The sequence below is a fragment of the Psychrobacter sp. NG27 genome (assembly GCF_016106655.1).
Classification (GTDB): domain Bacteria; phylum Pseudomonadota; class Gammaproteobacteria; order Pseudomonadales; family Moraxellaceae; genus Psychrobacter.
The window spans coordinates 1-57,671 of the sequence record NZ_JADGIN010000010.1; the positions used below are offsets into that span (position 1 = coordinate 1).

The 57,671-nt window shown below is 44.3% G+C and carries 45 protein-coding genes, 1 pseudogene and 1 riboswitch (1 of these 47 running past the window's edge); of the genes and pseudogenes, 19 read left to right on the forward strand and 27 right to left on the reverse strand.

Annotation, left to right across the window (positions count from 1 at the left end):
• Window positions 1-155: 155 nt before the first annotated feature.
• A complete protein-coding gene (locus IP485_RS12270) occupies window positions 156-911 on the reverse strand; it encodes a TSUP family transporter (protein WP_197176481.1) in 756 nt (251 codons plus the stop codon).
• 504 nt (window positions 912-1,415) lie between these two features.
• On the opposite strand from IP485_RS12270, the gene nhaA reads away from it, so the two are divergent.
• The 4 genes and pseudogenes from nhaA to IP485_RS12285 all read left to right on the forward strand — a co-directional run bounded on the left by nhaA (window position 1,416) and on the right by IP485_RS12285 (window position 4,801).
• Complete coding sequence (nhaA, locus tag IP485_RS12275; protein WP_194364592.1) at window positions 1,416-2,618, forward strand: Na+/H+ antiporter NhaA; 1,203 nt, start codon at window positions 1,416-1,418, stop codon at window positions 2,616-2,618.
• Between the two features lie 334 nt (window positions 2,619-2,952).
• A pseudogene (locus IP485_RS13995) lies at window positions 2,953-3,093 on the forward strand (DUF2799 domain-containing protein); the annotation flags it as partial.
• Between the two features lie 30 nt (window positions 3,094-3,123).
• The gene (locus IP485_RS13900; RefSeq protein WP_265090952.1) at window positions 3,124-3,375 is read left to right on the forward strand and encodes a hypothetical protein; all 252 of its coding nucleotides are present in this window, start codon (window positions 3,124-3,126) and stop codon (window positions 3,373-3,375) included.
• Between the two features lie 82 nt (window positions 3,376-3,457).
• Window positions 3,458-4,801, forward strand: coding sequence for an oxygenase MpaB family protein (locus IP485_RS12285; protein WP_198327451.1), 1,344 nt, complete (start codon window positions 3,458-3,460; stop codon window positions 4,799-4,801).
• A gap of 132 nt (window positions 4,802-4,933) precedes the next feature.
• On the opposite strand, the gene IP485_RS12290 is transcribed toward IP485_RS12285, so the two are convergent.
• The gene (locus IP485_RS12290) at window positions 4,934-5,533 is read right to left on the reverse strand and encodes an NUDIX hydrolase (protein WP_413787032.1); all 600 of its coding nucleotides are present in this window, start codon (window positions 5,531-5,533) and stop codon (window positions 4,934-4,936) included.
• Between the two features lie 831 nt (window positions 5,534-6,364).
• On the opposite strand from IP485_RS12290, the gene IP485_RS12295 reads away from it, so the two are divergent.
• Window positions 6,365-6,928 (forward strand): NUDIX hydrolase, encoded by a 564-nt coding sequence (locus IP485_RS12295; RefSeq protein WP_198327453.1) that lies wholly within the window; start codon window positions 6,365-6,367, stop codon window positions 6,926-6,928.
• A gap of 82 nt (window positions 6,929-7,010) precedes the next feature.
• On the opposite strand, the gene IP485_RS12300 is transcribed toward IP485_RS12295, so the two are convergent.
• Complete coding sequence (locus IP485_RS12300; RefSeq protein ID WP_198327454.1) at window positions 7,011-10,091, reverse strand: insulinase family protein; 3,081 nt, start codon at window positions 10,089-10,091, stop codon at window positions 7,011-7,013.
• Between the two features lie 291 nt (window positions 10,092-10,382).
• Here IP485_RS12300 and IP485_RS12305 point away from each other — a divergent pair, with 291 nt between their 5' ends.
• Window positions 10,383-10,844, forward strand: coding sequence for a universal stress protein (locus tag IP485_RS12305; RefSeq protein ID WP_198327455.1), 462 nt, complete (start codon window positions 10,383-10,385; stop codon window positions 10,842-10,844).
• Window positions 10,845-10,943: 99 nt separating this feature from the next.
• A complete protein-coding gene (locus tag IP485_RS12310) occupies window positions 10,944-11,405 on the forward strand; it encodes a universal stress protein (protein ID WP_057761630.1) in 462 nt (153 codons plus the stop codon).
• Window positions 11,406-11,515: 110 nt separating this feature from the next.
• On the opposite strand, the gene IP485_RS12315 is transcribed toward IP485_RS12310, so the two are convergent.
• Complete coding sequence (locus IP485_RS12315) at window positions 11,516-12,451, reverse strand: LysR substrate-binding domain-containing protein (RefSeq protein WP_198327456.1); 936 nt, start codon at window positions 12,449-12,451, stop codon at window positions 11,516-11,518.
• Between the two features lie 228 nt (window positions 12,452-12,679).
• Here IP485_RS12315 and IP485_RS12320 point away from each other — a divergent pair, with 228 nt between their 5' ends.
• A complete protein-coding gene (locus tag IP485_RS12320; protein ID WP_198327457.1) occupies window positions 12,680-13,804 on the forward strand; it encodes a YeiH family protein in 1,125 nt (374 codons plus the stop codon).
• A gap of 246 nt (window positions 13,805-14,050) precedes the next feature.
• Here the strand turns inward: IP485_RS12320 and IP485_RS12325 are convergent, their stop codons facing one another.
• Entirely contained in the window at window positions 14,051-14,260 is a 210-nt protein-coding gene (locus IP485_RS12325) for a cold-shock protein (RefSeq protein WP_010201661.1), read from the reverse strand.
• A 244-nt stretch (window positions 14,261-14,504) separates the two neighbouring features.
• Window positions 14,505-14,927 carry a YbaN family protein gene (locus IP485_RS12330; protein WP_194364583.1) on the reverse strand — a complete coding sequence of 141 codons (423 nt, stop codon included), beginning with the start codon at window positions 14,925-14,927 and terminating at the stop codon, window positions 14,505-14,507.
• 370 nt (window positions 14,928-15,297) lie between these two features.
• Window positions 15,298-15,414: riboswitch (TPP riboswitch) on the forward strand.
• Between the two features lie 171 nt (window positions 15,415-15,585).
• Here IP485_RS12330 and IP485_RS12335 point away from each other — a divergent pair.
• Window positions 15,586-16,482: an ABC transporter substrate-binding protein gene (locus IP485_RS12335; protein ID WP_198327458.1), complete on the forward strand. Its 897-nt coding sequence runs from the start codon at window positions 15,586-15,588 to the stop codon at window positions 16,480-16,482.
• Between the two features lie 222 nt (window positions 16,483-16,704).
• Here the strand turns inward: IP485_RS12335 and IP485_RS12340 are convergent, their stop codons facing one another.
• The 3 genes from IP485_RS12340 to IP485_RS12350 all read right to left on the reverse strand — a co-directional run bounded on the left by IP485_RS12340 (window position 16,705) and on the right by IP485_RS12350 (window position 22,669).
• A complete protein-coding gene (locus tag IP485_RS12340; RefSeq protein ID WP_198327459.1) occupies window positions 16,705-18,003 on the reverse strand; it encodes a VWA domain-containing protein in 1,299 nt (432 codons plus the stop codon).
• 8 nt (window positions 18,004-18,011) lie between these two features.
• A complete protein-coding gene (locus tag IP485_RS12345) occupies window positions 18,012-19,568 on the reverse strand; it encodes a hypothetical protein (protein WP_198327460.1) in 1,557 nt (518 codons plus the stop codon).
• Window positions 19,569-19,735: 167 nt separating this feature from the next.
• Window positions 19,736-22,669 (reverse strand): valine--tRNA ligase, encoded by a 2,934-nt coding sequence (locus IP485_RS12350; RefSeq protein ID WP_198327461.1) that lies wholly within the window; start codon window positions 22,667-22,669, stop codon window positions 19,736-19,738.
• 300 nt (window positions 22,670-22,969) lie between these two features.
• Here IP485_RS12350 and IP485_RS12355 point away from each other — a divergent pair, with 300 nt between their 5' ends.
• Window positions 22,970-24,094 (forward strand): formate/nitrite transporter family protein, encoded by a 1,125-nt coding sequence (locus tag IP485_RS12355; protein ID WP_320159137.1) that lies wholly within the window; start codon window positions 22,970-22,972, stop codon window positions 24,092-24,094.
• Between the two features lie 147 nt (window positions 24,095-24,241).
• On the opposite strand, the gene IP485_RS12360 is transcribed toward IP485_RS12355, so the two are convergent.
• The 6 genes from IP485_RS12360 to IP485_RS12385 form a co-directional block, all read right to left on the reverse strand.
• Window positions 24,242-25,165, reverse strand: a complete 924-nt coding sequence (locus IP485_RS12360; protein WP_198327462.1) for a bile acid:sodium symporter family protein — start codon at window positions 25,163-25,165, stop codon at window positions 24,242-24,244.
• Window positions 25,166-25,471: 306 nt separating this feature from the next.
• Window positions 25,472-25,978, reverse strand: coding sequence for a YbjQ family protein (locus IP485_RS12365; RefSeq protein WP_198327463.1), 507 nt, complete (start codon window positions 25,976-25,978; stop codon window positions 25,472-25,474).
• 144 nt (window positions 25,979-26,122) lie between these two features.
• Complete coding sequence (locus IP485_RS12370) at window positions 26,123-26,563, reverse strand: YbjQ family protein (RefSeq protein WP_198327464.1); 441 nt, start codon at window positions 26,561-26,563, stop codon at window positions 26,123-26,125.
• A gap of 142 nt (window positions 26,564-26,705) precedes the next feature.
• Window positions 26,706-27,263, reverse strand: coding sequence for a UPF0149 family protein (locus IP485_RS12375; RefSeq protein ID WP_194364575.1), 558 nt, complete (start codon window positions 27,261-27,263; stop codon window positions 26,706-26,708).
• Between the two features lie 268 nt (window positions 27,264-27,531).
• On the reverse strand, window positions 27,532-27,768 hold the full coding sequence (locus tag IP485_RS12380) for a PA3496 family putative envelope integrity protein (protein WP_057761656.1): 237 nt from the start codon (window positions 27,766-27,768) through the stop codon (window positions 27,532-27,534).
• Between the two features lie 213 nt (window positions 27,769-27,981).
• Window positions 27,982-29,412 (reverse strand): hypothetical protein, encoded by a 1,431-nt coding sequence (locus IP485_RS12385; protein WP_198327465.1) that lies wholly within the window; start codon window positions 29,410-29,412, stop codon window positions 27,982-27,984.
• Window positions 29,413-29,782: 370 nt separating this feature from the next.
• Here IP485_RS12385 and serB point away from each other — a divergent pair, with 370 nt between their 5' ends.
• The 6 genes from serB to hemJ all read left to right on the forward strand — a co-directional run bounded on the left by serB (window position 29,783) and on the right by hemJ (window position 35,626).
• Entirely contained in the window at window positions 29,783-31,021 is a 1,239-nt protein-coding gene (gene serB, locus IP485_RS12390) for a phosphoserine phosphatase SerB (protein WP_198327466.1), read from the forward strand.
• A 190-nt stretch (window positions 31,022-31,211) separates the two neighbouring features.
• A complete protein-coding gene (locus IP485_RS12395; RefSeq protein ID WP_198327467.1) occupies window positions 31,212-32,225 on the forward strand; it encodes a DUF368 domain-containing protein in 1,014 nt (337 codons plus the stop codon).
• A gap of 255 nt (window positions 32,226-32,480) precedes the next feature.
• Window positions 32,481-32,882, forward strand: coding sequence for an AciT family ciprofloxacin tolerance protein (aciT, locus tag IP485_RS12400; protein ID WP_227686540.1), 402 nt, complete (start codon window positions 32,481-32,483; stop codon window positions 32,880-32,882).
• Window positions 32,883-33,146: 264 nt separating this feature from the next.
• A complete protein-coding gene (locus tag IP485_RS12405; protein ID WP_198327468.1) occupies window positions 33,147-33,653 on the forward strand; it encodes an SCP2 sterol-binding domain-containing protein in 507 nt (168 codons plus the stop codon).
• 238 nt (window positions 33,654-33,891) lie between these two features.
• Complete coding sequence (gene bioB, locus IP485_RS12410) at window positions 33,892-35,043, forward strand: biotin synthase BioB (RefSeq protein WP_198327469.1); 1,152 nt, start codon at window positions 33,892-33,894, stop codon at window positions 35,041-35,043.
• A gap of 148 nt (window positions 35,044-35,191) precedes the next feature.
• Window positions 35,192-35,626, forward strand: coding sequence for a protoporphyrinogen oxidase HemJ (hemJ, locus tag IP485_RS12415; protein ID WP_198327470.1), 435 nt, complete (start codon window positions 35,192-35,194; stop codon window positions 35,624-35,626).
• A 108-nt stretch (window positions 35,627-35,734) separates the two neighbouring features.
• Here the strand turns inward: hemJ and IP485_RS12420 are convergent, their stop codons facing one another.
• The 5 genes from IP485_RS12420 to IP485_RS12440 form a co-directional block, all read right to left on the reverse strand.
• On the reverse strand, window positions 35,735-36,391 hold the full coding sequence (locus IP485_RS12420; RefSeq protein WP_198327471.1) for a hypothetical protein: 657 nt from the start codon (window positions 36,389-36,391) through the stop codon (window positions 35,735-35,737).
• 279 nt (window positions 36,392-36,670) lie between these two features.
• Window positions 36,671-37,165, reverse strand: coding sequence for a hypothetical protein (locus IP485_RS12425; protein ID WP_198327472.1), 495 nt, complete (start codon window positions 37,163-37,165; stop codon window positions 36,671-36,673).
• A gap of 115 nt (window positions 37,166-37,280) precedes the next feature.
• Entirely contained in the window at window positions 37,281-37,997 is a 717-nt protein-coding gene (gene rph / locus IP485_RS12430) for a ribonuclease PH (RefSeq protein WP_194364566.1), read from the reverse strand.
• 180 nt (window positions 37,998-38,177) lie between these two features.
• Entirely contained in the window at window positions 38,178-39,977 is a 1,800-nt protein-coding gene (locus IP485_RS12435; RefSeq protein ID WP_198327473.1) for an AMP-binding protein, read from the reverse strand.
• A gap of 524 nt (window positions 39,978-40,501) precedes the next feature.
• Entirely contained in the window at window positions 40,502-42,229 is a 1,728-nt protein-coding gene (locus IP485_RS12440) for an AMP-binding protein (protein WP_198327474.1), read from the reverse strand.
• A gap of 601 nt (window positions 42,230-42,830) precedes the next feature.
• Between IP485_RS12440 and parC the strand changes: the two genes are divergently transcribed.
• Window positions 42,831-45,137, forward strand: coding sequence for a DNA topoisomerase IV subunit A (gene parC, locus IP485_RS12445; protein ID WP_198327475.1), 2,307 nt, complete (start codon window positions 42,831-42,833; stop codon window positions 45,135-45,137).
• A 143-nt stretch (window positions 45,138-45,280) separates the two neighbouring features.
• Here parC and IP485_RS12450 read toward each other — a convergent pair whose 3' ends face one another.
• From IP485_RS12450 to IP485_RS12460, 3 genes are all read right to left on the reverse strand, one after another.
• Window positions 45,281-45,760, reverse strand: coding sequence for a hypothetical protein (locus IP485_RS12450; protein ID WP_198327476.1), 480 nt, complete (start codon window positions 45,758-45,760; stop codon window positions 45,281-45,283).
• Window positions 45,761-46,177: 417 nt separating this feature from the next.
• Window positions 46,178-46,657 (reverse strand): BLUF domain-containing protein, encoded by a 480-nt coding sequence (locus IP485_RS12455; protein ID WP_194364561.1) that lies wholly within the window; start codon window positions 46,655-46,657, stop codon window positions 46,178-46,180.
• Between the two features lie 441 nt (window positions 46,658-47,098).
• A complete protein-coding gene (locus IP485_RS12460; protein ID WP_198327477.1) occupies window positions 47,099-47,605 on the reverse strand; it encodes a hypothetical protein in 507 nt (168 codons plus the stop codon).
• A gap of 265 nt (window positions 47,606-47,870) precedes the next feature.
• On the opposite strand from IP485_RS12460, the gene IP485_RS12465 reads away from it, so the two are divergent.
• Window positions 47,871-48,710 (forward strand): HAD family hydrolase, encoded by an 840-nt coding sequence (locus tag IP485_RS12465; RefSeq protein ID WP_198327478.1) that lies wholly within the window; start codon window positions 47,871-47,873, stop codon window positions 48,708-48,710.
• A gap of 31 nt (window positions 48,711-48,741) precedes the next feature.
• Here IP485_RS12465 and IP485_RS12470 read toward each other — a convergent pair whose 3' ends face one another.
• Window positions 48,742-49,554: a 3-oxoacyl-ACP reductase gene (locus IP485_RS12470; RefSeq protein ID WP_198327479.1), complete on the reverse strand. Its 813-nt coding sequence runs from the start codon at window positions 49,552-49,554 to the stop codon at window positions 48,742-48,744.
• Window positions 49,555-49,916: 362 nt separating this feature from the next.
• Here IP485_RS12470 and IP485_RS12475 point away from each other — a divergent pair, with 362 nt between their 5' ends.
• Window positions 49,917-51,050 (forward strand): ABC transporter substrate-binding protein, encoded by a 1,134-nt coding sequence (locus IP485_RS12475; RefSeq protein WP_198327480.1) that lies wholly within the window; start codon window positions 49,917-49,919, stop codon window positions 51,048-51,050.
• Between the two features lie 84 nt (window positions 51,051-51,134).
• On the opposite strand, the gene IP485_RS12480 is transcribed toward IP485_RS12475, so the two are convergent.
• From IP485_RS12480 to gltB, 3 genes are all read right to left on the reverse strand, one after another.
• Window positions 51,135-52,358: an FUSC family protein gene (locus IP485_RS12480; RefSeq protein ID WP_198327481.1), complete on the reverse strand. Its 1,224-nt coding sequence runs from the start codon at window positions 52,356-52,358 to the stop codon at window positions 51,135-51,137.
• A gap of 202 nt (window positions 52,359-52,560) precedes the next feature.
• Window positions 52,561-53,982, reverse strand: coding sequence for a glutamate synthase subunit beta (locus tag IP485_RS12485; RefSeq protein WP_198327482.1), 1,422 nt, complete (start codon window positions 53,980-53,982; stop codon window positions 52,561-52,563).
• Between the two features lie 245 nt (window positions 53,983-54,227).
• A protein-coding gene (gltB, locus tag IP485_RS12490) for a glutamate synthase large subunit (protein ID WP_198327483.1) crosses the window boundary here: on the reverse strand, window positions 54,228-57,671 show its 3' portion. The gene runs 1,020 nt beyond the window's last position; 3,444 of the gene's 4,464 nt are visible here — the last part of the coding sequence; its start codon lies off the right edge, out of view — the gene reads right to left on this strand; its stop codon occupies window positions 54,228-54,230.

Below are 57,671 nucleotides of genomic sequence, written 5' to 3' on the forward strand. Positions count from 1 at the left end.
AAGGACTGAGTCCTGTGCAATACAGAACTCAGTCCTTGAAATAAACTTAAACCGTCCAACATTTGGGGGTCAGTTCAAGGCTGGGGTTTTTTATGATTTATATTTATATGGTCTGTATTCAAGGGTTTCAATATTTTAGTAGTTCGCTGACTATATTAACCAAATACGTATTTGGTCAACATGGCAAAACACACCAATACAATCATTGGACGAATCAGCTTACTGCCGCCTTTGACCACCATATGCGAGCCAAAATATGCACCGATGGTTTGTCCCACCATCATCGCCAGTCCCACTTTCCACAGTACATTACCACCCAAAATAAAGAATATCAGTGAGCCAATATTGGTCGATAGGTTCAACACCTTTGCCGCGCCTGTCGCTTCAATGATCTGGCGACCACGCAATGCTACGTTACCAAGCGCAAAAAACATACCAGTACCTGGGCCAATATAACCATCATAAAAACCAATTAAAGGTGCCACTACTTTTTGCCACTTGCTCTCTGAGATGCGCGGTGCCGCTTCTACTTCACCAAGCCTAGGGGCAAATAACGTATAGAGACCAATCGCTGCGATCAAAAATGGAATCAGCCTTTCTAGCAAATCTGGTGGCGACATCTGCACCGCAATCGTACCTATGACTGAACCAATAAAAGCCGCAATAATGGCCACCTTTATACGTTGCGGTTTGACGACACCTTTTCTAATCATAGTGATAGATGCCGCTAATGCCCCTGAAGCTGCTTGGAGCTTGTTGGTGCCCAGTGTCAATACGGGTGGGATATTGGCCAACAGCATGGCTGGTATGGTCAATAATCCGCCGCCACCAGCGATCGCATCAATAAACCCTGCCAATGCCGCCACCGCAGTGAGCATTAAAATAACCTCTAACGAGAATGATAAATCCATGACCCTGACCTGCAAGATGTTGTAATAAAAAAGAATAAGAATTAGAAAAGAAGCTACGATGTCATTGTTAATTAGACTACATAGTATTGGCTAGCATTTTATTAGCGAGGCCAGATTATAATTGTTATAGACCCAAAAACTGCTACCTAGTTAATCGACTATGATGACATCAAGCCTCGGTCATTATAAAGACAAAAGCGCCAAAAACATCATAAAGTTTGCCAGATTTATCGAGAAAAATACCAACACTTGTGCACAAAAAATATTTTTTAAAAAAGATTTAACGACTTACAACTGTATTGACCTTCATATCCCCTTTATAATATTGCTGTTATTGATATAAAAAAGCGAGCGCATGGTCTTCGCTCAACGTATTTTGTTGTTTATATTAATAAGAGTATGAGAAACTGTTAGGGTCTATCTGCTATCGTGATACAAACAGCGAGATAGACATTTGAAGTTATTGAATGATTTAGTGAATTATATTTAGCAAACGGGGATGATATGGCAATACGAAGGATTAAGGCGTTTTTTGAGTTTGAAGCAGCGGGCGGTATCGTTTTAGCCTTGGCTGCCATTGCTGCAATGATCATTGCTAACTCCCCTCTCAACGTATGGTACGAAGGTTTTATTCACGCGCCTGTCTCCATTCAAATTGGTGAGTTCGCGATTGCCAAAGATGCTCACCACTGGATCAATGACGGTCTGATGGCCGTTTTCTTTTTCTTGGTCGGGCTAGAGCTCAAGCGCGAAGTACTGATTGGCGAGCTGTCTAACGTCAAACAAATCATCTTGCCAGCTGGTGCAGCACTCGGCGGTATGATCATGCCAGCAGTTGTTTATCTACTCTTTAACTACAATGAGCCTGAGTTTTGGAAAGGGTGGGCCATCCCTGCCGCAACGGACATTGCTTTTGCCCTTGGTATCTTAAGCTTACTCGGTAATCGTGTACCCAATTCTCTAAAAGTATTTTTGGTCTCTATTGCGATTTTTGATGATATCGGCGCCATTTTGATCATCGCTTTGTTTTATACCAGTGAGCTGTCATTAGAGTCACTAGCCGTGGCTGGCCTATGTTTGCCGTTCTTATATGTTCTTAATCGTCGTAACGTCACCAATATCACGCCTTATCTGTTGATTGGTCTGATTATGTGGATTGCCGTGCTCAAGTCAGGCATTCATGCCACTTTAGCCGGTGTGGTGCTAGCGCTGTTTATACCGATGTTTGACCGTACTGATCCTGAGCACTCTCCGCTTGAAGAGCTAGAGCACGATTTACACAACTCGGTGGCATTTGGTATTTTGCCCCTATTTGCCTTTGCCAACTCGGGCATCTCTTTAGAGGGTGCAGGCATGGCTGAGCTATTCCACTCAGTGCCGCTAGGTATCGCTGCAGGTCTGTTCATCGGTAAGCAGTTGGGCGTGATGTTCATGTGCTGGTTAATCTTCAAGCTTGGTATCTCAACCATGCCAAAAGGCATGGACTACAAGCAAATATATGGCGCAGCGCTATTGTGTGGGGTTGGTTTTACCATGAGCTTGTTCATTGGCGGCTTAGCGTTCGCTGGCGAGGCGACCATGTTTGATGAGCGCTTAGGCATCATCATGGGTTCAATTGTTTCAGGTATCGCCGGTTACATCATGCTCAAGGTGAGCTTGAAAGATAATGCCAGTGGCACATCCGTTGATTTGACCCGCTCTCATTAATGTCAAAACGAGCGACTTATGAGCACTACGCTTATAAGTCGCTTTTTATTATCTACCAAAATACTGCTGAGTTGCTTGGTAGAAAATATGGGCTTAGCTTAATCAGAATAGACCATCAGCGTAAATTGATTGGTATTCATTGATAACATTGGCCACAGGGAATCGCTATGTACCGCTCTGTACATCATGTCATGCGTCAGCTTGCCTTAGGACTGTCTATTATTGGCAGTGTCTATCTACTGTCAGGCTGTGCCACGCTCTCTAAACAAGTACGATCGGTGACTGGCAAACCATTGGCTACAACGATGGCGTCGCAGGTTACCACTCAGACCGTCTGGCCTCTCATAACAAAGCTTGTGCCAAAGCCGGCGTTACCCCTGATTATCAGGCATGGGAGCATGGTCGTCAGAGTGGGCTTAAGCAGTACTGTACTGTTAATAATGCTTATAACGTTGGCAGGCGTGGCCGTCAGTTAAACACTGTCTGTCCTGTCGCTAACGCCCGTGTGCTGCAAAAAGCCAATCAGCAAGGTCTCGATTACTATAAGCTGGACAGTCAATTGGATGAAGACAAACGCCTGTTAGACACTTATCAATCAGAATTTAATAAGCTCGAAGGTGGCGCGATGCTAGACTTTGCTAATGAAAAAGAAGCCCGTGCCAGACTGCTCTCACTCTCTGATGAGATTCGTCAGACAAAGCGGCGCATCCAATCTACTCAAAAGCAATTGGATTCATCTATTTGCTCGTATCAGTAATTAGTATAAATCCCAGCCACAGTACGGATACTATCCTAGCGTTTAAGCATAAGGGTGTTTAATTAAAAAGGTACTTGATAACATGGATAAGAAAACCACCAATACAGCAAGTACCTCTACTGGCAATAACCATCCTCCATTACTGGCTTCTTATCAGCGCCACGGACGCACCACTGCCATCGATGACCACAGTGATCTACAGGTTTTGAGGCGGATTAAACGTTATCTGCTGCCAAAAGATTTTGCTATCTCACCTGCGCTGCTAGAAGAGATGGTCGCAGGCTACGATATCGGTGACCCGCTCGCAGATGCATTGGCCGCTGAAAATATCCGTTTTGCAAAGCCCTTACAGCAGCTCATTATTGCAGGCGACTCAGATAACGACCTTGCTAGCAACCCATCCTTTAGCGCACTAACCGAGCAATTTAGCAGTCATCCCGATTGGTTTGACCCTAAGCTTGCTCAAATCGGTGCAGTCGCTTATCGACGCTATCCACTCATGCTGATTTGGCTACTGCGTAATGTCGCGCTGATGGCCGGTTATAGCATCCCTGCCCTATCACTGCCACTCATTCAGACGGGTGCATTGATGCACGATGCGCTACCACGGCTCATGCGTACTTATGCTTATATATTGGCGGTGTCTGAGCATCCACACTCAGATATGGGCACGCGTAATCAGCGCAAATCTATCGATCAAGTATTGGCCATTGGCTCTGAAGGCTGGCAACAGTCTATCAAAGTACGTCAGATACATACTCTCGTACGGCAGAATTTGCTCAAAGGTAAGGGCAATTCAGCGACAGGCGTGATACCAAGCGCTGATCAGCACCACAATCTTGATGGCAGCTGGAATACTGACTACTGGGGTGTGCCTATTAATCAGACTGATATGATTGCCACCCACTTACAGTTCTCCTTATTGATTATGCGCGGCTTACGACTGCTGGGCGCGCGTATCAGTAGTGAGGAAGCCGAGGGCATCTTACATTTATGGAATCTGGCCAGCTATTGGATGGGCGTTGATTTAGATCGTCTGCCAAAAGATGAAGCGGCATGCTGGGAGTGGCTGTATACGTACCTATCGATTCAGCAGCTAGATTTTAAGATGGGGCAACCACTGGCAAAAGCCTTGCACGACTTGCCACGTCAACTGATGGGCGAAGACAATCGCCGTGGTCGTTTTGTTGAGATGGTCAACGCCAGTGTCACTCGCACCTTGGTCGGTGATGATATTGGTGATGGGTTGGATTTGCCAAAGTCAAAGATACGATTTGGTGTATTGTCTTCTGTGCCGATTCTTTTTGCGCTTGATACCGCACGGCAGCACAATAAAACTATTGCTGAAAAACTAGAAGCCTTTCGTGCTCAGCGCCAAGACAATATGAACTGGTGGCTGAAAAAGAACGATGATTATTATAAGTAGATGACCATAGTCATTCCACTATAAAAGCATTACTGCGTTAACCTCGTTTGAAGTATCACATATACATCTACACTCGGTTGCCTTGTACTACTTTTCAATTGCATCGACTATATTATAAGTAGATGACATTTATCAGCGTTTGTTTTCTACGCGGTAGTACCACTCTAGCTGTCGATCAAATCCAGTTTCTAATAGGTTAGCAATCACACGTCCTGTTAGTCCCCACACTGTCTCACCATCGACTTGCCAGCTCGGTGTAAAGATAGTTGCTGCCTGCTCCTGCATTGTGTATTCAACTTCATACTCAACCGTTGGCTGCGTCACCAGCGACTCAAAATCTGCCCAAAATATACGCGATATCTCTCCTGCCTCTGGAACTAACACCAGACCTGGGGCAATGAGTGCGACGATTGGGCGTACGCTCATGCCACTTTTAGAGGTTTGGATCGGCAGCTGCCCAAGAAGCTGAACTTTATTAGGTGGTAGTGCCGTCTCTTCACAGGCTTCACGTAACGCAGTGACGACGTTATTACCATCACCAACCTCATGTTTACCACCTGCACAAGATACTTCACCCGCATGGCTGTTCATGTGTGCCGCACGCCGCGTCAATAGAAGCTTAGGCTTGCGTTCATTGGTAATCGCGACCAGTATTGAGGCATCAGCAATCGGCGTCTGATACAAACTATCCAAGATACGCGTGCTGTACGAGGTGTCATTAGTCTCGTACATCGCAGGACTCGTCAGTGTATTTAAGGTCTCATGTTGCACTCGCTCAGCCAATTTTCTGAGCGTAGGATGGCGAATAAAAGTGGGTACAGCGACTGATAGGTTATCGAAGCTTACAGCCTCTGGAAGGAGTAACATTGTAATTGCCCTATATTTTTGTCATTATCAAGCGTTATCAAAAGTATTGTTTGCGGATTTAATTTTAGATGACAGCTTTTCCTTCATCCAATGTATGCACACTAAGCAAGATGGTTGGCCACCCTTTTCTCTTATTCGGGCTGTTTTTTATGAGTATATAATCAAAGAAGTCTAAAACTGCTACAAGGCAGTTGAGTGCTGCCCCTGTCTCACTAGACTAGCGTAATCTCATGCCAGCTGCATGCTATTTATGTGACTGACTCACTACTTGGCAATGCTGGATAGTGTTATTTATAACAGACCACATTTAGTTTATTAGTAAAATGATACGTTACTGTTATCCTGATTCTGTATGCCAATAATATGTGCTATCTTAAGACCACAGCGGTTTCTTATAATAATCTCTTATAGATAGTTGAGTTCGCATAATTTCGATACAAGGTAACTGAGTGCAAGCGATACATTAGTATGGCTTGTAAGGGTGGCGACGTAGCGAATTTATATGAATTTGACTATAGTCAGTTCAATATAATTTCGATACAAGGAAACCGAGTGCAAGTTATACATTAGTATGCTTAGCGAGGATGACGATGTAGCGGATTTATATAGACTTGACTATAGCAGCCTCTCAAAGTACGGGCTTCATAGCCTACAAAAATTACCATGCATAATAACTTTTCTAATAAGGTAGTCGATATGAGCTATTGTCTCCAATGCGGTCATGAAGCAGAACGAAAAATCCCACCTACAGACAATATGCCGCGCTTGGTGTGCCCAAATTGCCACTATATCCACTACGAAAACCCAAAAGTTATCTGTGGTTCGTTAGTTGTACACGAGGATAGAGTATTACTGTGCCGCCGTGCTATCGAGCCTCAATACGGTCTATGGACCATACCTGCAGGATTTATGGAAAACGGCGAGACCATGGCTGAAGGTGCCGCACGCGAGAGCTACGAAGAAGCCGATGCTACCGTGATAAACCCGCATCTATACTGCATTTATGACTTACCAGATATTGGACAGATCTACTCTATCTATCTGGCCGATCTAAAAGATGGCGCCTATGGGACCGGCTCAGAAAGCCTCGAATGCGCCCTGTTTAGCGAAGAAGATATCCCATGGGATAAGCTGGCCTTTGAAGCCATTCGCCGTACTTTGAAAAGCTACTTTGCTGATCGTAAGCAGTTTGATGAATTGTCTGACTTCCCGATTCATCAGGATAAAATTGGCAAAGATCTGAGTATCAAGCGATATTAGTCAATTACCTAACCGCAAAAAGCCAAGCATAATGCTTGGCTTTTTTGTGCTCAACTTCTAATCAAAAACAAACCTAATTGTCTTAGCTCTTGATTCTACATACTTCAAAGCCTAGGCTTTTTACCGCCTCTTCTTTGTCATAAGGTGCTAATACCGCACGTACGTGATTTTGTCCTTGCAGGTACTGTTTGGCAACACGCTGCAAGTCATCGATCGTCACGGCTAGGATAGCAGCACGCATTTTACGCTGCCAATCGACACCGCGATGATGCAAATTCGCAAAGCACGCTTTGATCGCCTCGCCTGCAGGAGAGCCTGGCTTATCCATACCTGAGATAATACCTAGGATAGCTTCTTCCAACTGCTCATCGGTTTGTGGTTCGTTCAATATCCACTCGATACTGGCATCAAAGTGAGCAAAGGTCTCAGCACACTGTGGATCACGATAGCTAAAGAACTTAAAGGCACAAGCGTTGGCATCGTAACCTGCGCCGCCACCATAGGCACCGCCGCGCTCACGAATAGCACTGTGCAAATAGCCATTACGTAAGTAAGGCGCTAATACCATGAGTGCAGCGGTATCAGGATGATCAGCAGCAGGCACGGTATAAGCACTGGCATTATGATAGACGTTGGTTGGTACTAGCCATGCCAGATCTGCAACCTCGAGCACGTCGTTTTTAACATCGTCGCCACTCTCTAACGCTTTAACCGTATCAGTCACACCATTTAAGGCTGTATCTAATTGCAGATTGGCAAATTCACTTGGGACATTTGCTTCCGCATTCGCTAAATCATTAGAAGCTGTCATCGCTTGGCTGTCTTTCCAGCTATCAACGATTAAGCTACTTAAGCGTTCGGTTTGCTCTGCTTCACAGATGATAACGGCATGCTTAGGCAAGCTGATGAGACGTTGATGTAAGTCCATCAAGCTCGTAGCCAATTGATCCCACTGAGCATCATCCGTACTGGCATGCGTCAAGAAGTCTTTGAGCGCATTCAATGCTGGTAGACCGCTGCGCACATACTCTAGCTGTGCTTGGCGACTCATGCCGCGACTGGCCGTTTGCATGGCATAAGAATGCCCTGAACCCGCTAGGTTTGACTGCCAACCTGCTTGACGCTGTTGCAAAATTTCTTTGATACGGTCATGCTCAGAAAAGATACTGTGCTCCATCACTTCTTTGAGCAAATCAATCGCTTCAGGTTTGCGATTCAGCGCACGCGTTGCCACAACGAAATAACTGCTAATCTCTTGGCTGTCATCGACGTTGGTACGCTGACTAATACGAGCGGTCACCCCAGAAGAATGCGCGGCCTGCTTGGCCTGCATCTCATGAGCGCTAAGCGAGTCAGTACCTAGCTCAGACAGTAGACTTAAATAGATAGGCAGCAATGGATGATTGATCACATCATTGACTGGTAGCGCATCTGCGTTCGCATTACCAATCGCATCGGTCAGCGGTATGATAACTTGATAGTAATAAATGCCATTGGTGCCCGCTTCATACTCAAATAGCGTGCTGTCTTGCCCGCTCAAACGCACCTGCTTTTGCGCACCTTCTTTAAAGCTGATATCGGTTGGTACGTCTTCTAGACCTACCTTTGGTAATAAGCTCAAATCATCTGGCGCAGCTTGACGTGCAGCCAAATCTAAAGCTTGTTGCTTCAAAATAGCTTTGTCATCAGCAGTCAAATCCATCGCGATAGTATCTAAACGTGTCTGCTCAGCTGCTGCCAAACGGGCTGTTTTTTCGCTATCAGGGGTCATCGTTACGCGTACGCGATGCTGATTGTCCAACAGGTGCGTTTTAATCAAGTTCGGTAGCCACTGTGGATCGACGACTTGCTCGCGTAGCCATTGTAGATGCTCATCTACTTCCCAGACGTCGATAGGGTTGCCATCATGAATGGCGGTACTAAAGCCCTCTAGCATGAGGTTTAGACCATAAGGAATGCTATCGCCGCCGATGTGACGCTGATCAATCTCAATCTGATGCAGAATGGTTTCGATTGTCTCATCATCAACCGGTGAATTAGCCACTTCGGTCAGCAAGTCGATAATACCCTGCTCGACCGCTTCGGCATGTTCAGGGTTAGAACCGCGCAGTCCTGTATAAAAGACCATCTCATAATGACTGTCATCAAGTCCCAATAGCGGACTTGGCGCTTTACCCAGTGGATGGCTGTCAAGATAAGCACGCAATGGCGAGCCTGCATGCTCAATCAATACGCCCTCTAACAAACGTAACGCTAAGCGCTGCTTAGGATCGGTAATCGATGGTAGTAACCAAGCAACCACATGATGCGTCTGATCTGGGCACGCTTCATCAGCAGTGTACGTATCTACTGCGCTGATTGGTGCAGACAAACGCTGTTCTGGACGCGATACATGCTTTTTGCCTGCTTCAAACTGAATCAAGGCATCTTCATGTATTTTCGCTTGCGTCTCGGCAACAGGAATATTACCGAAGCTCATGATCACACTGTTTGACGGATGATAATGGCTCTGGTGAAACTCGGTCAGCTCAGTGTGCGTCAAGTCAGGAATATCGGCAGGATCGCCGCCTGAATTATAATGATAGGTCGTCGTTGGGAACAGATGATGAGCAACCGTATGATATAACTGGTCAATCTCGCCACTCATGGCGCCTTTCATCTCATTAAAAACGATACCTTTAAACTGTGGCTTGTCATTTTCATCAAGCTCCACGCGAATGCCTTCTTGGGCAAAATCGAGCGGATGGATATTCGGGAAAAATGATGCATCAAGATACACAGCAAGCAAGTTAAAGTAGTCGTTTTTGTTTTGCGTCGCGTACGGATAGGCCGTCCAATCGGCTGCAGTCATCGCATTCATAAACGTGTTTAATGAACGTTTAATCATCGAAAAGAACGGATCACGTACTGGGAACTTGTTCGAGCCACATAACGCCACGTGCTCTAAGACGTGTGCCTCGCCTTTTGAGTCCATTGGCTGGGTGCGAAAACCGACCAAAAACGCATTTTCATCACTTGGGTGTGCCAGATGATAATGCATCGCTCCTGTTTTTACATGCTGACTGATCAGCACATCCATCGATAGCGCCTCAATATGGCGATGCTCAATCAGCTCAAATGCTGGATGCAGCGTTAAATCAGCAGTAAATGGCGTGTCCGTCATAGTTATCCTTATCGCTTATTATGCGTATAGTGCCCTGACTAGTAGGGAAAATAGAGTAATAAATTGGCTAAAAAAGAGTTGGCTTAGCGCTATTAGTGGGGCTGTGACATCGATAAGTCAAGTCAGCAACCATGTAATAATCCACCACACAGTAATCTACGCGGGTAGCCATTAAAGCCTTATAGTTACAAATTCACCTATATCCACAATTTTATTATGGATTTATCGCTTAACAAAGGTGTTCCACTCCTGTTACTATAAAGTTAACTACTAACAGGAGTGGAACACCTTATGAGCTACCAACACGTTTTACTGGTCACTGACTTACTATCCGATGCGGACACAGTGGCGCTAAAAACCAAGCGTATCCTCGCAGGCTCCCCTGAAGCCAGACTGTCCGTCTTGCATATCGTTGAAGATGATATGGTACGCTTTGGTTATGAACTCGTGCCTGCCTCTAGTCTCTCGGGTGATGTCGATAGTGAAAAGTGGCAAGAAGCACGGGCTAGACTGGCGCAATTCCTCGCACGTAACGAGCTAGAAGTGATGAACTCTGAGGTAACCGCTGCCATCTCTAATAGTAAAGGTATCATTAACTACTGCCGTGAAAAAGACGTCGACTTACTTATCATTGGACGCCATGAGCGCCATGGCATTGCCGCGTGGTTAGTGGGTGCGACTGCTGATAGTATATTGCCAAATGCCCCTTGCGACAGCTTAGTGGTGAAGCTTGATCGGCCTGTCTCAGAATAATTGGCATCTCTCTAATCAGCTACTAAAGACGACAAGCTTTACTTAACAGCGCCCTAGAGTAGTGCTATAGTAAATACTATCTGACATGAGGAAGACGCTATGAGTTACGAACATATTTTACTGGTCACCGACTTACTCTCTGATGCAGATATAGTCGCACAAAAGGCCAAGCGCATCGTCGAAAACCGTCCAGGCTCTAAGCTATCAGTTTTGCATATTGTCAAAGACACCATGGTTGGCTTTGGCTATGAGCTGGTACCAGCCTCTAGCCTTTATGATGAGATTGATGATGAACGCTGCCAAGAAGCGCGCGCAAAGCTGGCGCAGTTCCTTGAACGCAATCAGCTAAATGCAGCAACGTCAGAAGTCACAACTGCTATCTCTAGCAGTGAAGGTATCGTCAGCTACTGTCATAAACACGATGTCGACCTATTGGTCATCGGTCGTCATAAGCGTACTGGTATCGCTGCATGGATCAGTGGCGCAACTGCGGATAATATCCTGCCTAATGTACCTTGCGATAGCTTTGTAGTGAGACTGGACAAGCCTGTTTCAGCATAAAAATATGCTTTGATTGTCTTATATTATCTAAAGCATATCCTAAACAGAAAAGCGCAGCGTAAATTTCAACGCTGCGCTTTTTTGTGGCTAATAATTTTTAGACTTATCGTTTAACCTTGTTGAATAATATCTATAAAGGTTTGCCAAATCGGGCTTTGGTGACGGGCTTTATGCCAGACCAGCCACCATGTGCGTGATAGATCAATCCCCGCCACGTTCACTTGTACCAGCTCACCTGTCGTCAGTTCTGTCTCAATCACATGCTGTGATAGACAACCAAGACCAATATCTGCACTCACCATATGCTTAATGGCTTCGGACTGATGTATCGCCTTTACCACTTCTGCATTGGGTAGATACTTAAGCAATTGCTCATCGATAATCTGCCGTGTGCCCGACCCTGCTTCACGCACCAGTAACGGCAACTGCGATAGCTGATGAATGGTCAGCTGATAGCAGTCCTTATCTTGGCTATAGGTAGCCACATTCTTTAGCCACTTGCTATCACGCTTGGCAAATATCATCAGCGTATCGGTGCGCCATTCGCGCTGCTCAATAACTTTCATATCTACCGGACGCGGCATCCCTTCTACCAACGCGATATCAATATTCAATTGCTCAACCTCGCTCACTACCTCTTGCGTATTGGCAATATACATATCGACATTGGCATCGGGCAGCGCCTCATATAGTTTACCAAGTAATGATGGCAGCACATAATTACCGATAGTGGTACTAGCACCGATATGAATTTGTCCTGCTTGATACTGATGATAATGCTCTAGCGTGAGCGACTGACCCAAGATAGCCTGTGCCTGTATATAAATCGGATGAGCATTGGGATGCTGATTGAGCCGGCGACCGACACGCTCAAACAGTGGCATCTGTAGTCTAGACTCTAACTCTGTCAGTGCGCTGCTGACTGCTGATTGTGATAAATGTAGCTCCTCACTAGCGCGACTGGTGCTACCTGTCTGATAAATACTAACAAAAACAGCAAGCTGCTTAAGTGTAATCTTTGGCACTGTCTGCACTGATTTTTTCATGTTATCGATGTTGCCTTATATGGTCTTATGTCAGTTTTTAGCCTGCCTTATTCACTGTGTGTCTTTTTTCGCTGCTCATGCGCGTATATCTATCTCTACAACAAAATTTAACCTAAAAAATCGATAGTTTATATCTTACTAATCTGTTTTTATTATAAATGTAGCGGGCATATACTGTCTATTTATAAGCTTATGCTTATCTTAATATCAGTAATAGGATGCCGCATCATGCAAACATTCGTCCAATCAGTCAGCAACTCCGTTCATAACTATACCCCCAATCACCGTCACTTAGCGGGATTGGTAGTCGTTCTGATTGGTAGTTTGTTTTGCTTATGGTTGGATAGCAGTTTAGATGTATGGTCAAACGGACGTATCGTCGGCTTATCCTCTTTAACGCTAGCGATTTTGCTGGGTATGATTTTGGGCAATACCATTTATCCCAAATTCGCTGAACGTTTAAACGGTGGCGTTTGCTTTGCAAAAGGTCAAATCTTGCGACTTGCGATTATGTTTTATGGGTTTAAGCTGACCATGACGCAAGTTGCGAGCGTCGGTATGCCAGCGATTATGACTGATGCTCTGGTACTGACGTCGACCTTTTTGCTGACCTATTGGTTGGGTACTAGATGGTTAAAAGTCGATAAAGAAACGGTTATTTTGATTGGCTCAGGCGCAAGTATTTGCGGGGCTGCTGCCGTCATTGCCGCAGAGCCAGTCGTCAATGCGCAAGCTCATAAAGTCACCATTGCCGTGGCGACTGTGGTCGTTTTTGGCACTATCGCGATGCTGCTGTACCCTTTTTTATATCATCTTGGTTGGTTACAACCTTGGCTAAGCGCCCAGCAGTACGGCATGTATACTGGCTCAACCGTACATGAAGTAGCACAAGTTGTAGTCGCAGGTAATGCAATTAATACTGAGATTGGCGATACCGCAGTCGTGACCAAGATGATACGCGTCATGATGCTCGCGCCTTTCCTGCTTGTGTTATCGTTTGCGCTAACCAAAGATAGCACCGTAGATAATGCCACTATAGAAGATAAGAGCAGTAAAAACGAGACAACATCATTTATGACCCGCGTCAAACAAGTCAAAGTGCCATGGTTCGCGTTTATATTTATCGGCATTGTGTTGATACATACTTGGGTGCCGATGTCTGAGAGTATCGTACGCAGTATGGTGATGCTAGATGATGTGTTACTGACGATGGCTATGTTTGCACTAGGCCTGACGACTCATTTGAGTGCCATTAAGCAAGCTGGCGTTAGACCTCTCATACTAGGAGCAGTTATGTTTGGTTGGTTAATACTGGGCGGTGGTCTGATCAATATTGGCATTAGCTTTATATAATAAACCGACTGTCCCTTTTTAGCTGCTTACATCACTACTTAATAAAAAAAACACCTCCGGCTATACAAATAGTCGGAGGTGTTTTTTTATCTGTCGTTTTGTCTAGTATGATTGGCTTAAGCCTTTTATATAAGGCTGTCACTAATTCTAATACCAATGTCTTAGATACTAAATCGCAGACGAAAAAAAACGAACCCGAAGGTTCGCTTTTTTACATCTATTCATCTATCTGTCTATAAAGACAAATTAGATAGCAACGATGTTATGTGCTTGTGGGCCTTTTTGGCCTTGAGTTACAGTGAACTCAACTTCTTGGCCTTCAGCCAAAGTTTTGAAACCTGAACCAGTGATTTCGCTGTAATGAGCAAAAACGTCTGCGCCAGTTTCTGGAGCGATAAAACCAAAGCCTTTAGCTTCGTTGAACCACTTAACTGTACCTTTTTGAGTATCTGACATATTGATAATCCTACTTTTAAATTTATTAATGGCCTAGTGACCGGTAACGCTTGCAAATAGCTACTGAACGATAAATATTAAAACGAAGGATTATAACTAATACTACGAGGTAATGATTTGGTGCAGAACTGCTCTTAAGCTTGGGCGTATTATAAGGGGTACATCCTAGTATCGCAAGTCTTATCTGACTTTTCGTGTAACAGAAGCCATTTATTGACCGATTTTGGCGCAAATTGCAACGATTTTAGGCATTCGGTAAACGGAACAAATACACCGCTACCCCACTACAGACAGCGGCTACCAGCCATGCCACCCACATCGTATCGGCAGGCAAACGATAAAACAACATAATTGTCGATGCGGCCATCATTATGGTTGCCAAACACTTGGCATATAGCGGAACGGCATGATTGTTTTCCCAATCACGGACGAATTTGCCAAAGTATTTATGATTGATCAGCCAAAAATGAAAGCGCCGAGAGCTACGCGCCCAGCAACCTGCTGCCAATAGGATAAAAGGCGCCGTAGGCATCACGGGTAATAATATACCAATAATGCCTAAGATAAAAAATATCCAGCCAAGCGTCAAAAACGTCCAACGCAGCATTGGGCTTTTGGATTGATTGGTCTTGGGTCTGTGATAAAACGCTTTTTTATTATGAGTCATATAAGTGATGTCGTTGGACGATACAGTGGTTGAGGTAAGTAGCCTTAAACGCTGTATACAACAGCTACCTGTTTAAGTAACTAAGCATGCAATATCAGTAAAAATTGTACAAGACTATTTATATGAGGTTTTTGCTATTGATAGGTATGTTTGGTTAGTCATTGGGTAAGTGTTGGCGCTAAATATCTTTGGCTTACTAAAAACTTGCTACTTAACACTCATACCGAACAGTGGTTGTTAAGTCTCAGTAAGGCATGTTGAGTACTATTTCATGACCTGTCATCGTTATTAGTTATTATCAACAGACTTGCGTCATGACTTATGTGTCGTCTATGATGGCGAGTATCAATCAAGAATAATGTAATACCTACCAATCTTGTCGGGGTGCTTTGATTTAATGCTGTAAATACAGCCCACATCATCGCTGAGACACACCCGTGAACCTGAAGCAGTTAGCACTGACGTAGGAAACAAGCGTGACACGCCCTCAGAGGTCTATAAATAAGAGCAGTCTATAGATGATGCACAGGTAATAACCATATCAAACGCCGAGCATCTGAAAGTTAGTATCGAGACCTTACTTTTCTTATTTGGCCTTTCTTGCTTTACCTTAATAGTATCAGTCTGATTGTTTTCCATAATCAAAAAGGAAACAAATATGCAGCCGACCACCAAACTTACTCTGACCCTCGAATGGTTTTTAAACCCTGATCACCTGCCCTTTATCGCTGGCGTAACGACGGGCGCATATGAGCAAGCAGGGCTTGATATCACCATTATCGAGCCAGATGATCATTATGATGGTTTTGCGGAATTACAGAACCAAAGCATCGATCTGCATGTCAATGAGCCTATCCATCTGTTTGAGCATTACGCGCCTAACTTACGTGCACTGGGCTGCTTTTTTGAGACCGATGGCGGCATATTGATGCAACGCGCCAGCATGGAAAAGCTAAAAAACAATCAGCCTATCCGTATCTTTACACCTGCTGCTGAAGAAAAAACCAATCGTATTGGCTTTGAGATATTAGCTCGCTATGCCAAGAAAAATGGCTTCAGTATCAGCCGTGATAATGTGACCTTTGTGCAAAAAGATTTTTATCATATAAAAAATATGCAAGAAGACCCAAGCCTCGATGGTGCATGGCTGTGCTTTTATAACTTTGAAGGCGTTGAAGCGACTCATGAAGGGTTGGACTTCGAGTTTATCGATCAGCATCTGTCACCTTATCCTAACTTTTCAGCGTTAGAGATTCTCACGACGGATGAGATCTATAGCGCGAAAAAAGAAGCGATAGATACCTTTATCCAAGTGACCAACCAAATGACGGAACTTTGTAAAAATAATCCAGACGCTGCGCACCGTATGTATTACGACTATAGTAAAACCGAAGCCGATACGCTGATGGATGCCATCATTGAAAACACGCTAGGTAGATTGATCACACCAATTAAGCCTGATGCAAGTAAGTGGGAAGAACTGCGCGAGATGCTAGCCGAAATCGATATCGTGACGTTGACTGATGATCAGTATCAGTCTCTTTGGGCACTGTAGACATTTTAGAAGTTAAGATATTTTGAACCATAAAAAACCGCCCTAGTATTTGCTATGGCGGTTTTTTAGTCAGTGATAATTAGCCAGTCATACTTAGTCAACGATAATAGAATAATAAAATTATTGCTGCACGATATAGACGATTCAATTTAAAAGTAGTACAAGGCAACCAAATGTAAACGTATATTAAATACTTCAAGCGAGGTTAACGCAGTCATACTTTTATAGTGGAACGACTATACCAAGTTGCTTGGCTTCTTTCAGCCACATTGGGAACTCTTCTAGCATATTCTCATACAAGGCTTCTTCGCTAATGTCATCCAAATCATCGAGTTCAAAGAAGTCGCAATTATCAATCACGCGCCCTGCCATGTCGTCTAGTTTTTTTAGGATGCCATAACCACGACCACCCAAGCCCACGAATTGCCAAAATATCGGTAGTTTCGCGGCATCCGTCATGACTCTCGTGATACCGCGATTATCATTCACCCCGCCATCACTGATAAATAGCACGTAAATAGGCACATCCAAGCCGTCTTTTTGATAAAACTCCGTCACGGCCTTCATGACCTCTGCTTCATTGTTAATGCGCGGGCCAAGTGCCCATTTGCGCCAGCCGCCATGAGCGTTGTCAATGAAACCGTCATAGTTGCTCAGCCCAATCTCGCCCAAATACTGCGGATCTCGGGCAAACGCCCAGCAGTCTAGCGCTTGGTCGTCATCGAAGCTCACTGCCAATGGCAATATGCGGTTGACTACCTCTTGCACGCGGCCTTTTTTGTACTGTCTGTTCATTGAGCCTGAGGCGTCTAGCACCAGTGCTACTTTTGCGGTTAATTGCTGCAATTGGCGTTTCTCAAGCGATATGGTGGCTTTTTTGGCCAGATTGACCAGTTTTGGCGCTTTGTCTAGCATGACCTTCTCTAACGATGGTTTTGTTTGAACTGGCGCTGCGGTCGGCGCTGCTGCTGTCGAGCTGCCCTCTTCTACATCGCCACCGAAATGCTGCACGATGGCGGCAAGTCCTCCATTAAAGCCTTGCGCGACGTTGGATACTCGCCAAACGCCACTCTTACGATAAAGCTGCATCAGCATACTGGCTTGCTGCTGGGCGAAGTCTGCTGCTTGATACGCTGCCTGTGCCTTTTGTGATTGCTGCCAAATGCCAATCTCTAGCGATTGAATTTGATTGAGCGGCGTGTCGGCTGATAACACAAAAAACAAGCTGTCTATATTCGCAGCCAGTTTGGATAAATTCACTGCAAACTCGGCTTGGATGCTTTTATTCGCCGTTGGCTGCGACTCGTAATGGGTGAGCTTGATTTGACCGCACGGTGAGGTTGGCTGATTATAAAACACCATGTAATCATCATTGATCAGTTTGCCCGCTGCGTCTAAGGCAAAGCAGCTGATATCCATCTCTATTGGGCTTTGGCGAGTGAACTTGAGCGTGATAGGTGCGGTATCATCAATAGCAAGGTTGCTTAGAGGCGCACGTTGTCCGACGGTAAGATGGTTCATGGTGTTCCTTAACGTTGTGTATGTCTTTTAATTGCTACAACAATTTGCCAGATCAGTATGCCAAACCAAATGTAAAACAATAAGCTGACAAACTCAAACCCACTTTTAGATTCCAAAAACCTACTCAAAGGTAAAAAATTTCTTGCAGCACTATTAGCGTAAACTGAAAGAGTATTAAACCAAGGATGAATAAAATAATTGTGACTATCGAAGTACCAATCATGAAAATATAGTAAGGTCGTATATAAAATTAGGCTAGCTATTAGCCAAATAATAGGTCTTATATAATTTCTGCCGAACTCAGATATTAGATCATTCACGTTATATACTAACTTATCCCAGAAACCGCCTTCTTCCTTCAACTCATTTTTAAATGCTTTCATCTCTTGAACAAAAAACCTATTTGCTTCAAGAGTATTCCCTCTAGAATCAAATGAATACTTTATAATTCTAAATGTCTCTCGATTAGTATTGTGAGGGTTGATATTTGACTTTAAGAAATTGGGTTGTTCTCTTAAGTCCACATTCTCGAAATCTAAACTATAGAAAAAACTAGTGTTCTTAAAATTTGAAGCATTCACGAAAGTTACATATTTAAATTGAGTTGTATGCTCGTCAGACTCTAAGAACTCTCCATCTGCTTTGCCAAACTTAACTTCCTCGAAATCTGCTACATCAAGAAACTTAGTCCTGTTAAATTTTGCTCGAACAAATGAACTATTAGAAGCATCAAACATGCCATCTATGACTACATTTGTACAATTTAAGGTAGTGACATTGGCTTTCAGCATCCAAAATCCTATCAAAAAATTTGTATTTTCAATCCAAAGATACGAGATATGTGTACTATTTAATTTAAATCCTCCATCGAAATTGCAGTCACATATCTGTAGAGTAGATAATTTCAGTTTTCTTTCATCTATATCTAAAAAAGGTTCCTTCTTAAGAATCGCATTTTTAAATTTAATAAAGTTCTCAAACACACAACCTGAGAACAAGCTCTCACCAAAAGTATATTTATATCTACCTTCACGACCTATGTACACTTTATCTTCAAATACACATTGATAAAAAATAGAATTTTTCTTTAATAAGAATAAAGCTGCTGGCTCGATGTATATCTCACATTTAAAAACACATTGCTCAAAAAAAACTCCCGTAGACTTTAGATTAAAAAATTTCACATAGAATACACATTTATCAAACCATATATTTTTAAAAATTATCAAAGTTTCTGTATAGTTAATTAGCGTTATACTTGGAAATGAAATTCCATGAAAGCCTATTTCATATTCACAAAATTTCTCCCTAAATATCATTGACTCATAAAGGCATTTATTGTTTTTCCTATACTTTGCTATTTCCTTTATATAACGCTCATCTTCTGAATCGGGAATATATCGCGATAAAACTTCATCAAGAATATAAAAATTTAGAAGCCTATTGAATTCGCTTAAGACATTATTTATCGAATCTTCGTGAACACAATCTTTGTCACAATGTAGAGCACATTCATCAAGATCTTGAAATGCCTGATTATCACAGCCATCAACTCCACATTTCATATATATTTACCTTGATAAACATCAATATTAGAACTCAAGATAATAGCATACGAATATTGAGTTTTTTTCAGGCCTAAGAATTAATTAGTTAACTAACCAGTAGGCAATAAAAAACGCCATCACAATCATGACAGCGTTTTTTATTACTATAGATATTTACGCTTTTTTTACAACGCTTTCAACTGCTCCATCTGCGCCGCCATCGCGGTCAACTGCCCTTCTAACTCAGCCAGTTTCGCTTTCTCAGCATCGACCACTTCCGCAGGTGCTTTACTGACAAAGCCTTCATTACCCAGCTTACGCGCGATGCCTTCGGATTGACCTTTCAACTTATCATATGACTTACCTAAACGCGCCAGCTCAGCCGTTGGATCGATCAGACCTTTCATCGGTACGAGTACGCGTAGCTGACCGACCATACTTGATGACGATAGTGGCACTTCATCGCCTTCTTTGACGATCGCTAAGCTCTCAACTTTGGCAAGCGCTTTGAACTGGTTTTTGATACGTGATAGACGCGCATCTTCATCGCTAGAGATGTTTTGTAGTAGCACTGGCAGACGTACCGCATTGCCCAGTTTCATCTCACCACGGATGTTACGGACGCTAGCGATTAGCTCTTGTAGCCACGCCATATCCGCCTCAACTTGCTCACTGATTTGTGCCTCATCCGTTTTTGGATAGTCAGCGACCACGATGCTGTCGGTGTTTTTGCGACCCAGTAGTGGTGCGACCGTCTGCCAAATTTGCTCGGTCAGATACGGCATGATTGGATGGCTAAAGCGTAGCGCCGTCTCTAGCACGTGCAGCAGTACATAGCGGATTTGCGCTTTGCGTTCGTCCGATACCGAGTCATCATTCAGACTGGCTTTGGCAAGCTCAACGTACCAATCACAGTACTCATTCCAGATAAATTCATAGATATCTTGGCTGACCATATCGAGACGATATTGAGCGAAATGCTGATGGATATCGGCAACGGTAGAGTTCAGACGACTCATGATCCATTTTTCTGGCAATTCCCAAACGTCAGGGTTCGCCGCTTGGTCGATAGGCTTGGCAGCACCTTCGCTATCGACACAGTTCATGAGTACAAAGCGGCTGGCATTCCAGATTTTATTACAGAAGTTACGATAGCCTTCGACACGCTTTAGATCAAAGTTGATATCGCGACCAGTACTGGCAAGGGAGGTAAAGGTAAAGCGCAGTGCATCCGTACCAAAGGCTGGGATGCCTTCTGGGAACTCTTTACGCGTTTGCTTTTCGATTTTGGCCGCGTCTTTTGGATTCATCATATTGCTGGTGCGTTTTTCAACCAATGCCTCTAGATCAATACCGTCGATCAGGTCAATCGGATCTAAAACGTTACCTTTTGATTTTGACATCTTTTGACCATTGCCATCACGTACCAGACCATGCACATAGACAGTCTTAAACGGTACTTGCGGCGTGCCGTCTTCGTTTTTCACGAAGTGCATGGTCATCATGATCATGCGGGCAACCCAAAAGAAGATAATGTCAAAACCTGTCACCAACACGCTGGTTGGGTGGAAAGTGTCCATCACGCGTGGATCGGCGTTGACGTCTGCCCAGTCAAGCGTACTGAACGTCCATAGACCTGAGCTGAACCATGTATCGAGCACGTCATTATCTTGGCGCAATACGACATCGTCACTGAGACTGTACTTGCTACGTACTTCTGCTTCGTCACGGGCGACATATATTTCACCCGTCGCATCGTCATACCATGCAGGGATACGATGTCCCCACCAGAGTTGACGGCTGATACACCAGTCTTGCAGATCGGTCATCCACGACATATACATGTTTTTGTACTGCGCAGGGACGAATTCGATGCTGCCGTCTTCTACCGCGTCAATCGCAGGCTTGGCAAGCTCTTTGACAGCGACATACCACTGATCGGTCAACCACGGCTCAACGATCGTACCGCCACGCTCAGCACGTGGGGCTTTTAGTGCGTAGTCCTCGATATCTTCTAGCCAGCCCTGCTCGCCTGCCTGCGCTACAAGGAACTTACGTGCGGCAAAACGCTCAAGTCCTGCGTATTCGCTAGGCGTAGTTTCTAGCTCTGGCTCACGCGTCTGCAAATCAGGATACACTTCCATCGATGCTAAGATATTGGCGCGCTCATCAAGGATATTGATGAGTGGCAAGCTATGACGACGACCCAATTCATAATCGTTGAAATCATGCGCTGGAGTTATTTTAACGCAGCCCGTACCGAAGTCTTTTTCGACATAATCATCAGCGACGATAGGCACGACGCGACCAGTGATTGGCAAGGTAATCGTTTTGCCGACCAAGTGCGCATAACGCTCATCGCTCGGATTGACGGCGACAGCGGTATCACCAAGCAAAGTCTCAGGACGCGTGGTGGCGACGACCAGATAGTTTTTACCGTCTTGAGTCAGCAGCTCTGTGTCCGTGAAATGATAGCGGAAATGCCACAAGCTGCCTTTTTCGTCGTGGTTTTCTACTTCTAAATCTGACAGTGCGGTTTGGAACTTTGGATCCCAGTTGACCAGACGCTTACCACGATAAATAAGGCCATCGTCGAACAGGCGTACGAACACTTCTTTTACCGCATTGGACAGACCATCATCCATGGTAAAACGCTCACGTGACCAGTCAACCGAGCTGCCCAAACGGCGAATTTGGCTAGTGATATTGCCGCCCGACTCTTCTTTCCATTCCCACACTTTATCGATGAAGTCTTCACGCGTCATATCACGGCGCTTGATACCTTGCGCCTCCAAGCGACGCTCAACGACCATCTGGGTCGCGATACCTGCATGATCCGTACCCGGCTGCCAAAGCGTGTTGTCACCATCCATGCGGTGATAACGCGTGAGCGCATCCATGATTGCGTTGTTAAAACCATGTCCCATGTGTAGCGAGCCAGTGACATTCGGCGGTGGTAGTGCGATAGAAAATGACTCGTCTTTATCAAAAGTCGGCTGAAAATAGCCGCTTTCTTCCCAGCCTTGATACATGCCTGCTTCGACTTCTGCAGGATTATAGGCGTTTTCAAGTTGGCTCAAGGCCGCTTGGATAGAGGCGGTTAGGTTGTGGTTACTCATAATGGCATTATCTTTTATTGATTGAATGTGATCAAAGTTAATTGAATTAAAGCGAATATAAAAATTAGGAAAATCATGAATACAGTGATTTTAACGCAGATAGGCAGATTTTGTTAGATGGTAAGGCAATTTATAAAGCCTGAAGGCAGTTTTTAATCAAATTGTTAATCAATTAACAACAGCAATTAGCTCGATGCTAAACATAATCAGCGATCGTCATGCGATAGAATATAGCTTCTGTCTCTACGTTAGACATATCCTATATAGCAAAACTATTATCTCTTAACCAGTGAGCTTACCGTGCCCCAAGATATTGATAGTCAGACTAATCATCAAAAAGACCCGCAAGCCTCATTTACAGATGATGAGCATTTGGCGGATGACAGTCATAAACAAGGCCAGCAAGAAAGCAGTTCTAATAACAACGTTGATGACGATGCTAATGACAACTCTAATGACAACGTCGGTGACAATGCTAATAACAACACCAATGAGACAAAAGCCACTGAAGACCTAAAAGATAATGATCTGCCAGAAGAAATCAGTGATGAAGACAAAGAAACCATCAAAAAAGTCGCCAATGATGACAATTTGAGTCATGCAAAAAGCTATGCCAGCATTTTAGTCGAACAAGTCATGGATGCCAAAGAAACGTTTGAGCGCTCGCTTGGCTCACTATTCACTAGTGCCTTTACCGCTGGGCTTGAGATTGGTATTAGCTTCTTTATGATTTTATCGGCGTTTGCGCTTCTAAATGAGGTAATACCAAGTCACTATGCCATGGTGCTGTCATCCCTGCTGTATCCGATCGGCTTTATTATCGTGGTCATTGGTCAGTCGCTACTATTCACAGAGCAGACTTCCCTCTTGAGCTTGCCAGTCTTAAATAAAATTGAACCGTTGCACAAATTGCTGCGTCTATGGGGCATAGTGATTGCGGGCAATATCGTTGGCGGCTGTCTATTTGCCGCGTTGATGGTGGGCTTAGGGCTACATATGCATCTGTTTACAGACCATGCCATCGATGTCTATGCCGAGCATATCTTGGGGTTTGAGTGGTGGATGATATTTGGTAGCGCCGTACTGGCAGGTTGGATGATGGGTGTGACCGCATGGCTTGTGACCTCGGCACGCGATACACTGAGCCGCATTGTTTTAGTCACCATCATTACGGGCAGTATCGGATTTTTGGGTTTACATCACAGTATCGTAGGCAATATCGAAGTGTTTTCAGCGTTACTGTATGGCAATACTGTCAGCCTCTGGCGCTACTTAGTGTTTTTAGTCGTGGTACTGGTGGGCAATACAGTCGGTGGCGTGGTGTTTGTCGCGGTACTTAAAAACCGTACGTTCTTATTTGAAATCGAAAAAGTAAAAGAACAGGCCGCCGAGGCAAGAGCAAAATTGGATAGGCGTCGATTCTAGAGCGTGTCCTCAATTCAATCGATGGTAATCTAAATGGATTGAAAATGGCTAAAAACAGCGATAAACGCAAAAGCCCACAACAACCTTCATCAGTCAAAGGGTGTTATGGGCTTTTTTTAGCAGTGCACTACTCATATATCGAGTGTATTACATTCTACGCGCTGCCAACACGCTGCTTTCAACTTCGGTTCTTTTGGCTTTATTGTGTTGAGCGCTAAATACTCTGACCATGATACCTGCGGTCAAGAACATGATGAGTGTATAAATAGCAGGGGTCATCGACATTTTATAGTTGGCCAATAGCGTCAATGCCATAAACATTGAAAGCGTACTGTTTTGCAGGCCCACTTCCATGGTAATGGATCTTCTTTGAGCTGGGTTTAGGCCGAACCATTTACTGGTGTAATAACCAAGTGCCATCGTCGATACGTTCAATATCAAAGAGACAGGGCCAGTCGCGATCAAGGCTTCGACGATAATATCTCGTTGTACATAGCTTAAGAAAAGTACCAAGAAGCTCAAAAATATCACGCCAAAACGAGACACCATCACCTGTCCCTTATCTGCCGCGTTAGGCGCATAGCGTTTGATCAGCATACCAATACTAACGGGCAGAATAGTCAGAGCAATCAAGCTAACCATAGTCTTGACCACTGGCAACTGAAACTCACTACCCGCGCCCATGAAGTACACGAGCGAAAAGCTAAGCACGATAGGAATGGTAAAGACAGTAATGACACTGGCAATAGCAGTCATCGTGACTGAAAGTGCGACGTCGCCTTTGGCCAAATAAGTAAATAGATTTGATGTCGTGCCACCAGGGCACAATACCAGTAACATAACCCCAACGGCATACTCAGGCTCTAGGGACATGGAGGTTGCCAAGAAAAAGCCTACCAGTGGCAAGAATATCAGCTGATTGGTTAGTCCTATGGCGACTGCTTTAGGGTATTTGATGACTCTCTTAAAATCATTGGTGACTAACGACAGACCCATTCCCATCATAATCAAAAAGATACTAATAGGAATGACTTTTGAATTTACAAACGTGACTAACTCCACACCTTCCATAACTACATCCTTGTAGATAGCGCCCTTACATGGGCAAGTTTATAACAACTTCGTAATGCTCAATCAGCCAATCCTGCTGATATCTTGGGTAAAAGCCACCGACGTTGTCAGCTCTTTATATGATACATCTTTCGCACAATCGTGTTTTAGAACGACAATTCTTTGATAATACGGGTTCATACGAACCAAAATAATAACGGAACGGCAAAATTTAGTATATCGCTGTAAAAGTGTATGTATTTGATTTTTTTGACTACTCGTCAGTCAACTATGAATTTTTATACTTGAAGACAAGCTCAAAACAATTTAAAGAGAGGTTTGATGATTGATAGAAGAGGTAGTGTGAGAGTGGTCAATACTGATGACGGCAGTACCGTAAGCGATGGCTTCTACCATGCTGCCTAATTGATTGATATTGGTCACTTCAAGGCGTAACCCATAAATATGCGTGTAGCCTTTGGCTTTTGCGTCAGCGCGCATACGTACGATGGCCTCACGGCGCGCGCGATCTAGCAGTGTCTCGTAGGTGGTTAGGTTTTTGCCAAAGATACTAAGTACACGAGCGATAATCATTTTAAAGTAGTCTTGAGCAATCACCACGCTACCAAGTACCAGCTCACCTTCACTACCAGCTGCCAACTTAGGACGGTATAAACGTTCGCTGGAGACTGTAATATCACCCAGATCCTGCTCTGCCACGCGCAGCTGCGTTAAGTGCTGACGCTCATGGCGCGACCCAAAAAACCAACCAACAATAAATAAGCAAACAAACGGCCCATAATTGATGAGCATTTGCGTGAGTGAGTCATTCATAGCACGTTTCTCATCATAAAAAGCATCGGTGCTTTTAGGATTATAGGATTATAGGATTATAGGATTATAGGATTATAGGATTATAGGATTATAGGATTATAGGATTATAGGATTATAGGATTATAGGATTATAGGATTATAGGATTAGCCAAAAGGATTGAAACGCGGTAAGTCATCGGGTGTGACTTGGGTTTGAGGATTTGTGTTTTGACTGGAGTGATCGTGACCACCACTTGGTGGGGCTTGATACGGCTGTTGAGATATCGGTGCGACCTTGACTGCCGTCCCATAAACAAAAAGCTCAGAGGCACCTTGGGCGATACTTGAGGTCGAAAAACGCAGACCGACAACGGCATCAGCGCCGAGCGCTTCAGCTTTGACAATCATGCGATCTATCGCTTCTTGGCGCGACTCTTCTAACAGCTCCGTATACGCGGTCAGCTCACCACCGACGATGTTTTTTAGCCCAGCAAACAAGTCTTTGCCGACATGCTTTGAGCGTACCGTACTGCCATACACCACGTCTAAGCGCTCAGTAATTTGATAATTAGGCAGGTGTTCAAGATTAGAGAGTTGCACAGTCATGGTATGACCTTATCGGTGACTTATAGAGTAGCTGATAGAATGAGTAAAGCTGTGTGACGCCGCTCAAACAAAAGACAGTACTGGCAGCACTGTCTTTTATAATCACGAGTGTTGAACCTGTCCAGTCATCGGTATGCGACGACTAGTCATTGGTATGAAATAATAAGAACAGCTCAGTCAAATTGCCTTCGATGCTATTGGCCATTTGTACCATTTTGTCTTCGTCAGCACGCATCTGAGCAAGCTCTGGATCTTCATCATCGATACCGCTTAGGACGATCATCGGTAGCGTCAATACAGCGACATCTTCTGCTGTATCTTCATCTTCAAACCAGTCGCTTGCTTCATCACCATACATCGCATCCACAAAGCCAATCGACCAAGCGACGATATCTGATTCGTCAGAGAAATCAACAGCGACCTCTTCGTCTCCTGCATCTTCGCTAAATGGCAGCTCAATAGGCGTCTCATTTTTTAGCTCCGCCATGATAGAATCGCGCCAGCGCTTGATACCATCGATGACGTTTTCTGGAATCTCGCTCACGTGACCTTCAAACAGGGCGTCGAGCCAGTTAGGCAAGGGACGACCGATGACTGTCGCAGTCAAAAACCCATGAGCTGCGACGCTATCGAGCACAAACTGGCTCTCTTGATTGTCCAAATAGTCTAGTAATTCATCAAAACTTAGTTGATTACTCATGGTTCGGTTATCCTTGAAGTATAGAGTATGTCAATCGTCAAAAACGATCGGTTAATGCACGATAGCAGATAATCTGAGCATAAAGGCTGCTTGAATAACCAAAACCAAACAAGCTATTAGATCCAGTGTCATCGAACCGATGAGCTTTTAACGCTCGCTCGTATCGTAACCGCTCAAAACAACTGTCAAAAGCCAGTCTATCCGATTGGGTAGATGAGCACCGATGATTAAAGCACTTTAGTCAGCTTAAACGAATGATGTCTAAAAATTAGAAATCGTCGTCATCCCAATCATCGCCATCTTCATCGAAGTTGTCGATATCATCCAAATCGTCTTTCAACTCTTTGGCCAGACGCTTTTCTTCTAACAAATTATCAATCAGTCGGCGCTTTTCGAGACTGCTTAGACGTGTACGTACACTCGTCTCGGCTTCTTCGACCATCTTTGCATCATCATCGTCGACAAAATCATCATCAAAATCGTCGTCAATATCAGCGTCACTCATGACAAACTCCTATCATTTTTAGGCAAGGGTATTAAACATACAGTAATATATATATGCCTTATAAAGTCTCTACTGAATGTTGTCAATCCTTTTTCTCAATATGACCCATCTCATTTTTCAGACTGGGTCTGCAATATGACTCATATAGCAGACAATTGTACTGTAAATAAGCGAGCGCAAAATACGGCTAAGCATCAGTATATATTTAGTCTATTACTCATCTTCTTCGATCATCAGTACTGCATTACGAACGTCTGCCAAACGCTGAATCATCGAATCATTACCACCATCAAATATCGCACATTCACGCTCATAGACGGTGGTGGGTCGCATGATGCTGTGTACTTGGATATGATTACTGATCTGTTTGAGACCATTGTTTGGCAATAGAATCAGTAACTGCTCTTTTTTACCAATGCTCTGTAATAAGTGAGTCATGGCCTCTGACTGCGCGTCATCACTCACGCCTGCTTTCGCAGGTAAAGCAAAGCGCGACAACTCGATATGCTTATCATGAATGATTTTGTTGAGCATCAAGTACAACTTGGCAAGCATTACCCCTGCCAGTGCCACTTTAGCATGGCTATTGTCAGCTTTTAGCACCACGCTAGCGCCATTGTCTGCAAATTGCGCCTCATTCATCGCACTAACACCGAGCAGCAACGGTTGTTTAAGCAATTCTGTCACCGCTTGATTAAAGAGCTGTGTACATAGCGCCAAATATGGCAAACGCTGGGCAGGTGCAAGGCGCTCAAGCATATTGAATTCATCATGAAAGACAATCTGTACTCTCACCTTATCTACGGAGCGTGTCGCAGATAGCTTGGATGATTGGTGGCCAGTCCCTGCACTATCGGTCTCAGTGGTATTACCCTCACCTGATAGACTATCTGCATCAGTATCTACCGAGCCGCCAGTCTTCTCTGTAGTCTCTGGGGTTTGCTGCGTTCTTAGGTAGTCGTTTACCTCGTTTTGTACATTGAACTTACGCGCACTGGTGACCATGTCATCGATTTCGCTCTCACTAGCAGCAGGTGGATGATTATTCGCTGCGGCATCAGATGAGCGTTCGATATCTCGATTATAGCCACGCTGATCGACTTGTGTATACTGCTCAATATATAACTCTTGGATATCATGGCTCAGCGCATTGATCTGCTCTTTGGTAGGGCGTGCCAAGTAACCATACAGCAGCCAAAGCAATAAATGCAGCAGCATGGTGCCTATAACAAACGGCCATTGCATGGCGATAATCTCGCCTTTACTGATATCTTTCAATGTCAATGCCACGCTACCGATTACCGCATCGCCATTGGTCGCGATTTGACTAATGGTATCGCCTTGCTGCATCGGTGCATTACCGACGGGCACCAATATCTCGTCGTTATTGTCTTTAATCAGTATCCGTGTCACGTCTTGCTCACTAGTATAGCGATTGGCAATGACACTAAGACTGACACGATCTTTGTTTTCTAACGATAGCCTTGCTTCATCAATCAGCTGGGCGACCATCTGCTCGCCTTTCAACGCACGACTGTTGCTCAGCTGCTGGTCGGTACTGATGACCAATAGCAGCGTCTGCAAACAAAAACTAACCAAAATAATAATGGCAAACAACCCTTGCCGCGGCGCTAAATACGTCATGATATAGTAAACTTTTTTGGAGAAAAGAAATTAAAAAACGAGGCATTCGCTCATTTTTTGGCTGGTTTGATAAAGCTAATTTGCATAAAGCGGATATCTATAAATCGAGGTCAACACGATCATTTTTCTATAGTACAAGGGATATAGAAGCGTGACTTTTTATCTTGTCCACTATATCACCATAACAAGCCTGATGGCGTGAGTCACTTTATAAATTTATCACAATGACGCGATGGTTTTTTTCTGGTCATTTGCGCCATGATTGTGGTTTTTTTACGCCATTGATACTTTGCGTGTCATCTATAGGCGCTGCCCAGTAAAACTGTTATTATTCCCAATCTTATACGAGCATACAAGGGACAATTGAGCCATGCCAAAAAATACATCTTATTCGTTACCAAAAGACAGCAAAGCATGGCAGCAAGCCGTCGACTCTATTGCGGCATTATTACCTGAAGATACTAATTTGCAAGATTTTGATGCGCTACAGTCGCTGCCTGTTTTTGCGCTCATCGTTGTATTGCCGACTCACGTATCTACGCTAGATATTCATCAATATGTTCAGTCATGGGTCGATGAACAGCCCAACTGGCATTTAGTGACGGTCGCTGAAGACACGGATGCCAGTTTTGTCAGTATCACAGTTTCTGATACAGAGCCAACGGCTGACGGTGCACAGCGCCTTCCCTTTACCCATGCTCAAGTATTCCGTTACCTGCTAGTCCCTGTCAATGATACGCTGATGCATCCTGGCAAAAAGACCGCTGCCGCGCACATCATTGATGATCAGCTAACCACACGCTTGCGTCGTGATTTGACAGAAGAGTACAACAATACGCGCAGTGCAGATAGCACCGGCAACATAAACGTCGTTGACTGCCATATCCTATCTGTCGGCCATATGCTACGTACTCATAAACTTGCCTGCTTTGATATGGATTCAACTTTAATTGAACAAGAAGTCATCGTAGAGCTGGCCAAAACCGCAGGCATTGGTGACGAAGTCGAAGCCATCACTGAGGCCGCCATGCGCGGTGAAATTGATTTTGATGAGTCATTCGCTCAGCGTGTGGCATTATTAAAAGGCACACCAATTGACGTACTGGATGATATCTGTAGCCGCTTGACCGTCTCGGTAGGCGCGCGCACCACCATCAGTGCGCTAAAAGGATTGGGATATCATACTGTACTGGTATCAGGCGGCTTTACATACTTTGCTCGTTATATCGCTGAGCAGTTAGGCATTGATGAAGTGCATGCCAATGCCTTAGATATCGACGAAGGTGAAGTCACCGGTCATGTGCAGTGGCCTATCGTCAATGGTGACAAAAAAGCCGCCATCGTCAAGCATACCGCTGAACGCTTGGGTATTGAGATGTCACAAGTGGTCTGCATTGGTGATGGTGCCAATGACTTGCCAATGATGGCCATTGCTGATCTAGGCGTCGCTTATCATGCCAAGCCCATCGTACAAGCACGTGCCGATGCCGCTATCAACGTGACAGGGCTTGAAGGCACTCTCTATGCACTTGGCTATCCTGCGCTGTCTGATACCCAATCTAATACTGGGTCTAATACTGAGTCTGACATAAAGCCTGATGCTGGGTAATTGCTAAGTACATGAAACGATCTCATAAGCTGGGTTAATGCTTTGTCATTGATCTGGCTTTTGTGCTTTATGTGGTTTTATATTACTTTTGTATTGCAGTCTTACCATAGTGAGACTGCTTTGATGTTTTACCATGATACATAACCCCAATTTTAGATAACACTGATTCTTAAACGATAAAGGAATGTTTATGACGGCACCACAATCTCCACGGCCAAACCAGCCGTCAGTTCCGCAGCCATCGCAGTCAAAACAGTCATCAGATATGAGTACCACGCCGACTCATACTGACAGTCCAAAACAGCTCTTGGGGATTTATGTCAGAGGCATGGCCATGGGCGCTGCTGATATCGTCCCTGGCGTCTCTGGTGGTACCATCGCTCTGATTGCTGGTATCTATGAGCGTCTGATTAATGCGCTTGGCAGTATTGGTCCCAATCTTTGGCAGATATTTCGACAAGAAGGGGGTATCAAAGGTTTGCTTGCCGTTTGGCGACAGGTTGATGCGACCTTTTTATTATGTTTGGTACTGGGTATTGCCACCAGCTTCGCTACCCTAGCCGGCATTATTAAACACTTACTGGATAATGAGCCGCTGCTCATTTGGTCGTTCTTTTTTGGATTGGTAGTTGCCACAGTATTTATTTTACTCAGTGAGATTGAGCGCTGGAATATAGGCCGTGCAGTATTGTTTGCTACTGGATTGGGTGCTGCGGTGGTCATTAGCAGTTTGCCATTACTCACAACCACACCCAGCTTACCCTACTTGTTTTTTGCAGGGGCAATTGCCATTTGTGCGATGATTCTACCGGGTATATCAGGCTCGTTTATTCTATTGTTGCTCGGCGCTTACGATACGGTGCTAGAAGCTGTTCATACCATGAATTTGAGTATTGTTCTTACCGTTATGGCAGGGATGGTAACTGGATTACTGTTATTCACACGCGCCCTAAAGTGGTTACTATCACGTTACTATCAAGCCACTTTGGCCTTACTGACGGGCTTTATCGCAGGCTCCTTGATAAAAGTATGGCCATGGAAAGTAGATGCCTTAGGTGCTCTAGATAATGAGGCCGTCAATAATGTCATGCCATGGCAGTATCCTACTGGTGCACACTGGCTAACGACCATCGGACTCATGCTACTCGGGGCGATTTTAGTATCGTTATTATCTTGGTGGGGCAATCGTGCCAATCGAGTTTAAGTCTTCAGCAAATCTGTCGCCTCTGACTGTTAGTTGACACCACCTTGTCAAACCCAATCAAACTCCTTCTACCCTCTAAAATAAGCGCCGCTCTTTACGGCGCTTAGCCTATCCTCTAGCAATTAAAAATCGCAAAAACCATCCAAAAAACCAAACGTCAACGGTTGTCGCAAAGTCGCCTCCCCCCTCTTTAGCTTTGTCCAACAACCTTTCATAATAACTCTATTGGAATTCACCTTATGAATAGCGAGATGAATGATGTTATTAACTATATTTTCTTTTGTTGGTGTTGAGGCGTGGGGCGTTATAACATGGCTGGGCTATGGATTACTGGCAGGACTGGTCGTGGCCCTCGCTCTATCATCGCAGCGTTGGCTATTGCTCTATCTGTTTGGCGGTATGGCCTACTGGTTGGCTGTCGAAGTCGTTCAAAACGTTTTGTCAGGTAGCACTATGTTCTTTGAACTGTCCGAGTGGCATCGCTATGTCATCGCGATGGGTGTGAGCTGGCTACCGCTAGCGGGCTGGGTACTGTACCGAGCATTGCGCTATGATGACGTGAGTCAATCTGTGCAGCAGCAGCGTGCGCTAGAGGCCGCACGCTATATTGAGCATACGCCTGTTTATGACGATGATTACAAACCGCGATTTCATTAATCCTGCCTGATCCTTCTTTCGATATTGCTTTTATCACCATATTATCTTTATGGCTGCTATCACTATAATATCGTTGCTGAGATATCACGCTTAGCAACGAGTCATGTCATAACAATATCAAATGTTACAAGATGCTTAACACTCTCTACTTAACTCCTAAAGAGTTCAGGTTACTGCATGGTTTATAATCGGGTTATATATTTGTCATAAGAATTGGTATAAAGTACGCCTTATTTTTATGCGTCATTTTTTAGGAGTTTTACTATGTTCACAGTTCCTGTGTTAGACATCAAATCTGATCCATTAGACGCTTTGTTGGCAGTCGTTGGCTATCGCTTATCAATGCTAGCTGATAGCAATGATGAAGCTGTCCAAAAGCTATTCGCTGATCGTGCGGTCACGATCGAATTTGCCAGCACTGAATCTGAGATTGCTCGTCATTTTATTTTTGATAATGGTCATTTTAGTCAGCAAAGCGGTCATGCAAAAACAGCAGACCTTACGATTACCTTTAAAGACTCTATGACTGGCGTCAAACTTTTGACCAAAGGCAGTTTGCCAGCATTTATGACTGCAGTACAAGAAGGCAAATTAAGCATTGAGGGGGATTATAGCCTCATGATGTGGTTCAATAAATTGGCCAAACATATCGTGCCAACTATTCCAGAAGAGTGCAAACCGTATCTGGACAAAGCCAAGCCTTATGCATATAAAGCACAGAAATTTGCTGAGCATTGGGTTGGTGTTGCTAAGCATAAACTGGGTAAATAATTCGCTATAAATGAGAGGTGTATTAAATGGAATCAAGAGGTGCGTTAATCAGTAGTCATTGATACAATAGATGGATAGTTACTACTTATATACGCCACTGTGATATTTATACATACTCTCCAGCAGTGTTCTGATTTTCTAAAAAGGTTACGGTATACTATATCGCAGCCTTTTTTATTATTTTAAAAACACAAAAACATTTAGATGTACCCAATACCGTTATAAAAGGATTTATCTCATGGCAGGATTACTTAACATCTCAGAACCCAATGCCGATAGCCACGCTCAGACACTCAATCATCAAAACAGTCGCGATGATTTTTTGGCCAGTTTAGCCACCGATGCCAACCAATCAACTCCGCACAAGCATAGCCGCGAAGAAATCGCCGCACTGTTTGATTTGCCATTGATGGATTTGTTGTTGCAAGCACAGACTGTTCACCGTGAGCATTTCACAGCCAATGAAGTACAGATCAGTACGTTGTTGTCGATTAAAACAGGTAACTGCCCTGAAGATTGTGGCTACTGCTCACAGTCAGGTCACCATCGCGATACCACCAAACTACAAGCAGAAAAACGCATCGAAGTAGACAAAGTCATTGCCGCTGCCAAACGTGCCAAAAACAGTGGCTCGTCGCGCTTCTGCATGGGTGCGGCATGGAAACATCCAAGCGCAAAAGACATGCCTTATGTGGTTGAGCTGATCAAAGAAGTCAAGGCACTAGGGCTTGAGACTTGTATGACGCTCGGTATGTTAGATACCAATCAAGCAACGCAGTTGGCGGATGCCGGATTGGACTATTACAATCATAATCTAGATACCTCACGCAGCTATTATGAGCAAGTCGTTAGCACACGCAGCTATGACGAGCGCTTGGATACGATAGAAAACGTGCGCAACTCAGGCATCAACGTCTGTAGCGGTAACATCGTAGGTATGGGTGAAAGCCGTGATGACCGCATCGACTGGGTACATGAACTACTCAAAATGCCAAAAGCCCCAGAATCAATCCCAGTCAATCTGCTAGTACCGATTAAAGGTACACCGATCGGCGATAAAGTATTGGCCGAAGGTCAACTGTCTGTCCTTGAATGGATTCGCACCATTGCCGTTTCGCGTATCTGCTGCCCAACCAGTTATGTGCGTCTGTCTGCTGGTCGCGAGAGCCTATCAGACTCTGAGCAAGCATTGGCCTTTATGGCGGGTGCCAACTCGTTCTTTTATGGTGATAAGTTGCTGACAACCGGAAACTCTAGTCAATCAGGCGATGACAGACTTATGCGTGAGCTTGGCTTAACCAAGCAGTTTGCGGCACCACGAGCGCCAAAAGTATTGCCTGTACTAGATGCGATGAGTGGTCATCAAACACAAGTGGTATTGGCTGATTAGTTTGACGGTGTGGAGCGACTATTTATCAATAATCTGCATTGCACTTGCGTTTGGGCCGTGTCATCAATTAGCCCTTATAACAAGCATATGAAAATAAGCCTAATATTAAAGAGCTAGTATTAAATGGCTGATAACAAGAGATTAAGTTATGGCAGATTATTTTAACTGGATTAAAGCGGCACACATCATTTCGATGGTCTGCTGGTTTGCGGCGATATTTTATTTGCCGCGTCTGTTTGTTTATCATGCGATGAGTGATGACACCATTAGCCAAGAGCGCTTTACCATTATGGAGCGTAAGCTGTATCGCGGCATAATGACACCAGCAATGATAGCGACATGGGTCTTTGGTCTATGGATGGTTGGGCTAGGTTGGGATGTGTATAAAACCCAAGGTTGGCTGCACGTTAAGATTTTATTAGTTATACTGCTATCCGGCTATCATGGCGCTTGCGGACTATATCGCAAAAAGCTGATAGACAACCCACACTATAAATCGCATAAGTTTTGGCGTTGGTTCAATGAAGTGCCAGTCTTTGCCTTGGTGATTATTGTCATTTTAGTCGTGGTAAAACCTTTCTAAAATTCGCGCCAAAACCAAAAGAATAATTGATATTTACCAATCAAAAGCGTCCGCCACGTTATCAGTGACGGACGTTTTTTTTATCACACTATGTGGTGCTAGGGATGCTTAGACACTAGGACGCATGATTTGATAGACGTTGCTCAAATCATACACACGGTAACGAGCCGGTTCGCGGCGGTTTTCGCCAGCATAACTGAGTATCAGTGCTTGCTTGGCACGCTCATCGACCCAGCCAACAAACAGGCCGCTATGCTCCACACCATTGTAACCATGATTGATATAGTAGAGCCAATCGCCCGCCTCAATCTCACTACTGTTGGCATAAGGGCCTTGACCATACGTGCCTTTATGGATGGTATTACGCGATACCCCTGCCCGATTGAACACCGCATTTAGATAGTCCCAGCAGCCACCTTTGATGATGGTGCGCTCGTTGAGCGCCATTTTACGCGCCATACTCACCACTTCACGTGCTGCCTGACTACTTTGTGTCTCCGCACTGCTCAGTAGCGGCAAATACTCACTATCGACATTATCATAACTCCCTGACAAAAACGCAGGCAATACTGATGGATACTGACGCTGTACCTCAGGATAGCGATAAGTAGTACTGATCGTAGATTGAGCCGACTTCTGAGCAATGAGTGCACTCATGCTGTCTGCATGGGCTTGGCTTACCGCGCTACAAGTGAGCAATAATAAACTGCAGGATGTGGCAATTGATGGCATAAATTTAGACATAGACATAGGCAAACGCGACATGACGGACTCCCGGTCAATGAACGTTCACTGACGGTGTAAATAATAATGAGGATTAAGTGTTGCACTGTTACTTATAAACCATTTAGGCACAAATCTGCAAGTATTATTCACCCAATGTAGGCGATAACTGGCATAAAAATACTGATGAATGGTAAAAGCAAATAGAGGATATGGGAGACTTGCAGGAAAAATATTTGAGATATTAGAGCAGGTTAATGAATTGGTTGATGTAATTTTTCATAGCACTAACTGTTGGATGCTAACCTGTGAATGAGGAACTTACTGACCGCTATTCATTTTAATATTGACATGACGTTTGCTAAACGCTTGCCCTTCTAGAATTGCTTTGGTGGCTTTTGCTTCTTGAGCACTCTCAAAACCATTGATATGATATTTACGTACGTCGCTGCTATCGACAATCTGTAATTGATCGCCTATCAGCACTACCTTGTCACCATCAGCCAAATGAATGTGATCTCGTTTGCCCAGATTGTCATGCACCAGCTCACCTGCACGTACCCACAATGTGCCACTACTGATCATACCGCTCATGGCTTTTTTGTGTTTCTGACGCTGTTTATTAAAAATAAAGCTACCAATAATAAGAAGTGCAAGGGCACCAATGGCCAAACGTTCAGACAATAGGCTCATGGCCATGGCAACTGCCACTGCCCCTATCAATAAGGCAGACCCAAACCAAAACATCCCGTTATCACCAGCGTTTGGCTGACCCTGTAAGGTGATTTTTGCGCCATCATCAGTCAGCTTGAGCATGCGTTCTTACCTATTATCAGATGTGAGGATAGTTGTCTGTGAAAAAACTGCCTATCAGGGACCAACAGGCAGTTATTAAATCTAAAGATAAAGTACAGTATGCCGTGAAAACTGACTACCAGCCAAGTGCAGTTTGTTGCATCTTAATAAGTTCAGCAATGCCTTTTTCGGCCATTGACAGCATGGCATCTGCTTGAGCGCGCGTGAACGGCTTTTCTTCAGCAGTACCCTGAAGCTCAATGAACTCGCCTTTTTGGGTCATGACGACATTCAAATCTGTATCACAACTAGAGTCTTCTTCGTAGTTCAGATCTAAATACGCCTCGCCATCTTTCATACCGACAGATACCGCTGCTACCAATCCAATGAGAGGATCCGCTTTAAGCTTTTTACTCTTTTGGATGGTTTCTAATGCATCAATCAGCGCAATTGCCGCACCAGTGATACTAGCGGTACGAGTGCCGCCATCCGCTTGCAAAACATCACAATCAAGATAGATGGTGTTTTCGCCAAGCTTACTCAAGTCAATCATGGCACGCAGACTACGCCCGATCAGACGCTGAATCTCTTGGGTACGACCGGACTGCTTGCCGCGGGCCGCTTCACGTTGGTTACGGGTATTGGTCGCACGTGGCAACATACCATATTCGGCAGTGATCCAGCCTTTGCCTTTGCCCTTGAGCCAGCGCGGTACACCCGATTCGACACTGGCCGTACATAGCACTTTGGTGTCGCCAAAACTGACCAATACTGAGCCTTCGGCATGCTTGGTATAATGGCGCTCAAAGCTGATCGAGCGAAGTTGGTCAAGCTCACGATTGTCAATACGCATAAAAATTCCTAGTACGGTGTTATAAAAGCCATGTCAAAAAATACACTATTCTTGATCCGAGGATTAACCAATAGGCATTTGGTAGACTAAAATCTTAAGATATCCTAACGTGACAGCGGCGCAATAGCAAGATTCACTCACGCTATTACGCCGCTGCGTTGGTCAAGTTTGATACTAAATTTATTCTAACCCTTCCATCTTACGCAATTCTTTACGTAAAATTTTACCCACGTTCGATTTTGGTAATTCGTCAACGAACTGTATATGGCGCGGGCGTTTATAGCCAGTCAATTGTTTTTTGCCATAATCAAGCAGCTCTTGTTCTGTGACGTCGCCTTTTTTGACCACAAACAATTTTGGCTCTTCACCGCGATCATCATTGGGAATACCAATTGCACCGCACTCAACGACCGCTGGATGCTCGCTCATCGCTTCTTCGATCTCATTTGGATACACATTGAACCCAGAGACTAAAATCATGTCTTTTTTGCGATCGACAATTTTGATAAAACCTTTTTCGTCCATGATACCGATGTCACCGGTTTTTAGATAACCGCTAGCCGTAAAGGACTCAGCTGTTTCTTCTGGACGGTTTTGGTAACCAATCATGACCTGTGGACCTTTTACGCAGATCTCACCACGATCACCCATCGCCACTACATTTTCGTCTTCATCGATGAGCACAATGTCAGTACTAGGCGCAGGAATACCGATTTTTCCAGTAAACTCTGCAATGGTCATTGGGTTAAAGGTCACAACAGGTGAAGTTTCAGACAAACCATAGCCTTCAACGATCGGTAGACCAGTGATTTTATGCCACTCTTTTGCCACGCTAGGTAGCACTGACATACCACCGCCGATAGAAGCTTTTAGATTAGAGAAATCCAAGTCGGCAAAACTGTCTTTGTGCACCAAACCATTGAACAAGGTATTTACCGCAGGAATAAAAGCAGGTTTGTATTTGCCCATCTCTTTGATAAGCCCATCAAGATCGCGCGGGTTTGGAATGAGCAACCCTGCATAGCCTTGATACATGCTGCACATACCACAAACCATGAATGAGAAAACATGATATAGCGGCAATGCGGTCAAAATAACGTCTCTGCCATCGATATCATCATCAAAGGCACTGTTCATCAACGCGCTGACCTGTAGCATGTTGGCGACTAGATTACCATGAGACAGCATCGCCCCTTTAGCCACGCCTGTTGTACCGCCTGTGTATTGCAGCAATGCCACATCACTTAGATTCAGCTCAGGGCGCTGGTATTTGCTGGCTGAGGCTTCGTTTAACGCATCTTTAAAACTCACACTGTTTGGTAAGCGATAAGCAGGAATCATTTTTTTGATATGACGAGCAACGAGGTTGACCACGGCCCCCTTGATCGTTCCTAGCATGTCGCCAATTTTACAGACGATGACATGCTCAACTTGACCTTTATCTTCCGCATCTTGATACGTTTTTGCAAAGTTCTCAACGATGAACAACGCTTTGGCACCACTGTCATGCAACTGATGTGACAACTCGCGACTGGTATACAACGGATTGACGTTGACCAGTATCATACCGGCACGAATGACCCCCAATGCTACTATTGGATACTGCAAAAGGTTGGGCATCATAACCCCAACTTTATCACCTTTGACCAGTCCTAATGACTGCAGATAGCTGGCAATCTGAAGACTGTACAGATCTAGTTGCTTAAAGCTGATAGACGCGCCCATGCAGATATAGGCTGTTTTTTGTCCATAACGACTAAAGTTACGCTCGAACACATCAAGTAAAGACGTACTATCCTCAGGCATCTCAATAGTAGCATCGATGTCATAACGCTCATAAGCACTTAGCCACGGACTGTCGCTTGCGATGGTTGGCATCGTGGGAAATGCATTGCTTTGATAAGCATTGCTAGCTGCATCAGCTTTGCCATCAGTCGCTACATTATTTTCTTTCGTCTCTTTATTGATATTGTCCGTCATAATTTTCCCTAAACGTTACCGTTAAAAACATAGAATACTTTAATAAAAACACCATTATTTTTTATGATTCATCAATGATGGCAACATCTTGTGAATGAAAAGCCGTTGAATAAAACCGGCGTATCGTTCACAGATTTTTAATCAAAGAGGTGTGTGAGATTCATACCAAATAGGCTGCACTGCATAAAACCAAATCACAGATTAGATATATCATAATAATGTGTCAGCCATACAGACCAAAACCATCAATTTTTCAGGTATATACAAAAATACATCGATGGGCACTATAGCAGTTTTGCTAAACATTCTCTATTAATAGTCGCTGTGTCATATCCGCCTTAAGACTGCCCAAAACCATCAAGACAAAAAAATGATAAGACAGCATAGTTGCAGTCTTATCATTTTGGATCATCACAGCCTACCTTGACTCATGTTTCAGCTATGCTTATCCTTCATCAGTACACTCATAGAGCTCAAGCATTCTACTTCAGCTTACCTTGAGCGTACCTATATCAAATACCGTATCAACCGTGATTTTTCTCTTCGAGTACACGTAGATCTTTACGTAGGATTTTACCCACATTAGACTTTGGTAGCTCATCAATGAACTCAACACGGCGAGGACGCTTATATCCTGTTAGATGCTCTTTACCGTACTCAAGCACTTCTTCGGTGGTCAGACTAGGATCGTTGCGTACGACGTAAATCTTAGGAATCTCACCGCTCTTCTCGTCTTCGATACCGATAACACCGCACTCCAAAATCTTAGGATGACCGGCCATGACCTCTTCGACTTCGTTAGGATAAACGTTAAATCCAGACACCAAAATCATATCTTTTTTGCGATCAACGATCGTCACGTATCCGTTGTCAGCCATGATACCGATATCGCCCGTACGGAAGAAACCGTCCGCTGTCATAACCTCAGCAGTCGCTTCTTCGCGGTTCCAGTAACCTTTCATGACCTGTGGTCCACGAACACTAATCTCACCGCGCTCACCAAGTGCCACTTCATTACCATCATCATCTAAGATGGCCACATCAGTCGCTGGCATCGGTACACCAATGGTGCCCGTAAATGTTTTACTATTGCTAGGGTTCGAGGTTGCAACCGGTGCAGTTTCTGACAAGCCATAGCCTTGAATAATGATATTGCCTGTTACTTGACGCCATTTTTCAGCGGTTGGACTCAGTACTGCCATGCCGCCGCCCATCGACTGACGCAGCTTGCTATGATCCATCGCGATAAATTCTTCGTTATTGGCAAGCGCATTGAACAACGTATTGACCGCTGGGAAGAACGCTGGTGGATTGGCTTTGTATGCCTTTAACAAGCTATCAAGATCGCGTGGGTTTGGTACCAGTAGCACCACACAACCACGATATAGACCAAACATACCGCAGACAGTGAATGAGAAAATATGATACATCGGCAATGCTGTCATAATGACAGGCTGCTCACCTCTTTGATCAAAATCATCAAAGGCGGTGCCCAAAAAGGTATTAGATTGAATTAAGTTTGCGACCAAGTTTTTGTGTGTCAGCATCGCGCCTTTTGCCACACCTGTCGTACCGCCTGTATATTGTAAGACGGCAATATCGTCGAGCGTGATATCGGTTGGGCGCTTATATTTGCTAGCAGCCACTTGCTTTAGGGCACTTTTAAAAGGAATGCTGTTGCTAATACTGTAATCTGGTACCATTTTTTTGACATGACGCACGACCGTATTGACCATAAAGCCTTTGAGCGTACCCATCAAATCGCCCATACCAGTAATCACGACCTTATCGACCACATTGCGACCGATGTCTTGATAGGTCTTGGCAAAGTTTTCGACCATGATCAATACTTTGGCTTGTGAGTCAGTCAGTTGATGCTCAAGCTCTCTGGTGGTATATAATGGATTGACGTTAACTAAGGTATATCCTGCCCGCAGGACTGCAATGACCGAGATTGGCAATTGCAAAATATTGGGCATCATGACCGCAACTTTGTCACCTTTGACCAGTCCTAATGACTGTAGGTAAGCGGCCATTTGACGACTGTACAGATCTACTTCTTTAAAGCTCAACGATGAACCCATGCAAATATAGGCCGTTTTATCACTGTTTTTAGCAAAGCTTTGCTCAAAAATATCAATGAGTGAGGTATCATTAGCCGGTAGTTCAATGTCGTATTCTAGTCCAAGCTCTTCGTACGTTTTTAGCCAAACCTTATCATCACGACGGGTTAAGTTTACTTGATTTTCCATAATCTTTGTTCTCCTAGTAATAGTACATTACCGCCAACCCAAGCAAACCACAGTGTGATAAACATACCAAAATCCGAGATTGCTTGCCACATAACGGTAGCAAACAAGTCTATGACTGAATCGTATGGTGCTGAGTGAACGATATAGCAGTAAATAGCCCTTTGTTCATTAACATACACACTTTGTACAAACTACTCAATATAAAAGATTGCTGCATGAGTTCTCAAATCACCTTGACGCCTAAAAAAATATTAAATATCAAAATGTTATATCGAAATTCTCATTCAATCATCGATATTCATCGAGGTTGATTTTGAATACTCTGTAACAATGTTGACACAGTTAATGAATCTTCATCGCTGCTTTTTATATTGGTTTTCTGCTTTATGATATTTATCGCTATACAAAGAGGCTTCACTGAGAGATTTGACTTCAAATCATACAATCGCCAATTCACCTTTACCAAGCACGTCATGCACTGTCGTCTATTCTGATATACGTCTTTTTAATTGCCTCAATATCCTTTACGATAGCACTATCCTATTTGCACGCTTGAACCAATTATCTATACCTATTAAAACTGATAAGTGAATCCTATTTTATGTCCGATGTTATTGATAGTACGATTGCCCCAATCATTCCCACTGAACCGATGGATACTCGCTCAGTCGCAGAGTTCACTGAGCAGGCCTATCTCAACTATGCCATGTACGTCATCATGGATCGGGCGCTGCCAAATATCGCTGATGGTCTAAAGCCAGTGCAGCGCCGCATCGTCTATGCGATGAGCGAGCTAGGCCTAAAATCGACTGCCAAGGCCAAAAAATCGGCACGTACGGTCGGTGACGTCTTGGGTAAATACCATCCGCATGGCGACAGCGCCTGTTATGAAGCGATGGTACTGATGGCGCAGCCGTTCAGCTATCGTTATCCGCTCATCACAGGTCAAGGTAATTGGGGTAGCCCAGATGATCCAAAATCCTTTGCGGCGATGCGTTATACCGAAGCCAAAATGTCTGCTTATGCCAATACGTTGCTCGCAGAATTGGGTCAAGGTACGGTCGATTGGCAAGACAACTTTGACGGCACGATGCAAGAGCCAACCACCCTACCTGCCCGCCTGCCTAATATCCTATTAAATGGTACAACGGGTATCGCGGTCGGTATGGCAACCGATATTCCACCGCATAACCTTAATGAAGTGGTACGTGCTGCGATTCGCTTGCTTAAAAATCCGGAGCTATCGGTCAAGCAGCTTACCCAATCAATACCAGCACCAGATTTGCCAACACCAGCTGAAATCATCACCAGTAAAAAAGATTTGCAAGCGATGTATGAGACTGGACGCGGTAGCTATAAAATGCGTGCAACGTTCCATGTTGACCCTAAAGAGAAAAACCTCGTCATCATTGACGCGCTTCCTTATCAAGTATCGGGTAATAAAATCCAAGAGCAAATCGCCAAGCTAATGACCGATAAAAAGCTGCCTTGGATCACTGATATTCATGATGAGTCAGATCACGAAAATGCCTGCCGTATCGTGCTTGAGCTAAAATCAACCCGAGTCGATGTCGCTCGCGTCATGAGCCATCTGTTTGCCAGTACGGAGCTTGAGAGCAATTACCGCGTTAATATGAATATGATTGGCCTAAATGGTAAGCCGCAGGTCAAAAACCTAAAAGAAATCTTGGAAGAGTGGCTCGTCTGTCGTCGCTCTGTGGTCACGCGCCGCTTGCAATATCGTCTTGATAAAATCGACAAGCGCTTGCACATCCTCGCAGGTTTGCTGATTGCTTATCTTAATATTGATGAAGTCATTCGCATCATTCGTGAAGAAGAAGATCCGAAAGCAACATTGATGCAGGACTATGACCTGACTGATATTCAGGCCAATGCTATCTTGGATATTCGTCTGCGTCAGCTGGCGAAGTTAGAGGAGATTGAGCTACGCCGCGAGCAAGATGAACTGGCTGCCGAACGTGCCATTATTCAAGAGTATCTGGACAATCCAGACAGTTTGACCAATCTGATGATTGACGAGCTGACAGCCGATATGAAAGAACATGGCAATGAGCGCGTATCACCATTGGCAGAACGTGAAGAAGCACAAGCATTAAAAGAGTCTGATCTTGTACCAAGCGAGCCTGTCACCGCTATCCTATCGAAAGCGGGCTGGATTCGTGCAGCCAAAGGCCATGATGTCGATGCCGCTGGTATGAGCTACCGCTCAGGTGACAGCTATCAAGCGCACGTGCGCGGCAAATCCAACGAGCGAATCTACGTGCTCGACAGCACTGGACGCAGCTACAGTATCGATGCGCACAATCTCGCATCGGCTCGTGGTCAAGGCGATCCATTGACCAGTGTGTTAAAACCACCAGCAGGTGCCAGCTTTGAGCAGCTATTAACCGGTGATAACGATCAACGTATTATCCTTGCCAGCTCAGCAGGCTATGGTTTTATTAATACCATTGGTAATCTCGATAGCAATCAAAAAGCAGGTAAAAACATCATTAACCTAGCTGCTGATAGTCAATTGCTCCATGTCGCACGTATCGATACACCAGTGGACGCGACTGCCAATGCTGACGATGACAATAGCAATACGCACCTGACACCTGATCATGTCGCTGTCGCGACCAATGCAGGATATTTACTGATATTTGCTCTCGATGATCTGCCTGAGCAGGCACGCGGTAAAGGCAACAAACTTATCAAGTTAAAAGACGGCGAAGAAGTGCTGACTATTACGCCTCTCAGTCAGCAAGATAGCCTTGTCATTACCGCTGGCAAACGCCATGTCACACTCAAGCCAAATGATTTGGCTAACTATACGGGTGTTCGTGGTAATCGCGGTGGTCAGCTACCAAGAGGCTTTCAGAATGTGACAAGTGTTGAGGTAGGCTGAGCAGTTGGTTATAGCTATGCTTTGCGCACTAATCGCTCAAGCTCACAACATTTTTAATAAAAAGCCGCTTATACACAATGTATAGGCGGCTTTTTTATGCCAATTAAAATAGATAACGCTTATGATATATAAATGCTATTCATCTAAAATTTATCGGATTCAGCACCTTCAAATATCGTTGTCAAAAAGCTTTCAATCTGAGTGCTTTTCATTAAATAAGGATTGAAATCAAAACCTGCTGAGAAACTTTTCAAGGCATATTCCTCATCTTCAGCACTTTCGGTCAGGTGTTTGGTTACGAACCCATCCCATCGAAGTACTTCTATTTCTTCTACCTTGACAACATTAGGGATAATCTTAAAATGCTCATCAATTATCTTCGTTAGAGCAGCATTGACAGCTGGTCTTGAGCCTTGAATGTTTTGAACAAAGTAACCGTCATTGATTACAAGCGCTGCGACCAATCCACTGTCTTCAAAGTATCTTCGCCACTGTTCGAGAGCACGGGTTAATTCTATACCTGTTTTTAATTCAATGTTTTTACCGATATACGTTAGGCTAATCAGAAGATGCTCGCCATGTCTTTTCCTATTTTCTGAAATTTGACCTGCCATTGTATGCATAAGAAAATCCATTTATATAATAGGTATATAAATTAATATACACTTTATCATAAAGTATAATCAATTAAACTCTTGAAAATTGACCAAGTTCTTATCATTTACTACCTTAAAATAACACAACAAAAAGTAGCTCAGTCAGTGTGATAGCACTATTCTAATCGTTAGGGATTCTCATCTGTATGTGCCGATATACCAATTTTCAATCCACAAACAGGAATCACTAAGGCATTTCTAGTAGTCAAAGATTGTGGGAGTTACTTATGAACATCAACCAATATTTCGTCCAATTGCTAAGAATACACCCTCTGCCGATACTGGTAACTTGCTTTCATCAAAAAGCCGCCTATACAAACGTATAGACGGCTTTTTTACGCGAGTTAGAATAGACACCCATTATAGGGAGCGGATAATACCCTTTTAAGATTTACTAGATTCGACTTCTTCAAAAATTGCAGCCAAAAAGCTTTCAATCTGAGCACTTGTCATTAGATAGGGATTGTAGTCAGAACCTGCCGAAAAGTTTTTTAGGGCATATTCTTCATCTTCAACGCTCGAGGTTAGATGTTTGATTAAAAACCCATTCCATTGACGCGATTCTATTTCCCCTATGTTAACAATGTTAGGGAAAATGGTCGAATGCTCATCAAGTATCTTTGCCAAGGCAGTGCTGATAGCAGGCCTTGTACCTTGAAAACTTTGAACGAAATAGCCTTCACTAATTACTAACGCTGAAACGATATCGTTTTCTTCAAAATATCTGCGCCAGTACTCAAGTGCACGAGTCAGTTCGATTCCAGAGTCCAAGTCGACATTTTTGGCGATATATGTCATGTTGATCAGAATATGCTCGCCATGCCTTTTTCTATCTTCTGAAGGTTGGCTTGTCATTGTAGTCATAAGAAACCTTATTTGTGAGAACCTAATCTAATTTAAGATACACTTTAAGATAAAGTATAATCAATAACATTTTGTTTCTTAATGATTTTTTGTTATCTAGCATCATTGTATTTCTAGAAATACGCTTTAGAATTTTGATGAGATAGGATGCCAATACTTCTCAGAGTACAATTGTACTATAAAAATTGGCACAATTACTGCGATATCATTATTCTAATAATTAACAAGTCTAATCTGTATTTTCCTATAGCACGGCCTCAATTATACCATACGATTTACCCGTGTTTACTCAGTGCTCAGAGGTTACAAATATCAATCAAAGCGTTGCCTACTCACTAATCTAGCATGTTTTATAGAGAGGTGAACCTAACTCACGCTCACTAAAAAGCCGCCTATATACTGCATAGACGGCTGTTTACACTGTCTAAAATGCTTGATTGATTAATACCGACCCATCTCAATCATGGTTTCAGCAAGTACCATATCGCCCTGCCATGCCTGTACATCTACCGTATATAAATGGTTTTTGCCACCTGAACAAGGCGGCTTGTACGCACCGCCTACTTCACCTTTGCGGCTACGGTATTCTGCCACCATCTCAATACCGACTGGTACTTCATAAGTATGCCCGAACACGCGTGGAATCTCAGCACTCGTAGCACCCTTTGGCAGCGCAAACTCTACCATGCCGTGTCCACCATGTTGCATACGTTTGTTACTCACATCGTTATAAACGAATACCAAGCTCTCCGCACCGGCTGGAATGTTTGAGACCGTCATACTTGGTGTGGCTGGGCTTTTGCCACCATAATTCAAACACTGCTGCCCTTCAGGGATTTTTTTACCATTCCAAGCTGCATCGTCAAATGTAACATCCATGGCAAAAGCGTTGGCAGATAACACTAAGGCGGTCAAAGCGGTCACTGATTTTAAGGTAAATATTTTCATCATGGTTCCTTTAGATGGCAGGTTGGTGAAGGCAAAAACTCGAACCTTATTTTATTGACTGATCTGAACAATTAGTCATAACTTTATAGTAAATAACCCATACTTGGTTACTCCTATCGTTTAGGATTTTTGTTACTTCTTTGGCTGGGTAGCTAAGGAGATATTTGTAGAGACACAGGTTACGCGATAGGTATTTATCTGATTGGCTGTGTTGTAGTAGTATCGGAGTCATCAGTATTGAAATGACTAAAATAATAGGATCATCATGTTTATCGAAGACAAAATCGCTAAAGAAAGTCTAGCTACCAAAATGTCTGTCCCAAAAATCATCTTTTTTGACATCGATGATACTTTGAGTCGTAACGGTATTATTGCTGAGCACAACAAAGCAATGCTTAAACAGCTGGCAGACACCGATATCAAGCTGGTCATTTCGACAGGACGCTCAAAAGCTATACTGCCTGAAGATATTTTAGCGTTGTTAGAGGCAAATGTGCTCGATGCCATTATTTGTATGAATGGGCAGTATAGCTTTGATAATAGCGGTCAAATCAGCCACTATCCACTGACCGCTGAGCAAACGAATAAGATCGTAAAGCTGTGCCAACAGAGCGAGCTGATTCATAAGTTTGACTCAGCCACTCATATCGCATGGTCTGGTGAAAACGAGCGTCTGCGGGAGTTTAATGCCATCACGCCAAACTCTATCGTTGACCCTGACTACTACCAGTCAAACACTGTTTATCAATGCTCAGTATTTTTTAATAACCAACAAGAAAAAATGCAGGACATCGACTTTGCTCAGCACGATTTAAAGCTGGTACATTGGCATCAAATTGGCGCAGATATATTGCCAGCCGATGCGTCTAAAGCCCGTGGTATCAAAGACGTGTGCGAGTATTATGCCGTAGATGCAAGCGAGTGCATGGCGTTTGGCGACGGTATGAATGATTTAGAGATGTTTGACTTGGTTGGGTTTGCCGTGGCAATGGGAGACGCTCAGCCCGCTCTGATTGCACGTGCTGATTTCGTCACTGGGACGATTGAAGAGTGTGGCATACAAGCAGTGCTTGAACCGTTCTATGCCACCTTGTCCGTAAAATAATATCTAAACTTGCGTGTGTTTTAGATATTCATTAAGGCATCGTCAAACCACCATCCACAGCAATGGACTGACCAGTAATAGCCATGCTCAAATCAGAGGCCATGAGCAGTACTGAATTGGCAAAGTCAGCGACTGATGTTGCTTGGCGCAGTGGCGTGGTGGTCGCGATATAATCGAATACTTCTTCAGTGGTCAGGCTACTTGCATCGGTGGTCTTTAATAATCCACCTGCCAGCAAATTAACCCGAATACCATATTGACCAAGCTCACTAGCTAGGTTGCGGGTCAGTCCAATTAATGCTGATTTAGCCGTGGTGTAATCATAATAGGTAACCACTGGATTGTAGACAAGGTTGGTTGAGATATTAATGATTTTGCCCATATGCTGCGCTTTCATCTGCGGCAATACGGCCTGTACAGTGTTGAATGCGCCTTTAACAATACCATCCATCTGCTGCGAAAAGTGTGCCCACTTTACCGTCTCGATACTGGTGTACTCCGCACTTGGGTTAAATTGATAGCTCGGTAGTGCGTTATTGACTAAGATATCGATACGACCGTAACGGCTGACCACTTCAGTAGCCATTGCCTTTACTTGCTCAAGCTCGGTGACATCTGCCTGATATGCAAATGCTTGTCCGTTTGCAGCAATGATATCTGCAACCACCGTGTCAGCCGCCTCTTTACTACTGAGATAATTGACGCAGACGATCGCACCTGCTGCTGCCATTTGCTTAGCAATCTCTGAACCCAGTCCACGACTGGCGCCGGTGACGATGGCGACTTTATTGGTCAGCAGTGCTGGGATCGTTGAGGTGCTTTGAGGTGTTGTGATTTGAGTCATTGTGTTGCATCCTTTATTATTATGGTATGGTTAATTAGCATTTTAGAAGCCAAAGGCTTGTCGCTATTTGGCGCTTGAGCCTGCGCTAATCATAGCATGGTTATATATTATCTTTTCTCGAGCCAATGTCACTCACTAGCAATGCTACCCAAAATCACCTGCCTTTAAGTTATTTTCGCTATTCATTTGATTAGCCAAGCCAGCTCTCTTTATTAGTATTACTAAGCATTGCCTTGATAACAACCCTTTAAATTCCACAAAGTAATGACCATAATAGTTTTATTGGCCATGTCAGGCTTTTATCTTTTTGGCTTTTTATTGAATTTTTCTGATTTGCACTATCTTTATTTAGGAGAGATATTTTGACCCACTTATCATCGTCCCATCCAACTACTCACACCATGGCTAATATTGGTCGTATAGTGCCAAAAGCATTATTAGCAGCGACTGTCGGCTTGGTGCTTGCCAGTTGTAGCAACTCTGACAATGCGGCTGACGGTAGTGCGGCGGCGAGCAATGTGACACTGAACCTGTATAACTGGTCAGAATATATGCCGCAAGAGATTCTAGATGGTTTTGAAGAAGAGACTGGTATCTCGGTTAATTACACCACGTTTGACTCTAACGAAGCGATGTATGCCAAGCTCAAACTGCTGGATGACTCTAGCCAATATGACTTAGCGATTCCATCGACTTATTATGTCGAAAAGATGGCGAAAGAAGGACTATTGCAAGAGTTAGATAAGTCGAAATTGAGCAATTTTAAAAACTTGGATACCTCATTTACAAATACCAAAGTCGACCCTGAAAACAAATACTCTATCCCTTATATGTGGGGCAGCACCGGTCTGGCGATCAATGGCGATAGTGTCGATCCTAAGACTATTAATAGTTGGAATGACCTATGGGATCCTAAATATAAAGGTCAGGTAATGCTCACCAATGATGTGCGTGAAGTATTTGGTATGGCACTACTGACACTTGGCTACTCAGGTAACAGTAGTAATCCTGACGAAATCAAAGCCGCTTACGATAAGCTCACCACCTTGATGCCAAACGTCAAAACCTTTAATTCTGATGCCACACGTATGCCGTATATCGAAGGTGAAACATCGCTCGGCATGACATGGAATGGCGAGGCAGTCATGGCCAATGACGAAGGTCTGACCAGCTTGGTTTATAAATATCCAAGCGAGGGCGCTATCTTATGGATGGACAACTTCGTCATTCCAAAAAACGCCAAGCAAGTTGATGCGGCACACAAATTTATTGATTACTTATTGCGTCCTGAAAATGCAAAAATCGTGAGTGAAGAGATTGGCTATGCGTCGCCAAATATAGCAGCACGTGAGCTGATGGACGAAAGCGTCCGCAACAACCCAACGATTTATCCTGCCAAAGACGTACTGGCAAAAGCTGAATTCCAAGAAGATGTCGGCGATGAGGCCTTGCAAGTGTATCAGCAGTATTGGGATAAGCTAAAAACTGGGCGTTAATGGTTTTGATTTAGCATTTTAGAAAGAAAGTATACTTTTAAAAATAAAAACGCTGATCCTAAATGGTCAGCGTTTTTTTGTGCGTTATAGATGTAAATCCGTCTCGCCGCCCTGCTCTTTTATTCTGCGCTGCTCACGGCGCTGATAGCCCAGACCAGAGGCAGCAAACCAGTGCGGCTTCGATGTTTGCAATAAGTCACTCAGCTGCTGTAACTGGGCTTGCAAGGTTTGTGTCAACCAAAAATACCCTTGCCACTCAAAGGCTAAGTGCTGCACGCTTGGATAGTCTGAAACCGCGATACGAGTAATGGGTCGAAACACCTCATCACTTGGACTGCGCAACACTGCTGCCATGTGCTGCATCGCTTGGGTTAGCTCATGCTGATAATGTATCAACAGTACATGATTCTCTTCATCGATGTCGATATTTGCCAGACGCGGGGCCGCACTTAACAACAAATCAATCGTGCCAATAATATTACGGTGTGTACGCTGAATGGTCTCTAGCGTCTCTTTTTTTATGCCTGATTCACTCGCTGTCGCTGCCAGATGTGGACGCACAGCAAGCAAGCGTTTGTTAATCTGCTGTAATGCTGTGACCAATGTCCTATTAACAGGCACTTCATTAACCGCAAAAGCCACCGTGTTTGACTGCTTGACAGTATCATCTGTCTTCCCATCTACCCCGCCATCCGTTGCATCAATATGATGACCCACGCCAGCATAGAGACTGCTACAAGCATCGAGATTACTACTCAATAAAAATCGCCACATTAAGGTCGATTTCAGCGGTAAAATCAGCGTTACTGCTACCGCGACCCCAGTACCTAACAAAATATTTAGCACACGATAAATACCGTCTTGACCGATACTGTTGTTACCCAAATCAGAGACAATCATCAACATGGTGATGCCCGTTAGTAGCCCTGTGTAGCCAAGATTTCTAACCGCCAAATAGCCAATGATGCCACTGAGCAAGCCAATGAGCGCATAATCGACCCACAGCCACGCACCTGCATTTTGATTGAACCATAATACCCCAAGGGCAATGCCAATACCTAATAGTGTACCAAGCACGCGCTCTTTTGCCTTGGTATAAATAGCGCCTTGATACTGTAATAAGCCCAAAATAATAAATACAGTGATGGTTGTCCATTCGCCATGTGGAAAATTGGTGACCCCGTTGAGTAACAAAGCGAGTATCACCGCCACACCCAAACGTATGGCATGCAAAATATCCGCGTGCTGATAGCGAACATAAGGCTCAATAAATGGCGCAGTAACACGTTGGTAAAGGGTTGGTTTCACGCAAGACTACTCTTTTTAGTGGATAAGTGAGATAAATAATAATCGAGATAGATAATAAAAAGCACAGGTTACTCATAAACAGGCTATCAGTCGAGCCTCTATTTACAAAGTAACTATCAAAAAAACGCCTTTTGGCCATAAAAGGACAAAAGACGTTTAAGGTAAAACCTGCTTATCAATCGCTGGGTTTAGACGAATCTCATTATACTTCCAAGAAATCCAATATACCTTCAGCGGCTTCACGACCTTCCCAAATAGCAGTTACGACCAAATCAGAGCCGCGAACCATATCACCACCGGCGAATATCTTAGGGTTTTTGGTCTGGAATTTAAAGGTTTGCTTCTCTGCTGCCAACACGCGACCAGAGCTGTCCATCGCCACTTGCTGAGACTCAAACCAGTCAGCAGGACTCGGTCTAAAACCAAAGGCCATAATCACTGCATCACAAGCGATGATCTCTTCTGAATTAGGAATCGGCTCAGGACGCTGACGACCACGGTTGTCCGGTGCACCTAAGTGAGTGGTGACGACTTTTACCCCATTGACCTTACCGTTCAGACCAATGATCTCAGTAGGCTGGCGATTGAATAAAAACTCAACGCCTTCCTCACGAGCATTGACCACTTCGCGGCGTGAGCCTGGCATATTTTCTTCATCACGGCGATAGGCACAGACCACTTGCTCAGCACCTTGACGAATACTAGTACGGTTACAGTCCATTGCTGTATCGCCGCCACCTAGTACGACCACTCTTTTGCCTTTAAAGTCGATATATTCTTCGGGATTCTTTTCCCAATCATTACAACGGTTCACGTTGGCAATCAGGTAATCTAGTGCATCATAGACGCCTGTCAGCTCTTCACCAGCAAACCCACCGCGCATATAGGTGTATGTACCCATACCCATGAACACGGCATCGTATTCAGCCAATAGCTCATCAATAGTGACGTCTGTACCAATCTCTGTTTCTAGACGGAACTCCATACCCATGTCTTCAAAAATCACACGGCGATTGCGCATGACGTCTTTTTCCATTTTGAACTCAGGGATACCGAAAGTCAGTAAGCCGCCAATCTCAGGGCGTTTGTCAAAGACAACCGGTTTGACGCCGTTTCTAACCAAAATATCTGCACAGCCAAGACCTGCTGGTCCTGCACCAATAATCGCGACTTTTTTGTCTGTCCAAACAACTTCAGACATGTCTGGACGCCAGCCTAGGGCAAAAGCGGTATCGTTGATGTATTTTTCGACATTACCAATCGTCACTGCGCCAAAGCCATCATTCAACGTACAAGCGCCTTCACACAGACGATCTTGTGGGCACACTCGCCCGCAGACCTCAGGCAAGGTATTGGTACGATGACACAATTCAGCCGCTTGAAATATTTGTCCTTCGGTGGCCATTTTTAGCCAGTTAGGAATATAGTTATGTACGGGGCATTTCCACTCGCAGTAAGGATTACCGCACTCAAGACAGCGATGCGCTTGTTGTGCGACGGCTTCGTTTTCAAATGGCTTATAAATTTCAACAAACTCAGTTGAGCGTGTGGCAATGTCTTTTTTGCTTGGGTCAAAACGAGGTACATCTAAAAACTGAAAATTATTTTCTAAGCGTTTTGCCATGGTGCTATCTCTTTTATCTAAGGTTTTTTTGTAGTGGGTTGTGACAGTCAGCGATGCCTCACTTATTTGATACCCAATTTGGGTCAATGCTGAGCGCTATAACGTGCTGCTGTCACTTACCTGCTAAAAACCTGTGAGTTAAAACGTCTCTAAAAACGGAACGCTGGCTACTCTAATTCAATGGTCATCAATCAACACCGACTCAATCGCTCGCTATAAAGCGATGAGTCAGCGTTGTGGATCGTCTATTGTGGATCGGCCATGGTTGTTTTAAGAAGGCTTGCAATGTTTGCCGCTTTTGGCTTCACCAAATAGAACTTACGAACATAGTGCTCAAAGTCATCCAATATCGTCTGGCCCCATGCGCTGCCTGTTTTCTCTACATGAGTCTCAATCACTTGTTGCAAATGAATACGGTGCTCTTCTGTTTGCTCGCTTGAGATGCGGTTAAGGTCAATCAGCTCATGGTTGCAACGATCAAAGAAGTCACCTTCCATATCGAGTACATAAGCGAAGCCGCCCGTCATACCCGCGCCAAAGTTGAGACCCGTACGTCCAAGAATCGTGACGATACCACCTGTCATATACTCACAGCAATGATCGCCTGTGCCTTCGATGACGGCATGTGTACCGGAGTTACGCACCCCAAAACGCTCACCTGCTGTACCAGCAGCATATAACTTGCCACCCGTTGCGCCATATAGGCAAGTGTTACCGATAATGGCGGTCTCTTGTGCTATAAAGTTTGAGCCTTTTGGCGGATAAATCACAATCTCACCGCCTGCCATGCCTTTGCCTACATAGTCATTGGCATCGCCTTCAAGCTCAATATTTAAGCCGCCAGCATTCCAAACACCCAAGCTCTGCCCTGCCGTACCTGTTAGACGCAGTTTAATTGGCATGTCACTCATACCAAGGTTGCCCCATACTTGCGCGATCTCACCTGAGATACGAGCACCGATAGACCGGTCACAGTTACCAACGAAATAGCTATAATCACCGCCTGAGCCTTGACGAATATTCACCAGCATATCACTAATCATTTGCTCAGCAAGCAAGCCTTTATCAAACGGCTCATTGCGCTCTACCTGACAGGTCTGTGCTTTGCCAACGCTGGCTGGATGACTAAATAGTAGTGGCGTTAAATCAAGATGACGCTGCTTATCAGTATTACCTTCTAAAATATTAAGCAAGTCAGTACGACCGACCAGCTCTTCCATACTACGAACGCCAAGTGCCGCTAACCATTCGCGCGTTTCGGTCGCCACAAACTTAAAGAAGTTAATCAACATCTCTGCTTCGCCAATGAAATGCTCATCACGTAGCTTGGCTTTTTGAGTCGCAACGCCTGTTGGACAGTTGTTTAAATGGCATATACGTAGGTATTTACACCCAACCGCAATCATCGGCGTGGTACCAAAGCCAAAGCTTTCTGCACCAAGAATGGCTGCCTTGACTACATCTAGCCCTGTCTTCAAACCACCATCGGTCTGAACACGTACCTTATCACGTAATCCATTCACTCGTAGAGACTGATGGGTCTCAGCCAGACCTAGCTCCCATGGCGAGCCTGCATGATGGATAGACGATAGCGGAGACGCTGCTGTACCACCATCATAACCTGAAATAGTAATCAAATCGGCATAGGCTTTTGCGACGCCTGTTGCGATCGTTCCAACACCTGGACGCGAGACCAATTTAACGGATACCAGTGCGTCTGGATTGACTTGTTTCAAATCAAAAATCAGCTGCGCCAAATCTTCGATAGAATAAATATCATGATGCGGCGGCGGTGAAATCAAAGTCACACCCGGTACTGAATAACGCAAGCGTGCAATCAGTGCATTGACCTTACCACCAGGTAGCTGTCCACCTTCACCAGGCTTAGCGCCTTGAGCCACTTTAATCTGCATGACTTCCGCTGAGCGCAGATAGGCAGGCGTGACCCCAAAACGACCAGAAGCGACTTGTTTGATCTTTGAGTTACGTAGTGTACCGTAGCGCGCAGGATCTTCACCGCCCTCACCAGAGTTTGAGCGACCACCGATGGTATTCATCGCCATGGCGATTGATTCGTGTGCTTCAGGAGACAGCGCACCTAGGGACATACCAGCTGAGTCAAAACGCGTTAAGATCTCAGAGATATCTTCCACTTCATTGACGTCGATGCTGTTGTCTGTTTTTAGCTGTAACAAGTCGCGTAAAGTCGCGACCGGGCGGCTATTTACTAGGTTGGCATAATTAAGATAGTTATCATAATCGCCTGTGCGTACAGCTTTATGGAGGCTATTGATCACGTCAGGGTTAAAGGCATGATACTCTTTATTGAAGACGAACTTCAGCAGACCACCTTGATCTAGAGGTGCACGACGCTTAAAGGCATTGGCAGCCAACTGCGCTTGATCAGCGGCAAGATCGGCAAAGGTAGCGCCCTTAATACGGCTTTGTACGCCTTTGAAACACAGGCTCACGACTTCTTCTGAGAGGCCAACTGCTTCAAACAACTGCGCGCCGCGATACGACACAATGGTAGAGATACCCATCTTCGATAGGATCTTTAGCAACCCTTTATCTAAGCCTTTGCGGAAATTGACGCGGGCTTGAATCGGATCACCCAGCAGTTCACCAGTCGCCACCAAATCATCGATGACATCATATGCCAAATATGGATAGACGCAGGTCGCACCAAAGCCAATCAATACTGCTATTTGATGTGAGTCACGAGCCAGACCCGTTTCAACCACTAGATTGGCATCGGTACGAATGCCTTGCTCGATAAGATAATGATGCACAGCACCCGTCACCATGATGGCATTGGCTGGTACTTTGTCTGCATCGATATCTTTATCAGACAAGACAATCAGTGTATTACCCGAGCGGATGTTATCTGCCACTTGCTCACAGATAGCGACGATAGCATCAGATAACTCTAAAGTACGGTCATAGTTTAAATCAATGCGAGCCATCTTGAATGCAGGATCATCTAAAGTTTCAAGCTGCTGCATTTTGCTGGCTGACAACACAGGCGATGATAAGATAATGCGATGAGCATCTCGCGCTGACGGCGCAAATACGTTCGTTTCAGCACCTAGGCAGGTCTGTAATGACATCACAATAGATTCACGTAGTGGATCGATTGGCGGATTGGTTACCTGTGCGAACTGCTGACGGAAAAAGTCACCCACATGGCGAATTTGCTGCGACAGCACTGCCATTGGCGTATCATCACCCATCGAGCCGACCGGCTCTTGACCATTCTCCGCATTGGGACGAATGATTTCTGTACGTTCTTCATTGGTGATGTGATACATCTTTTGTAGAGTTTTTAGCTTATCACCCCGGCAAGCTTGCGTTGCTAAGGTTTCTTCTAAACGCTCATCATCACGTATGCGTGTCGCTTCTTCACGCAGCCATTTACGGTATGGATGCGCCGTTTTAAGTAATGTTGCGATAGCAGTGGTATCTAAAACTTTACCTGTCAACGTATCAATGACCAGCATTTGACCTGGGCCAACGCGGCCTTTTGCCAATACGTCGGTTGGTTCATAATCCCAAACACCAACTTCTGAGGCAACGGTGATATAACCGTTCTTAGTCGTCACCCAACGCGACGGGCGCAGACCGTTTCTATCGAGCATACATACCGCGTAGCGTCCATCTTGAATGACCAGACCAGCAGGGCCATCCCA

What these genes read in the sequence shown, in the direction of transcription:
- rph (WP_194364566.1), bottom strand. Translation starts at nt 37,997, where the DNA reads ATGCGTATTGACAATCGTGAGCTTGACCAACTTCGCTCGATCAGCTTT.
- IP485_RS12365 (WP_198327463.1), bottom strand. Translation starts at nt 25,978, where the DNA reads ATGAATGACTCACTCACGCAAATGCTCATCAATTATGGGCCGTTTGTT.
- IP485_RS12450 (WP_198327476.1), bottom strand. Translation starts at nt 45,760, where the DNA reads ATGCATACAATGGCAGGTCAAATTTCAGAAAATAGGAAAAGACATGGC.
- IP485_RS12370 (WP_198327464.1), bottom strand. Translation starts at nt 26,563, where the DNA reads ATGACTGTGCAACTCTCTAATCTTGAACACCTGCCTAATTATCAAATT.
- IP485_RS12315 (WP_198327456.1), bottom strand. Translation starts at nt 12,451, where the DNA reads ATGAAAAAATCAGTGCAGACAGTGCCAAAGATTACACTTAAGCAGCTT.
- IP485_RS12360 (WP_198327462.1), bottom strand. Translation starts at nt 25,165, where the DNA reads ATGGAAGGTGTGGAGTTAGTCACGTTTGTAAATTCAAAAGTCATTCCT.
- IP485_RS12350 (WP_198327461.1), bottom strand. Translation starts at nt 22,669, where the DNA reads ATGAGTAACCACAACCTAACCGCCTCTATCCAAGCGGCCTTGAGCCAA.
- IP485_RS12285 (WP_198327451.1), top strand. Translation starts at nt 3,458, where the DNA reads ATGGATAAGAAAACCACCAATACAGCAAGTACCTCTACTGGCAATAAC.
- IP485_RS12325 (WP_010201661.1), bottom strand. Translation starts at nt 14,260, where the DNA reads ATGTCAGATACTCAAAAAGGTACAGTTAAGTGGTTCAACGAAGCTAAA.
- parC (WP_198327475.1), top strand. Translation starts at nt 42,831, where the DNA reads ATGTCCGATGTTATTGATAGTACGATTGCCCCAATCATTCCCACTGAA.
- IP485_RS12380 (WP_057761656.1), bottom strand. Translation starts at nt 27,768, where the DNA reads ATGAGTGACGCTGATATTGACGACGATTTTGATGATGATTTTGTCGAC.
- nhaA (WP_194364592.1), top strand. Translation starts at nt 1,416, where the DNA reads ATGGCAATACGAAGGATTAAGGCGTTTTTTGAGTTTGAAGCAGCGGGC.
- IP485_RS12460 (WP_198327477.1), bottom strand. Translation starts at nt 47,605, where the DNA reads ATGAAAATATTTACCTTAAAATCAGTGACCGCTTTGACCGCCTTAGTG.
- serB (WP_198327466.1), top strand. Translation starts at nt 29,783, where the DNA reads ATGCCAAAAAATACATCTTATTCGTTACCAAAAGACAGCAAAGCATGG.
- IP485_RS12375 (WP_194364575.1), bottom strand. Translation starts at nt 27,263, where the DNA reads ATGAGTAATCAACTAAGTTTTGATGAATTACTAGACTATTTGGACAAT.
- IP485_RS12320 (WP_198327457.1), top strand. Translation starts at nt 12,680, where the DNA reads ATGCAAACATTCGTCCAATCAGTCAGCAACTCCGTTCATAACTATACC.
- IP485_RS12340 (WP_198327459.1), bottom strand. Translation starts at nt 18,003, where the DNA reads ATGAACCATCTTACCGTCGGACAACGTGCGCCTCTAAGCAACCTTGCT.
- IP485_RS12330 (WP_194364583.1), bottom strand. Translation starts at nt 14,927, where the DNA reads ATGACTCATAATAAAAAAGCGTTTTATCACAGACCCAAGACCAATCAA.
- IP485_RS12270 (WP_197176481.1), bottom strand. Translation starts at nt 911, where the DNA reads ATGGATTTATCATTCTCGTTAGAGGTTATTTTAATGCTCACTGCGGTG.
- IP485_RS12435 (WP_198327473.1), bottom strand. Translation starts at nt 39,977, where the DNA reads ATGACGGACAATATCAATAAAGAGACGAAAGAAAATAATGTAGCGACT.
- hemJ (WP_198327470.1), top strand. Translation starts at nt 35,192, where the DNA reads ATGGCAGATTATTTTAACTGGATTAAAGCGGCACACATCATTTCGATG.
- IP485_RS12305 (WP_198327455.1), top strand. Translation starts at nt 10,383, where the DNA reads ATGAGCTACCAACACGTTTTACTGGTCACTGACTTACTATCCGATGCG.
- IP485_RS12440 (WP_198327474.1), bottom strand. Translation starts at nt 42,229, where the DNA reads ATGGAAAATCAAGTAAACTTAACCCGTCGTGATGATAAGGTTTGGCTA.
- IP485_RS12470 (WP_198327479.1), bottom strand. Translation starts at nt 49,554, where the DNA reads ATGACTCAAATCACAACACCTCAAAGCACCTCAACGATCCCAGCACTG.
- IP485_RS12455 (WP_194364561.1), bottom strand. Translation starts at nt 46,657, where the DNA reads ATGACTACAATGACAAGCCAACCTTCAGAAGATAGAAAAAGGCATGGC.
- IP485_RS12335 (WP_198327458.1), top strand. Translation starts at nt 15,586, where the DNA reads ATGCAGCCGACCACCAAACTTACTCTGACCCTCGAATGGTTTTTAAAC.
- IP485_RS12485 (WP_198327482.1), bottom strand. Translation starts at nt 53,982, where the DNA reads ATGGCAAAACGCTTAGAAAATAATTTTCAGTTTTTAGATGTACCTCGT.
- IP485_RS12465 (WP_198327478.1), top strand. Translation starts at nt 47,871, where the DNA reads ATGTTTATCGAAGACAAAATCGCTAAAGAAAGTCTAGCTACCAAAATG.
- IP485_RS12290 (WP_413787032.1), bottom strand. Translation starts at nt 5,533, where the DNA reads ATGTACGAGACTAATGACACCTCGTACAGCACGCGTATCTTGGATAGT.
- aciT (WP_227686540.1), top strand. Translation starts at nt 32,481, where the DNA reads ATGATGTTATTAACTATATTTTCTTTTGTTGGTGTTGAGGCGTGGGGC.
- IP485_RS12425 (WP_198327472.1), bottom strand. Translation starts at nt 37,165, where the DNA reads ATGCTCAAGCTGACTGATGATGGCGCAAAAATCACCTTACAGGGTCAG.
- IP485_RS12405 (WP_198327468.1), top strand. Translation starts at nt 33,147, where the DNA reads ATGTTCACAGTTCCTGTGTTAGACATCAAATCTGATCCATTAGACGCT.
- IP485_RS12420 (WP_198327471.1), bottom strand. Translation starts at nt 36,391, where the DNA reads ATGTCGCGTTTGCCTATGTCTATGTCTAAATTTATGCCATCAATTGCC.
- IP485_RS12395 (WP_198327467.1), top strand. Translation starts at nt 31,212, where the DNA reads ATGACGGCACCACAATCTCCACGGCCAAACCAGCCGTCAGTTCCGCAG.
- bioB (WP_198327469.1), top strand. Translation starts at nt 33,892, where the DNA reads ATGGCAGGATTACTTAACATCTCAGAACCCAATGCCGATAGCCACGCT.
- IP485_RS12300 (WP_198327454.1), bottom strand. Translation starts at nt 10,091, where the DNA reads ATGACGGACACGCCATTTACTGCTGATTTAACGCTGCATCCAGCATTT.
- IP485_RS12345 (WP_198327460.1), bottom strand. Translation starts at nt 19,568, where the DNA reads ATGAAATGTGGAGTTGATGGCTGTGATAATCAGGCATTTCAAGATCTT.
- IP485_RS12385 (WP_198327465.1), bottom strand. Translation starts at nt 29,412, where the DNA reads ATGACGTATTTAGCGCCGCGGCAAGGGTTGTTTGCCATTATTATTTTG.
- IP485_RS12295 (WP_198327453.1), top strand. Translation starts at nt 6,365, where the DNA reads ATGAGCTATTGTCTCCAATGCGGTCATGAAGCAGAACGAAAAATCCCA.
- IP485_RS12310 (WP_057761630.1), top strand. Translation starts at nt 10,944, where the DNA reads ATGAGTTACGAACATATTTTACTGGTCACCGACTTACTCTCTGATGCA.